Raw genomic sequence first — 57,671 nt, 5'->3', positions numbered from 1 at the left:
CAGTGGCGCGTCAAGGGCTTGCCGCAGCACGGGTTTCCGTATGCGCTCGCGACGACGGAGCTGCGCATCGACGCGGCGCGGCCCGATCGCAAGGCGCGCGTGGTGAAGATCGATCCACGCACGGTGTCGGCCGCGAAGGCATCGACGCAGAGCGCGGCGAAGACGGTGGCGACGCTCGACGCGGGGCCGGCCGACGCAGGCGCGGGCGCGGCGTCTTTGTGGGCGTCGGCCGGCGCGTTCGCGATCGACGCGGAGGCGCCCGTCGAAGGTGCGATCCGCCTCGCGACGGGCTCGCCGAACGCCGCGGTCGCGGCCGCCGCCGTCGGCGTGAACGACAAGGACGGCATGTTGCTCTACGTCGAGCTGGTGACGCCTGCCGACGCTTCGGCGGCGGACGCGAAGGCGCTCGACACGCTCCTGAAGAACGCGGGATGCAGCACGCGGCTGCTCCTGGCGAAGCCGCTCACGCTGGCGCTCGGCGGGGACACGGATCTCACGGGCGCCGCCGTGCACCCGCCCCAGGGCGCGACGGCGGTCCGGCTCACGCGCGCCGACGCCCCCGGCGGCCGTCGTTTCCTGGAGGACACGCCCATCGTGCCCATGAGCACGTGGTATCCGCTGCAGCAGAAGCGGATCCGCTACTTCAAGAAGCCGGCGAAGGACCCCGCCGAGGGGGCGCCGAACTAAGGCCCCCCGGGCGAACACCGCGGAACTACGTGAACAAACTCGCGAAGCACGCGAAGCGCGGCTAGGCTAAGTACGTCTCGGTTTTCCCGCCTGAGCGCGGTGCGGTCACGGAGCCCCATCGACCCTCTACTCGCGTGGCGCGAGATGTGCGAAAGGGGTTTCTGTCGTCCGCGGCGTAACGTCGTCGCATTTCGTCGAGGAGTGGCTGAACATGGCCGATGATAAGGGCAGCGATCTGGACGTCTTCGAGGGGCTGGCGAAGAAGGCTCCTCGCGGCACCACGCCAGGACTCATGCCGCCGCCCCCTTCCGGCGCCGCCCGCAAGAGCACGCTGCTCGGCGGGGTCGCGCCCGTTCCCCTTCCGCCCCCGCCCGGGAGCGGTGGACCCTTGCCCCCGCCCCCGAGCGCATTGCCCCCTCCGCCAGGGGCACCCTCGCAGCGGATCGCCACGCCCCTGCCGCCGCCGCCCGGCGCAGCGCCGTCGATGCCGCTTCCCATGCCCCCCGCGCCGCCGCCCGGAGCCTCCCCGTCCGCGTTGCCGCCGCCGCCCGGAGCCCACCACGCGTCCGCGTTGCCGCCGCCGCCCGGAGCCGCCACGTCGGTGCCGCTGCCGCCGCCGCCCGGAGCCGCTGCCACGTCAGTGCCGCTGCCGCCGCCGCCCGGAGCCGCCGCCACGTCAGTGCCGCTGCCGCCGCCGCCCGGAGCCGCTGCCGCGCCAGTGCCGCTGCCTCCGCCCCCCGGCGCGCCGCCCGGTGAAGCCCCCGCGAAGGTGGGCCCTGGCGGCAAGGCCGTCAATATGGACTGGGACGACGAAGAAGAGTCGACCCACGTCTTCGACGCGAGCAAAGGCGCCCCCGAGGTTCCGACCGGCCCGCGCCCCGCGGCGGGCATGGCTCCCATGAGCAGCGCGGCTGCAGCCCTGCTCTCCGGCTCCGGTGGCTCCGCGCGTCCCGCGCCGCTGCCCCCGCCGATGTCGGTTCAGCCGCTCGGCACCTTGCCGCCCGGCGCCGCGATGCCGCCGCCGCAGGCGCCCGGCGTGTCCACGACGCTCGCCTCCGCAGGCGTGGTGCCGCTGCCCTCGATGCCGCCCTCGCAGATGCCAATGACGGCGCGCTCCGAGGCGACGGCGATCCGCCCGCGCCCCGATCTGCCGCCCGGGATCGTCACCGCGCAGACCGCGTCTTCGTCCGGCGGCAGCAAGATCGGCATCCTCCTCGGCGTCGTCGCGCTCGTCGCAGTGATCGGCCTCGGGGTCTTCATGCTGCTGCCCAAGAAGGGCTCGCTGAAGATCGACATCCAGGCGAAGGGCGGTTCGGTCAGCAAGGCCGAGATCTTCGTCGACGGCCAGAAGAAGTGCGACACGACGCCCTGCGTGGTCGCCGAGCTCGGGCCCGGCGAGAAGACGGTCCGCGTGATCGTCTCGGACCTGGGCAAGGACGAGAAGGTGACCGCCACGGTCGAGGCCGGCAAAGAGACGCCGGTGATGGTCACACTCGATACCACGGGCGCGTCGCCCGCGTCGTCGTCGTCGGCGACGGCCAACACGAACGTGACCGGCCTGAAGATCCTCGCCGCGACGCCCAACACGAAGGTGTGGGTCGACGGTACGGAGAAGGGCGTGCTCCCGGTCGAGCTGAAGGACATCACGGCCGGTTCGCACAAGCTGAAGTTCGAGGCCGGCGACCGCTACGACCGGATGGAGCAGACGGTCGACATCGAGGCCGGCAAGCTGAAGGAGATCGGTCCGATCAAGCTCAAGGTGCTGCGCGGGCAGATCGTCCTGGAGCTCGCGACCGAAGGCGCAGCCGTCAAGCTCGTCAACGCGAAGAAGGAAGAGAAGAAGATCCCCGAGAAGGAGTGGAAGAACCAGCCCGTCAAGATCGAGCTGGATCCCACGGCCGGCTGGAAGCTCGTCGCGACGAAGAAGGGTCTCGACGACTTCACGAAGGATCTCGGCTTCGACGACGGTCTCGCCGAGAAGCCGATCCGCATCGAGTTGTTCGAGCCGGGCAAGGCGCCGTCGAACGACGCAGTGGCGAGCGGTTCGGTGAGCGGTTCGGCAAGCGGCTCAGCGACGGAGACGGGCTCGACGGGCTCGACGGGCTCGACGGGCTCGACGGGCTCGACGGCATCGACGGCGTCAACGTCGACAGGCGGGGACAAGGCGCCGCCGCCGGCCACGGGCAACGGGACGCTCAACATCAACTCGATCCCGGTCTCGAAGGTCGTGCTCGACGGTCGTCCGCTCGGCAGCACGCCCAAGGTCGGCGTCAGCGTGCCCGCCGGTACCCACACCGTGACGTTCATCCACCCCGACAAGGGCAAGCAAACGGTGAGCGTGACAGTGAAGGCCGGCGAGACGAAGACAGCCGCCGTCAAGTTCAAGTGAACTTGCTTCGCGACTGAGGCTCGCTCTCATCTCGAAGCGTTTCGCTGGGGCGTTGCCCCAGGCCCCACCCGGGGCTATCCGCCCCGGGACCCGGACCAGCGCAAGCGCTGGACTCGGGGTCGATGAACTGCGCTCCGCGCAGTTCATCGAACAGCCAGGTCAAGACTGGCGACGATCCTGCCAACCAAGATCGCGGCGCTGCTGGTTCAACCAGCAACGTGCCCGTCGCCGGCTTGAAACGCACCTAAACAGTCTTGCCACGGGCCCGTTGGAAGAACTGCGCGGAGCGCAGTTCTTCCACCCCCGGTCCAGGCCGTGCCTGGTTCGGGTCGAGGGGCGAACAGCCCCCGCGGGGTCCGGGGCAGCGCCCCGGCGCGACGCCCACGAGGAGACTCAGCGCTGCTCTTCCGAACCTGTCGCTGCCCACGCCTTCCATGTGAGCGCGCAACGCCGATCGTCTGCGTGTGCGCCGCCGGCGCAGTAGGCGGGATCGGGCGGCGGGCCGAGCACGAACAGCGTCGACTTGCTGACGAATGGCAAGTCTCGCAGTGCGAGGTTGAGCATCTCCGTTTGCCGACGTCGATACGCGTCGAGCTTCTCCTCGCCGATTTGCTTTGCGAGCTCTCGTTGGAGCCGCTCGCGTAGCTCCTCGTCGTCTGTCACGGCGAGCGTGCGCTGGAGCAAACGGATCGCTGCGTCGCGCGCTCCTTGCCGTGACAGGATCCCTGCGCCTGCGACGGCGGCCCATCCCATCTGTCCTGCGTCGCCGCCGAGCTCTGCTGCGCGTGCGAGCATACGCGCGCCATCTGCCTTCCAGACTGCGCGCTCCTCCGGATCCGTCAGGTACGTGCCGGGTGCGATGAACGCGATGAACTGACCTGCCGTCCTCCAGATCTCTGGATCGAGTGGCCGGTTGCGCGTCCCGCGTTCGAGGATTGCGCGTGTTCGATCGACGTCTGCGCGGTCCGACTCTCCGATCTGGATCGTGATGAGCGCGTCCGACATCAGGTACGGATCACGGAACTCCGGATCGAGCTCGTTGATCGTGTCGATGAGATCCGCGACGTTGTCGAAGCGCCGACGCTCGAACGTGTGTAGCCCCTGCGAGACGAGCACGTGTGCCCACAGCACGTCTGCGAGCGCTGCGCGATAGCCGAGTGAGAGGGTGACGACCTCCTTCGGCGGCGGCAGCAGATGCACGTCGCTCGTCTCCTTCACGCGCGCATGTTGCTTCGCGACGCGCCCTTGCACCGAGCCGATGCACAGCGCCGATACGCCCACCACGATCGCGGTCCGGATGAAGTCGCCGCGGGTCGGCATCACTCCACCTCGCGATCCACGAACATGCCGGGCAAGACACGCGGAGGTTGTCCCGGCACGCGCTCGCCGCGCACCTGGAACGTCGAGAGCTTGCCGTCTCCGTCGAGATCCCCGTGTGCCGTCGCCACGAAGCGCATCACGCGTGTGACGGGATCGAGCTCGCTCTCGAACTGGAACGAGAACGCGTGTGGCTCCTCGATGCGGAAATCGAGCGAGCGCCACGTGAGGTGCTCCCAGATCTCGGGAGGATCGGTGACGCGTACGCCGCGCGGGACCTCGGCTGGGGTGAGGGGCGCGGCCGGTGGGAAGCTGATCTCTTGTGGCTTGCTCTCGGCGTACGCGACGGCGTGCGTGACCAGGCGATCGAGGTTGTCGAGCGGCTCGCTCACCTTGGAGGCGTGCAGGTTGCGGATGAACGCGGGCACCGCCACCGCGAGGACGCTGCCTCCGATCGCAAAGGCCACGCTGAGCTCGAGCGCGCTCCATCGCGACATGCCCCCCTTCTAGCGCGCCGCCGCGGTGATTTCCACCCGAGATGCGGGAGGCGCCGCGGCCGGGAAAACCTGCCGTCTGCGCGAGGATGCTCGATAAAAAACGAAACCCGGACCGATGTGCGGCCCGGGTTTCGGAGGCGAGGTCCGGAAGGCGCGCCCGAGGCGCGCTTCAGGTTGGGATCACTCGTACTCGTTCGAGATGAAGACCTGCGTCGCGCGGACGAGCTGCTTCGTGGTGTTGTCGACCTGGCCGGTCAGCGTGAAGATGCCGAACTCGCTGCCGTCGCCGTCGAGATCACCCTTCGCCGCGGCCTCGAAGCTCTCGGTGCCCTGGACGGGAGGGCCGGCGGGCGTCGCGGTCGCGCCGACGGGCGCGCTGCCCTTGGTGTACGTGTACTGGTAGTAAATCGGGTCGCTGATCTCGAAGCGCAGGCACTTCCAGCCGTTCGTCGAGTCGCCACCGGCGAAATCGAGCGTGCCGCTGTTGTTCGGCTGGTACTTCTTGGCTGCCGGCGGGCTGGCGCCCACGGGCACGGCGGCCGCCGCCGATCCGCAGAGCGAGTGCGTCGGAACGGTCGACTCCGTGCCGACGGGCAGGATCTGCGACGTCGTGTTTTCGCGCTCGTACGACTCGGCGGCGGCGCGGGCGATGCGGCCGACCGAGTTCTTCGCTTCGCTCGTCTTGGCGCTCTTCAGGTACCGGTTCACGCCGAAGATCGCGAGCGCCGCGAGGACGCCGATGATGGCGACGACGATCATGAGCTCGACGAGAGTAAAACCACGCTTGTCGTAACGCTTGAATGCACGCATGACGGACCTCCTCCTCTAGCAGACGAAATGTTCTCGGACGGAAAACCCCGCCCCGAATCTATCGATCCCATCTCGACGAGTCAAAAAATGCTCGTCGGATTCTGGGATTTGTACACGAAATCGAATCGCCGACTTTCTATCGAGGCTTCTTCACTCGTCGTCGCCGTTTTTCGGGTCGACGCAAATCTCACCCGAGAGCGAGGACGACGCGAAGAGCGAGAAATCCAAGTCGGCGTCCTGGTTTCCCGCAGCTTGCACGATGAACCATGGACCATTGATGGTGTCGTGCGCGGCTTTCCAGTTCTGACAATACGTGATCAAGGGGACCGCATTGGGCTGAGGCGCGATCCCCGCGACCACCGCATAACCGAAGCGCACCGGGCCGTCGGTCGTCACATTGAGCTGCATGAAGCAGTCGTGGATTGCCTCGCCCGTCTTACCATTGTCCCAATTGCGCTTCTTGTCGTTCGGCGTGTCCGGATACCAAGCGGTGAGCGACGTCGAACAGCCGAGATATTGAAACGTCTCGGCCTTGTAGGCCTCCTCCGCGATACGAATCCCGGAGACGACCGCCTTGACCTCCGACGCCGCAGCGCCTCGCATGTATCGGCGATAGCCGACCATGCCGATCGCCGCGAGCACGCCGATCATCGCCACCACAATCATCAGCTCGGCGAGCGTGAACCCACGGCGCTTTGCGTAGCTCCTGGGTCGTTCACCGAACTGCATCGTGTCCATCGTTAAAGCATGGCCCGTGCCACCCGCGATCCGCGCCTCACGGCCCTCCCGGAGAAACGAACGATCCACCTCGAATCTGCGGCTTTCTCCGGCATTTTCGTTCATTGTGGTGGATCCTTGGCGCTCGGGGCGTGGACCGTTCGTGTCGCACGGTGACCAAAATTGTCACCGGCGGGCTTCGCGCGGTGACGATTCTCGTCGCCCCCCCGCCGTCGGCTGGGCGGGCACGATCGAGCCGTCCGCGTCGTCGTCGTCGTCGGCCGTGTCTGTGTCGAGCCCATGCTTCGCGAGGCGGTAACGCAGCGAGCGAAACGTGACGCCGAGCAATTTGGCCGCGGCCTTGCGCACGCCGCCGCTCCGCTCGAGGGCCTGAAGAATGAGGCGCCGCTCGACTTCGCCGAGCACGTCTTCGAGGACACATCCCTCCGGCGGGAGCTCCGAAAGAAAAGGCGCAGGGCTCGCCGAGAGGCCGCTCACCGGCGCAGGCAAATCACCGAGCCCGATCGCAGGCCCCGACGCGAGCGCCACCGCGCGCTCCATCATGTTCTCGAGCTCGCGCACGTTGCCCGGGAACTTGTACGCGTCGAGCGCGCGTAATGCGTCGGTCGTCAGTCCCCTGACGTCCTTGCCGAGCTCGTTCGCGAAACGGCGCACGAATCGCTCGGCGAGCCGCGCCACGTCACCCGGGCGATCCCGCAAAGGCGGCAGCTCGATTCGAATGACGTTGAGGCGATAATAAAGGTCCTGCCGGAATTTGTTCTCGCGGACGTCGGACTCGACGTCGCGGTTCGTCGCGGCGAGGACACGCACGTCGACCGGGATCTCGGCCGCCGCGCCGACAGGCCGTACCTTGCGCTCCTGGAGGACGCGGAGGAGTTTCACCTGGAGCGAGGCGGGCAGCTCGCCGACCTCGTCGAGCAGGACCGTGCCGCCGTCCGCCTCGCGGAAGAGGCCGAGCGCGCGCGTCCCCGCGCCCGTGAACGCGCCTTTCTCGTGGCCGAAGAGCTCGCTTTCCATGAGCGCCTCGGGCAAGGCGCCGCAATTGACCACGAGGAAAGGCTTTCCCGCACGATCGCTGCGCTCATGCAGCGCCCGCGCGACGCGCTCCTTGCCCGTGCCGCTCTCGCCCGTGATGAGCACCGTGGTGCGCGTGGGCGCGATCTTGCCGACGATCTCGGCGATGCGCCCCATCGCAGGGCTCGCGAAGATGTCGTTCTCCGCGGGCTCGAGGCGCGAGATCTGCGCGCGGAGGCGCTGGTTCTCGAGGAGGATGCTGCTCTTCTCGAGGGCCTTCAGCGCAAGCGCGATGACCTCGGCCGGCGAGAAGGGCTTGCCCACGAAGTCATACGCGCCCTTCTTCATCGCATCGAGCGCGTTCTCCACGCTCGAATGCGCGGTCATCACGATGACCTCCGTCGCCGCCGACCGCTGCTTCGCCGCCGTGAGGACCTCGATGCCCGATCCATCCGGCATGACGAGGTCCGTGATCACGAGCGGGAAGGGCTGCGGGTTCTGCTGCAAGGCCTCCATCGCGGCCCGCACGCCCGGCGCGGCCACGACCTCGATCCCCTGCCGCCGAAAGGCGATCTCGAGGACCTGCCGGAGCGCAGGTTCGTCATCGATGACGAGGATCTTCGTCGGGGTCGGCGGAACACTGAGCGGCATGGAGGCCATCCTGCTGAAATTATCACGCAGCTCGCGCGGGCGTGCAGGTTCTCGCAGGTGTTGTCCGCCGAGGACCGCGTGGCGCAGCCTTCGGCCGCAGCGCGTCGTGAGCAGACGCGCCGCGCCACGGTCAGGGTGCCGTCACTTGCAGGCGGACGGATCGGCCGGGCCGGACGGCGTGCGGTCCTGGATGACGAAGGTCGTGCGCGCGCTCTCGTCCTCGCCGAGGTCCTGCGCGACCCAGGCGAGGTCGCAGAGTTCGGCCTCGATCGCGACCTCGTACCGGCCGTCACGGTCGCGATCCTCGACGACGGCGCCCATCCCCGTGCGCTCGTTGAAGACGATGACGATCGCGCCTTCGAGGCACGGGCCGGAGATGGTCCAGAGGCCGGGCGTAGCGGCCTGGGGCGAGATCGCGTCGGGCGGCTCGGGCGGAGGGAGGGGGAGGGTCGGGCTCAGGCAACCCGGGAGCGCCGCGAGGAAGGCGGCAGCGAGGAACCGGAGCAAGGAGCGGCGACCCATCACGCGGCCGCCCCGTGCACGACACGTGCCCCGCGCATCATCGAGGGATCTCCAGGAAAAACGGTTCGAGGCGTACGGCGTCGTGGATGGCCGCGACAACTACGTTGCCATCGTGCGCCCGTCGGTTTGCAGGACGCGCAGGCTGATGCGCTTCTTCGGCAGGTCGACGGTGAGGGTGGGCGCGTGGTCCTCGGCGCCTTCGTCGAGCAGCTCGCCGACGAGGTCGTAATCGCTCGCCTGCGTGATGCGCACGCGGCGGATCTCGCCGGGACGCGCCTCGCCGCCCGAGAGGTAGACCTGGCCGTCGATGTCGGGCGCCTGGCCACGATGGCGGCCCATCTGGACGAACTCGTGCTCGTCGCTCGTGCCCTCGACGAGGACCTCGAGCTCGCGGCCGATGAGCGCGCTGTTCTTCTTGTGGGCGATGCGCCGCTGGAGCGACATGAGCTTGCGGTAGCGGTTCGAAGCGACGCGCGCCGGCACCTTGTCGGGCATCTCGGCGCTGCGCGACGAGTCTTCGTCGGAGTAGCGGAAGACGCCGACCCGATCGAACTCGGCCCACGTGACGAAGTCGACGAGGTCCTTGAACTCCTCGTCGGTCTCGCCGGGGTGGCCGACGATGAAGGCGGTGCGGAAGGTGAGGTCGGGGATGTCGTTGCGCAGGCGCGTGACGAGCTTGCGGAGGCGCTCGCCGCCGTGGCCGCGGCGCATGCGGCGGAGCATGCCGTCGGCCGCGTGCTGGAGCGGCATGTCGATGTAGGGGACGACGCGCGGGTGCTGCGCGATGAGCTCGACGAGCTCGTCGGTGATCGTCTCGGGGTAGAGGTAGAAGAGGCGCGCCCAGTGCAGGCCCGGGACGTCCGCGACGCGGCGCACGAGCTCGGCGAGCGTGGAGCGCGCGTCGGTAGGTAGGTCGCGGCCGTAGGCGATGGTGTCTTGCGAGACGAGGTTCACCTCGCGCACGCCCGCAGCGACGAGCTGCTCGACCTCGGCGACGACGTCCGCGACAGGGCGCGAGCGCTGGCCGCCGCGGAGCTGCGGGATGACGCAGAAGGAGCAGGTGCGGTTGCAGCCCTCGGCGATCTTCACGTAAGCGCTGCCGCCGGGCGTGGAGATCGTGCGCGGATCCGAGGCGCGGACGACCCAGTCGGCGGGGTTGCCGACGAGCATGCGATCGGCCTTGCCCGTGAGGACCTGCTCGAGCTTGAGCATGTCGCTCGATCCGAGGATGTGATCGACCTCGGGCATCTCGTCGGCGATCTCGGTGGGGTGGCGCTGCGAGAGGCAGCCGGCGACGACGAGCTTCTGCAGGTGCCCCTCGTCCTTGAGCTTCGCCATCTCGAAGATCGCGTCGATCGACTCCTTCTTGGCCTCGCCGATGAAGCCGCAGGTGTTCACGACGATCACCTCGGCGTCCTCGGGGGCGGGGACGTGGTCGTAGCCGGCGCGCCGCGCGACGCCGAGCATGACCTCGGAGTCGACGCGGTTTTTGGGGCAGCCGAGGGAGACGAAATGAATCTTCTTGCCGGACATGGGGAACAATCCTGAGGGGTCGGAGCTTGACACGACAGAGCCGCAGAGAGCGTCGGGGGCCCGATGTTTTTCCGACGGGCCCGGGGTGCTAGTGCCCTCCCTCCTCCCGCCCCGAAAGCCCAACGCTCTCTGCGGCTCGGAGTCGAAGGGCGCGAGGCTCAGGCGGAGCGGGTGGCTTCCTCCATGCGGCTGACGAAGCGCTGGAAGAGGTAGAGCGCGTCATGGGGGCCGGCGGCGGCCTCGGGGTGGTACTGGACCGAGAAGGCGGAGAGGCCGGGGAGGTCGAGGCCCTCGCTCGTGCCGTCGTTGAGGTGCACGTGCGTCGTGCGCGCCTTGCCTTCGAGGGAGGCAAGATCAACCGCAAAGCCGTGGTTCTGCGTGGTGATTTCGATGCGGCCGGTGTCGAGGTCCTTGACCGGCTGGTTGATGCCGCGGTGGCCGAACTTGAGCTTGTACGTGCGGCCACCCATGGCGAGCGCGAGGATCTGGTGGCCGAGGCAGATCCCGAAGAGCGGCTTTTTCCCGACGAGCCCGCGCACGGTGTCGATCGCGTAGGAGACGGCCGCCGGATCACCGGGGCCGTTCGAGACGAAGATGCCGTCGGGCGCGAGGTCGAGGATCTCGGCGGCGCTTGTCTTCGCAGGCACGACGGTGACGCGGCATCCGACATCGACGAGCGAGCGCAGGATGTTGCGCTTGATGCCGAGGTCCATGCAGACGACGTGCTTGTTCGCGCCGTGCGCGCCGGGGATCTTGGTGCCGAAGGCGCCCGAGCCCTCGGTCCAGACGTAGGGCTCCTTGGGCGTGACGCGCTGCGCGAGGTCGAGGCCTTCCATCGAGGGGGCCTCGCGGGCACGGCGGATGAGCTCTTCCGGTGAGGCCTTGCCGATCGCGCCGTTTTGCGATCCACGATCGCGGATCGTGCGCGTGAGCAGGCGCGTGTCGATGCCTGTGAGGGCCACGATGCCGTGCCGCGCGAGGTAGGCGTCGAGCGTCTCGTTCGCGCGGAAGTTCGCGGCGACGGGGGAGAGGTCACGCACGAGGAAGCCCGCGACGTGCGGCGCGCTGGTGGTGCTCTCGTCGTCCTCGCGGTTGATGCCCGTGTTGCCAATCTGCGGGGCCGTCATCGTGACGATCTGCCCGCAATACGAGGGATCCGTGAGGACCTCTTGGTAGCCGGTCATGCCCGTCGTGAAGACGACCTCGCCCGTGGCGATGCCGGGCGCGCCCCAGGCGACGCCCTCGAACGTGGTGCCATCTGCGAGGCAGAGATACGCGCGCTCGCCGCTCATCGTGCTTCTCCCTGGGCCAGCGTGTCATGCACGACGCGGCCCGCAGCCATGGTGAGCTCGACCGAGCCCGTGACGGCTTTGCCGAGGAAAGGAGTGTTCTTGCTCTTCGACCGGAGGCGCGCCGGATCCACGGTCCAGCGCTTGTCGGGGTTCACGAGGCAAAGCTCGGCGAGGGCGCCCGCGCGCAGCGTCGGCGCGGCGATGCCCACGATGCGTGCCGGCGCGGCGGTGAGCGCGTCGATCAAGCGCGCGAGCGGGAGAGCGCCCTCGCGCACGCGGGCGAGCAGCAGCGGCACCACGAGCTCGAGGCCGATCATGCCGGGCGAGGCCTCGGCGAACTCACAGTCCTTCTCCAGCGAGGAGTGCGGCGCGTGGTCGGTGGCCACGCAGTCGATCGTGCCGTCGGCGAGGGCCTCGCAGAGCGCGGCGACGTCCTCGGGCTCGCGCAGCGGGGGGTTCACCTTGCAGGCCGTGTCGTAGCCGATCACCGAGGCGTCCGTGAGCGTGAGGTGGTGCGGCGTGACCTCGGCGGTGACGCGGATGCCGCGGGCCTTGGCCTCGCGGAGGATGCGGACGGCGCCGCGGGAGGAGACGTGGGCGACGTGGTACTTGGCGCCCGTCACCTCGGCGAGAAGCACGTCTCGGGCGACGATGATGTCCTCGGCGACGCGGGGCCAGCCGCGCAGGCCGAGCCGCGTGGAGATGGCGCCCTCGTGCATGAGCGAGCCCTCGGTGAGGGCGTGATCCTCGGCGTGCTGGATGACGGGGAGGTCGAAGTTCGCGGCGTACTCGAGGGCGCGGCGCATGACGGCGCTCGACGTGACGCAGCGGCCGTCGTCGGAGACGGCGACGGCGCCCGCGTCTTTGAGGTCGGCCATCTCGACGAGCTCGGCGCCCTTCTGGCCGAGGGTGATCGCGCCGATCGGGTGCAGCGCGGGGCCCTCGATCGAGCGCGCCCTCGCGATCATGGCCTCCGTGATGCTGCGCGTGTCGTTGACGGGGCGCGTGTTCGGCATGACGCAGACGTGCGCGAAGCCGCCCGCGGCCGCAGCAGCGAGGCCGGACGCGATGTCTTCCTTGTACTCCTGGCCCGGCTCGCGCAGGTGGGCGTGCAGATCCACGAAGGCCGGGACGAGCAGGAGCCCTTCGCCGCGGAGCACGCGCGCTCGATCGGAGGCGAGGATCTCCGGCGTCGCGGCGCCTGCGCCGATGCGCGTGATGGTTCCACCCTCGATGACGACGTCCACGATCGCGTCGAGGTTCGCGCTTGGATCGACCGCGCGTACGGAGGCGATGACGAGCAGGTCGTCCTTTCTCTGGGGACCGAGCATCGCCCGCCCTCTAGCATTTTTGTGCGGAGGGGGCTCGCAAAGCGGCGAGCCTGCCCACGGGGCTTGCGCGATCGCATCGCTCGCGGGCAAAGGCGGCGCCGGCTCGTCTGGCGAGGAGATCGGAGAGCGCGGCGAGGGACGAACCTTGCCGGCGCGCCGATTCCTTGGAGGTCAAATGAGCTTGAGGGCGGAGCCGACGTCGAGGCGGCCGCGGAGGACGCCCTTGCCGCGCTCGCTCTGCGCCATCGTGAGGGGCATTGCGCTCTGGAGCAGGGCGGAGCGGACAGCGCGCGCATCGGGCTGCTTTCCGCGGGAGAGCTGGACGCTCAGGAGCAGCGCTGCGATGCCCGCGACCATGGCCGCGGCGAAGGTCGCGCCGCTCTGCGCGACGGTTCCCCCGCCGGGAGCCGCACCAATGAGGCCTTCGCCCGGCGCGACGATGCCGCTGTCGCGGTAGGTCGGTCCCCACATGCCGAAGTCGAGCAGCTTGCCCTCGGCGTCCTCGGCCGCGACGGCGAGCACCGTGGAGGCGGCCGTGGGCACGTGGAAGTGCTCATTGCCGTCGCCCTCGGCGGCCACGACGACGAGCACGTTGCGCTCGGCAGCGCGGGCGAGCGCCTTCGCGAGCGCGTCGAGCATGCCCGCGTCCGGCGAGAGGGCGCCGCCGTGCATCGTGATGACGTGGGCGCCGGCGGCGATCGCGTCGCGGATGCCGCGCGCGAGATCGGGCGGGTTGCCGGCGGGCGCGGTTGTCTCGGGGCGGAAGTTGTGCACGGGCACGACGATGCCCTTCGCCTTCGGAGCGATCCCCGGCGCGGGGCCGCCAAGCTGACCGAACACGAGGCTCGTGACGTGGGTGCCGTGCGTGCGGTCGGCCGCCTCGTCGCTGGACACCGGCATCTCGAGGGCCGTGACGTTCGCGTCGCGGAAGGCCGGGTGCGCGAGATCGACCGGGCCATCGAGGACGGCGACGCAGACGTCGGGGCTTCCGAGGGTTTCAGCCTGAAGCGCGGCGAGGCCGGCCAGGTTGGATCGCGGGTCGGTGGACATGGGCTGACGGAGTCTACCTTCTTTTCTCCGCAGGGGTCCACCCTTGCGCTTTCTTGTTCGCGGGGATCCAGGCTCGCGCAGGAAGGCCGCGTTTTCTCGCGAGGCGCGGCGGGGTCGGGCGTCCGAACAGTGCTCCGGACTATCTCCATCGGCTGCGACGCACTTCGAAGGATTTCCGTCTTCTTCGGAAGATCGCGCCGTCGTCGGAGTCCTCAGCGGGCGGCGTCGAGGAAGACGCGCGTCTTGGCTTGCGCGATGGCGTAGGTCGCGTCGACCCCGTCACGGCGAGCGTAGGTGACGTTCGTCCCACGGAACGCGTCGCCGGCGCCGAGGGAGATCCGCAGCGTGCGCTGGGGATCGACGGCGGGCGGCGCATCCGGATCGAGGCCGCGGCGCTCGATCTTGATCACGACGGCGGGCGGATCGAGGCCCTCTTCTTTGCGAGGTGGCCCGACGCGGACGGCGCCTTCGGGGACGAGGTCGGCGAGGGCGTCGCGGATCGCCGCGGCTTTTGCGGTCGCGGCCTCGTCGCCGTGGATGCGCAGCGCGTCTCCCACGCGATCGAGGACGAGGGGCGGCTTGCGCCGATCCGAAGGGGTGAGGGTGACCTTCTGGATCTCGGCCACGTCGAGGGTGAAGATCGATCGGTCGAGCAGCCATTTTCCGGCTGCGGCTTCGATCTTCGGGTCGATCACGAAGACAGCGTCATCGCCGTCGAGGCGCGCGAAGGAGCCGCCCGTCGTGGGGGCGCCGAGGAGCAGGCGCACGGTGTGCGCGCCCGCGTCGTTGGCTGCGGCGAGATCGAGCTCGATGACGATGCGCGGGTTCGCGAGGCCGAAGGAGCCGTCGTCACGCTCGGCGACGAAGCGCTCGACGCGCAAGGGGAGCAGCGACGAGGCGAGCTCCGTCCCGAAGCCGAGATCGGCCGCGAGGTTCTTGTCGCGAGGTTCTTTGAGCGCAAAGCTTCCCTCGGCCGTGCGTTCGAGCTGCTGCACGCGATCGCCCTCGGTGATGCGCATCGCGCGCAGGCTCGTCTCCGGGGCGTCGATCACGGTGGGGTTGCGCAGGGTGATCTTGCTCGGGAAGAGCACGCGCGCTCGATCGGCGGGGATCGCGAGGATGGCGCTGTCGGAGACGCGCAGGACGGGGACGATGTCGCCCTGGGGTTTGCCGACCAGCAGCTCTTCGATCCGATCGTCGTCGCCGCCGTCAGGGTTTCGCGAGGGCAGGACCGAGACGAGACGGACCTTGCCCTGCGGCGGATCGAGGCCAAGCGAGGCGCGATCATCGAGCGCACGAAAATCCTTCGCGCGGAGGGCGAGGAGGGATTCGAGGAAGAGGCGGCCGGTGTCGCCCTCGATGTCGCGATCCTCGGGGGCGCGCTCGTGAAAGCCCGTGCCCTTGCGCGCGAGCTCGATGCTGCGATCGCCGGCGGTGAGCGTGACCTCGTGGATCTCGTCGAGCGTCGCGAAGAACGCGTTGCGATCCACGAACGTGCTCTCGGGCTTGGAGAGCGCGTCGAGGAAGCTCTTCGATACGCAGGCCGCGGCGCGCGCGGGGGCCGTCTGCAGCGCGACGACGAGGTCCGGCTTGTCGGGACAGGCTCCGCCGAGGACGAGGGTCCCCTTGGGCTTCGTGGTGTCCTTGGGGGTCAGCGTGAGCGTCGCGATGGGCGTGGACGCGCGGCGCGCGGCGTCGTCCGGGAGGAAGGCCTCGGCCCGCATGCGGGAGAGCGTGCCTTCGAACTCGTCCGTGGCAGCGCGGGCGGCGCGGCGACCTGCATCCTTCGCGGGGACGTCGAGCAGGAGCGCGTCGCCGCCGTTCGTGGGGCGCGCGAGCGCGAACAGGCCGCTCGGGCCTTCGATCTGGAAGCGCGTGACGTCGGCCGTGGGGTAGGGGAGGAGATCGCGGGATCGGAGCGAGCTCGGATCGATCGCGAGGGCCGTGACGAGCTCCTTCGTGATCACCTGGAACGAGGCGCGATCGCCCTCGTGGACCTCGACGATCGCGGCGCCGGCCGGGGCCTGTGCGGGGCCTCCGATCGCGAGTGCCGTGGTACGCCCCGGCGTGGTCACGACGATGCGGGCGCGTGGCGCGTCGAGGCCGCTCGCCGCGCGATTCACGCTGTCCGGCGCGAGCACCCGCTCGTGCGTGGCGAACTCCAGCGTGCCGAGGAGCTGATCGACGAGCTGCGCCTCCGCGGGAAAACGTTCGCCCCCGATCGTGACCTCCCAGAAGCGTTGTCCGAGCGCGTCGGGCGGCGTGCGCGTGAGCTTCGCGGAGGATGCGCCCTGCTCGATCACGACCTCGGTGATCTCGTCGGGCCTCCACGCGAGGACCACGTTTTTCTTTCGTTGCGCGGCCTCCTCGGTCGTGACCGAGCCGCGATCCACGACGAACACATAGGCGCCCGCGCCGATCGCGAGGGCGCAGAGGACGAGCGTGGTCGCGTGCTTCTTCGCGATCTTCGCGAAGCTCATTCGGGCGCTCGCTCCTTCTCCTTGCGCGTCCCGCGCCGCTCCGTCGCGCGCCTTCGGAGGTGCACGGCGAGGCCGGTCAGCACGGACGCGAGCGGGATGAACACCACGACGTAGCGGAAGACCGAGGCGAGCGAGTCCTCGCTCATGCGCAGGCCCGCGGTGAAGGCGGGCTTGTTCGGGATGTCGAGGGGCGTAGGGGCCGAGGCGAGCCAGGCGATCGCGCTCTCGACGAAGATTGCCGTGCCGCGCAGTTCGTCGCTCTGCCAGTTCTCGCCCATCATCGGGCTCGCGGAGCCGATGGCCACGAGCCGCGCGCCGCGCTCGGCGCCTGGACGTTTGGGCATCTCCGCGGCGAACGAGACCGTGAGCGGGCCCTTGTGATCCGCGTCGTTCGGCGCAGGATCCGAGGGGTTTTTCGCCCACGTGAAGAAGTCGATCATGCCGAAGGCGTTGTCGCTCGTCTCCAGGAGCGGCGATACCGCCGCGGCGCCCTTGCCCGTCTTCTGGAGCGAGCTCGCCACGGTCATGACGGCGCCGAGGCCCTGCTGTTCCGCGCGAATCAGGCCCTCGGTGATCGGATGCGGCTTGGCGATCGGCAGGAACGTCTCGCCGTAGCCGCGCACGGCGCGCAGGCGTGGATCGGTCTCGAACACGAAGTCCCGCGAGAGCGCGATCCCGAAGCGATCGAGCAAGGGATCGAGGCCGAGATCGAGGTACTTCTGATCCCCCTCGTCCGGCACGGGCCCAACGGCGACGAGGACGTTCCCGCCTTGCTCGATGAACCCTTCGAGCTTCTTCGTGTCCGCCTCGGAGAAACGCTGGCCCGGCCCGGCGACCACGACGACACGACAACCGGCGTAGGGCGTGCGCGCCTTGTCTTTGTCGTCGGCCTTCTCGCGGGCGTCGACGGTCGCGACCTCGTGGCCGTTTTTTTCGAGCCGCTCGCGCAGCGGCGCGAGGCCGCTGCCGCCCGTCTCGATCGACTTCTCGTCGTGCCCCGTCGTGAAGCAGATCTTCGGCCGATCCGTGGATACGACGGCGCGGATCGCCGCGGTGAGGGCTTGCTCCAGGCGAGGCCGCGCACGCACGTCGTTCTCGTCCTCGACCTCGATGAGATCTCGGGGCGTGATGAACTGCACGCGGTCGCCCCGCGCGATGACGATCGCCGCGTCCGTCACGACCCGCCCGTCGACGACGCGCTCGTCGTACTTGCGCTGCACCGCGACGAACTCGGCGGCGTGGCGATCCGGATCGGTGAAGTGCACTTCGAGGCGCGACGTTTCGCTCCGGTACGCTTCGAGCAGGTGCCGGATCGAGAGCGCGAGCGGATCGCCCGACGGCAAGAGGACGTCGACGCGGAGCGGCTCGCCGAGCGCGTGGAGCGTCTGCACCGTCGCTGGGCTCAGCGTGTAGAGCCCGCCCTTCGTGAAATCGAAGCGCCGGTAGTGCCGCGCCGCGACCACGTTCACGAGCACCGCGAGCACCATCGCCGCCACGAGCCCGACGAGCGCGCCGAGCTTGGTCCCCGCGCTCGTCCCGGCCGGCGCTTCGGGCGCGGCTTCGCGCGGCGGATCGGGGGCCTTGGGGGCGCGAGGCTTCACGTCCTTCGGCTTCGTAGCTTCGGACCGAGGCGCCTTCTTGCCCTTCTTCGGCTTGCGCTCCTCGCTCATCCCCACCTCCACGCCTCGACGGCGCGCACCGTGACGAAGAGCGGCAGGAGCACGACGGTCGCGTCGAAGAGGAGCCGCCGCGAGTCGAGGAGCCCGCGTGACGCGTCATTCATTTGTGTCCAAACGGAGACGTGCGTCGCGAGATCGTGCGCCGGACCGTCGGGCACGATGAACTCCGCGAAGCCGAAGAAAAACAGCCCCGAGATCGCCAGCGCCGAGAGCACCGCGGCCGTGAGCTGGCTCTGCGTGAGCGCGCTCGTCATGACGCCGAGCGCGAGGTACCCCGCGCCGATCGCGAAGACCGAGAGGTAACTCGTCCCCACGACCCGCCAGTCGACATCCCCGGTCCGCGCGAGGATCACGATGTAGAGGGCCGTCGGCGCCCACATCACCACGTACGTCGCCACCGCGGCTGCGTACTTCGCCAGCACCACGCCCACGGTGCCCACGGGCGCCGTGAGCAGCGTCTCGATCGTGCCGCTGCGTCGCTCCTCGGCGAAGAGCCGCATCGTGAGCAGCGGGCAGACGAGCAGGAGCGGCACGTAGAGCAGCATCGTCTGGCCGAAGAAAGCCTGCACGGGCCCGCTGTCGCCGAGCGAATCCGCCGGCGCCGCCGCGAAGTTCACGACGATCAGGAAGAAGTGCAGGCCCTGGAGCAGCAGGAACGACGTGATCACCACCCAAGCGAGCGGCGTGACGAAGAGCGCGAAGAGCTCCCGCTTGAAGATCGGCCAGAACCCCCTCACGTCTGCACCTCGGCCGCTTCCTCGTCGCCGCGCGTGAGCTCGGAGAAGACCTGCTCGAGCGTCGCCGCGCGCGGCACCACCTCGCGCACCCCGAGCCTCGCGCCGACGAGCGCCGCGACGACCCGCTCGGCCGCTTCGGCACCACCCTCGGCGCGTCGATACTCGACGAGGAGCGCCGTCGCATCCGCCGCCGGCGCGTGCCCCGCATCCACCTCGGCCCCCGCGACCTCCGGGAGCGCGCGAACGACCCCGAGCGCGTGCGCCGCCTCCCCGCGCACGACGATCCGGAGCCCCGAGGCCCTCCGCATCTCACGCAGCTCCTCGATGGTCCCCGACGCCACGAGCTTGCCTCGCGCGACCACGAGCGCGCGCGAGCACGTCGCCTCGACCTCCGACAGGATGTGCGTCGAGATCAGGATCGCGTGGTCCTTCCCGCGTCGCTTCACGAGCTCGCGCACCTCGCGGATCTGGTTCGGATCAAGCCCTGCTGTGGGCTCGTCGAGGATCAGCACCGGCGGATCCCCGAGCAGCGCATCCGCGAGCCCCACGCGCTGCCGGTATCCCTTCGACAGGTGCCGAACGAGCACATCCGCGACATCGTCGACCCGCGCCTCCTCCGCAGCCCGCTCGACCGCCTTGGACCGCGCGCCGCGGGGCACGCGCTTCACCTCGGCGCGGAAGGCGAGATACTCGCGCACCCGCATCTCCGGATAGAGCGGCGACGTCTCGGGCATGTACCCGAGCTTTTCCCGCGCGAGCAGCGGCTCCTCGGCGATGTCGTGCCCCCCGATGCGAATCCGCCCCGCGCTCGGCCCGAGGAACCCGGCCAGCATGCGTAGCGTCGTGCTTTTTCCTGCGCCGTTCGGCCCGAGGAACCCCACGACCTCGCCGCGCTCGACGTGAAACGACACATCCGACACGGCGCGAAAGGCGCCGTACGACTTGGAGAGGCGCTCCACTTCGATCATCCCGGGGGAGGGGCTTAGCGCAGGCTGCCAGGAAGGGAAAGACGCGCGGGCGGGCTCACGGGGACAGGGCCACGTGCGCCGTCACGCGCCGAGCTTGGTAGCGGGCGGGCCGCCACTCTGGTAGGAGCGGTCAGACCTCTCGATGGACCAAGCGCTCCTCCGTTCGTACCTCGCGACGATCTACGAGTTCCCCGGCCCGCACGGCGCGCCGCTGCGCGCCTCGCTCGACGGCGAGATCGTCCAGGATCACTCGGCGTTGCCCGAGCTCCTGAACCGGCGTTTCGCCGTGCTCACGGCCTACAACCCGCGTTCGATGCTCCTGCCACGCAAGGTGAACGAGCAGCGCCACCACGTGCTCCGGGACCTGCTCATCCTCGGCTGTTACCGCGTCGAGCCCTGCGTCGGCTCCGAGGCGGAGCCGGAAGGCGTGTGGCGCGAGCCTGCGTGGCTCGTCTACGGCATGGAGCGCGACGAGGCCATCGCATTTGGCCGTGTCTACCGGCAAAATACGATCGTCTACGCGGAGAACGGTCGCCCCGAGATCATCGTGACCGACCCGACGGCCGACGACGTGGGACGTACCTTCCACGGCAACTGGCGGATACGCTCGTGACCCCGAAGACTCTGGCCTCTTCGAAGAAAGCGGCCACCGAACGCCAATCCCTCCACAGGAGACAGTCGAAGATGCGTCATCAATCCCTGTTCTCGGCCGCGATCCTGGGCGCTGCTCTGCTCGTGGGAGCCACGGCCTGCGGCCAGAAGAAGATCGGTGAGTGCAACCAGCTCATCGAGGTGATCAACAAGGGCGTCGAGAGCCTCAACAAGACCCCGAAGGGCGGCACCGATCCCACGGGGGCGAACGAGCTCAAGGGCATGGCCGACGCGATGGACAAGGTCGCAGCCGACGCCGCCAAGGTGGAGCTCACGATCCCCGACCTGAAGAAGTACTCCGCGGAGTACCAGACGATGGCGAAGGACGTCGCCAAGGCCGCCCGCGACATGGCCGCCGCCGCCGAGGCGAAGGACCTCGCCAAGATCAACTCGGCCCAGGCCGCCCTCGACAAGGCCGTCAAACAAGAAGACCCCCTCGTCGACAGCATCAACAAGTTCTGCCAAGCGCCTTGAGCCGAGGGAGCCCCCGCTCTTGAGCGGGGGTGTCTTTTGTCAGCGGAACGCGGCTTCGTCCGGTCAGACCACGAACCGATACCCCACGCCCCGCACCGTCACGAGGTGCCGCGGGTTCGCCGTGTCGTCCTCCAGCTTCGCCCGTAGCTGCAGGATGAAGTTGTCCACGGTGCGCGGCGTCCCGTGGTGGCTCGGACCCCACACCTTCGCCTGGAGCTGTTCCCGCGACAGCACGCGCCCGCCTGCGCTGACCAGGCAAAACAGGATGTCGAACTCCGTCGCCGTCAGCTCCACGAGCTTCCCTCCGCGCCGCACCTCCCGCGTCGACGGATGGATCTCGAGGTCTGCTGCCCGGATTGTGTTCGCGTCGTCCCCTCGCGCGATTGCGTCGCGCCGGAGCACCGCCTTTACCCGGGCCAAGAGCTCCGCCAGCCCGAAGGGCTTCGTGATGTAGTCCTCGGCGCCGAGTTCGAGCCCCATCACTTTGTCCATCTCGGCGCCGCGCGCGCTCAGCATGATCACCGGCATCGTGTACCGCTCGGCGCGCAGCATCCGCAGAAGCTCGAAGCCGTTTAGCTTCGGCAGCATCACGTCCAGGATCAAGAGGTCGATCCCGCCTCCGCGTGCGAGCGACAGCCCGCTCTCCCCGTCGGTCGCGAGGAGCACACGGTACCCCTCTGCCGATAGGTTCATCTCGAGCCCCATCGCGATGCTGTCGTCGTCTTCCACGACGAGGACCGTGCGCCGCGCGCCGCCCTGTCCGACCCGGTTCATCGAGCCAGGCTCTCTATCACGTTCCGCGCCGCTTGCCGCTCCCACGCTCACGCCGTCCCTCCCGTGCTCGACATCGGCTCCTTCACCCGGACCTTCGCCAGGATCGGCAGCACCAGCGTGAACGCGCTGCCTCGACCCGGCTCGCTGTCCACGATCACGCGGCCACGATGCGCGCGCATCACGTGTTGCACGATCGCAAGACCGAGCCCCGATCCCTCTTGCTGCCGTGCAAGAAGATCATCGACCCGGTAAAATTTCTCGAAGATGCGCTTGTGCTCGCGCCGCGCGATCCCCTTGCCGTTGTCGCGCACCGTGATCATCACCTCGCCGAGCTTCCGCGCCACCGACAGCTCGATCTGCCGAGGCTGTCCCCCGTACTTGTAGGCGTTCGACAGCAGGTTCACGATCGAGATCACGATCGCCCCGTGGTCGCACCACACGCGCGGCAGGTCCGGCTCGAACTGCACCGAGAGCTCCACGTGCCGCTGCTCGCGCGTCGGCTCGAAGGCTGCGATCGCCTCCTCCACCACCTTCACCACGTCCTGCTCGGCGAGTTCGTAGACCCGACGCCCGCTCTGCATCCGGCCCCAGTCGAGCAGCCGATCGATGAGCTGCTGCAGCCTCGCGCTCTCCTTGTTGAGCGCCTGGATGCATCGATCCTCGCTCTCCTTGTCCCCGCGCCGAAGCACCAGCGTCTCCGTGAACATCCGGATCGACGTCAGCGGCGTCCGGAGCTCGTGCGACACCTTCGACACGAAATCGGCTTGTAGTTCCGAGAGATCGCGCTCCCGCCGCAGGAACACCCAGACCAGGATCACCCCCGTCACGAGCGCGCTCGAGAACGTGAGCACAAGGATCCCGATCAGGATGTTGTACCGCGCCTCGCCCATCACCACGAGGGACGCGCCGATCGCCGACAGCAGGACTGACGGGACGATGACGAGCGAGACCAGCAGCTTGACGATGCGCCGGTAGCCGAGCGTCGTGAAGTCACGTGCCCTGCTCATGCGGCGGAAAGGTAGCGCGCGTCGCTCCCCCTGGGGAGCCGCCGTGCACGTGGGCGCGACGCGAGGCCGCTTTGAGGTATGCTCCGCCCCGTGGAGACCCTGGTTGAGCTCATCGCCAAGAAGCGTGACGGCGGCCGCCTCGCGGACGACCAGATCGAGCGCCTCGTCCGTGCCCTCGGGACGGGCGAGCTCGCCGATTACCAGATGAGCGCGCTCTGCATGGCCATCTTCTTCCGCGGCATGGACGACGCGGAGACCGTGGCCCTCACCCGCGCCATGCTTCACTCTGGCGACGTCCTCGACCTCTCCTCCGTCCCCGGCATCAAGGTCGACAAGCACTCCACGGGCGGCGTCGGTGACAAGGTCTCCTTGTGCCTCGCGCCCCTCGTCGCGGCCTGCGGCGTCCCCGTGCCCATGGTCAGCGGCCGCGGCCTCGGCCACACGGGCGGCACCCTCGACAAGCTCGAAGCCATCCCCGGCTTCAACGTCTCCCTCGACACCGACGCCTTCGCGCGCATCGTCCGCGACGTCGGCGCTTGCATGATCGGGCAGACCGGCCGCATCGCCCCCGCGGACAAACGCATCTATGCGCTGCGCGACGTCACGGCCACCGTCGAGTCCATCCCCCTCATCGTCGCCAGTATCCTCTCGAAAAAGCTCGCCGAGGGCATCGACGCGCTCGTGCTCGACGTGAAGGTTGGCCGCGGCGCGTTCATGAAGACCGAGCGCGACGCGCGCGCGCTCGCCGAGGCCCTCGTCCGTGTTGGCAAGGCGGCTGGCAAGCGTGTCGTCGCGCTCCTGACCGACATGAGCACCGTCCTCGGTCGCGCCGTCGGCAACGCCATCGAGACACGCGAGGCCATCGATGTCTTGAAGGGCGGCGGGCCGGACGATCTCGTCGAGTGCACGCTCGCGCTCGGCGCCGAGATGCTCGTCCTCGGCGACGCCGCATCCTCCATCGAAAACGCGCGCGAAAAACTCCGCGACGCGATCACGAGTGGCCGCGGCGCGCGTGTCTTCGAGCGCATGATCGAGGCGCAGGGCGGCGATCCCGGAGTCGTCGAGGATCCGCTCCGCTTGCCTCGTGCACCGGAGACCGTCCTCGTTCCTTCCGAGGCCGACGGCTTCGTCGCCGCGATCGATCCCCTCGAGATCGGCCTCGCCGCCGTCGCCATGGGCGCGGGCCGCACCCGCGCCGATCAGAAGGTCGATCATGCCGTCGGCATCGAGATCCTCGCGCCGCGCGGCGCCGGCGTGCGGCGCGGCGAGCCCCTCGCGCGCCTCCACGTGCTCCGCGCGGCTGCGGCCGAGGCCGTCGCGGATCGCGTCCAGAGCGCCTTCCGCGTCAGCTCCGCGCCCGAGGCCTCACCGCCTTTGCTGCTGGGCCGCATCGCTTGATGGCCGCCTGAGCAAGGACGCCGGCATCGCCGAGCGCGCGCCGGCCGAGAGGCCCTGGTTCGTCCAGGAAAACTGGTCCACCAGGACCACCGGATCCGAGGCGGACAGAGGATCCACCTTCCCGAGCACCCACGCGTCGGCGCCGCTCCCGTCGCGGCGCACGCGCACCCGCACGAAGTGCTTGTACCCGGGGTGCGCGAGCGCCGCGAACGCCTGGTGTTGCTCGATTCCGAACACCGTCAGCGCCGTCAGGTACGCGCCGAAGACCAGCGTCGCGACGTAGACCGAGACCGCGAACACGAGCCACGGCCTCGTGCCGAAGAGGTCCGCCGCGTCGAAGAGGCCGCCCGCCGCCGCGAACGTCGTGCGCGCGAGCATCGGCATGAACCCGATCATGAGCCCAGCGACCGTCGCGAGCATGTACACCGCGAGCGAGCGGTTGCGGAAGCCGCCAAGCAGTCTGCACACGAAGCCCGCGAGCGCCGCCGTCGCGAACGACATCACGAGCGGCGGTGCGCCGCCCCATCGCACGGCGGAGAACCCCGGCAGGTAGAGCAACGCGGCCGCGAGGTGCACCAGAAACCCGCTCCGCCCGTGCACGATCTGCCACGGGATCTGCAGCGCCAGCGCGAGCGACGCCTTCGGCCCCGGGAACTCCGCGGCCGGCTGCGGGAGGCCCTGCCGCATGATCCGCGCCGGATGCAAAAACGCCCCGCCGCCGCCGGCGATCACGTGGCACGTCTTCCCGATCTGCTCGCGGCAGTAGTGGTGCGTGTCGCCCGTCAGCACGAGCACGCTGTCGTCTTCGAGCCGCAGATCCAGCGCGTCGATGATGTGTTGCCCCGCGGGATTCGGCTCCAGGAACGCGTAGGCCGGATCCGCAAGGGTCAAAAGGACCCCACGATTCTCGGTCCGGAGCGACGCGAAGAACGCGCGTTGCTCGAAGTCCACCGCGCGGAGCTGCCGATCCGCGCCCCACAGGTCGAGCCCCGGCGCGATGCGCAACGCGAAGTAACTCGCGTCCTGCACCGGCACGTATCCGTCGAGCGGCAACGTCGATCGTTTGCTCACATAACGACCGATGCGAAACGCCTCCACCCACTGGATGAAGTGGCCGATCTGCGCGAACCGCACGACCTCGTTCGGCGCCGACTTCTCCACCAGATCCACGGTCCCGCGGCGCTCGCGGAACATACGCCCGAACCCGTCGAGCCCCGCGTACCAGTCGTGGTTTCCCGGGACTCCCAGGATCACCCGGGGTTTGCCGTCCCGAACCTCTTCCAGCACGCGCGAGAACGGCACGATCACCCGGTTGTGGATCTCGAGCTCCGTCGCCACCGGATACGCCGTGTCCCCGCCGAACAGCATGACGTCGCCGCGCGGGAGCACCAGCGTCTCGCCGGGCTTCTGCGGATCTTGGACCTCATACGTCATGAACACGAGCCGCGCGACCTCCTGGCTCACGGAGACGCAATCGCCCGTGTCGGCGAGGAAATCGATCCACACGTCGCGGTCGAGCGCCTCGGCGAGGGTCTCGGCCCCTTCGCGGCCGCCCAGCACGGCCGCGGCTTTGCGCGTCAGTGTGTCGGGCGTGCTCGGTCGCATCCATGCGCGGCTGTCGATGTCTTCCGTCGCGATGACGCTCGCCGCGAGGTGCCAGAGGTGCCCCCAGAACGAGCGGGCCCCGAACCACGCGATCGCCTGTGGATATCGGCCTCCGCGCGTAAAAAGCAGCTTTGGAACGTCGGGAGGAGCAGCTTCGGGGCGGAGTGGAGAGGGACGGACCGGCGAGGGAGCAGACATCGGCACTTTTTTTGTCTTGCCATCAGGCCGTGGATACGGATCAAAGTCGAATGACGGGGCAGCTTGCCCCACGCGGCCGGACCTTGGGCCGGGCGAGTAGGAATGCGAGGATCGCCGAGAAAGGTCGATCTTCGCCACCATCTAAGGAGAGCAGGATGAGACAGGGAGTGCGGTTCGCGGCGATTGTGGCGCTCGCGGGCGCCGTCGGCTGCGGCGGCGGTGAGGCGAAGAACGAAGGTGCCTCGCCCGAGGCGAAGCCCAGCGCGGCCGCAGCCTCCGCGGCCCCGGTCGCGTCAGCAGCCCCCGCGCCGAGCGCCGAGGCCCCGCCGCCCGAGAACAGCGCCGCTGCCGCCCCCGTGGAGCCCGCCGCGGCATCCGCGGCGCTCGCCGGCTCTGCGGCGCCCGCGGCCGGCTCTGCGGCGCCTGCCGCTGGCTCTGCGGCGCCTGCGTCGAGCGCGGCGGCTGGCCCGAAGACGTTTGATTGCGGCGCCAAGGGGCAAAAGCCCTGCCCGATGCAAGGCTGGATGAAGTCGGTCATGGCCTCGGCGACGTCGAGCGGCGACTTGACGAAGATCGCCAATGCCCTGGCCTACATCGCGGGCAAGCCGCCGCCCGGCATGGGGAGCTGGGTGTCCATCTCGAACGAAGGCGTGGCGAAGGCGAAGGCCGGCGACCTCGACGGCGCGAAGGCCTCCTGCAAGAAGTGCCACGACCTTTACAAGGAAAAGTACAAGCAGACGATGCGCGATCTCCCCTGGTGATCGCTGCGCGGGGGCCGCGTTGTCGTGGCCCCGATGAAAAAAGCCCACGCGTCCCGGTTTGCGGGAGCGTGGGCTTTTTCGTGGGTGGGGTGGTTCAGCCGGGGTTCGAGGCGAAGCAGCAGCGGAAGCCGGTGTCGAAGAACTGGAAGTTCTGATCGACGGTGTAGAAGGTGAAGTCCGACTGGGCGCCGGACTCGGCCTGGGTGCTGAAGGCGCCGCCGAGCAGCGGGTACGTGTTCGTCGCGGACTTCGTGATCTCGCGGAGGTTACCCGTCATGTCGTAGAGCTTGGCATTGGTCTGTCCGGTCCAATCGACCCAGCAGTTCTTGATATTCACCTCGTCGCCGGTCGCGAGCAGGCCGTTCTGCATGCCGATCTCTCCCGGATTGAAATCGTAGGAGAAGCCGAGGTTGCAGAACTTGACGTTCTGCACGAACGCGGTCTTGCACGCGGAGAGCGGCGCGTACCCCCAGAGGCAAGCATCCGGCGTCCAACGCGCGGCAGCTTGCCAATCGGCCGTGGTGCAGACGGTGCCGCCGGCGGCGGCGCAGACCTGCTCGACCTCACGCGGGGTGACGTTGAACCAGGGGATCTTGTTTTGCACCGAGCAAGCCGGGGTCTTGTCGATCGTCGACCCCGTGGGCGCGCTGCTCCAGAAGCCATTGCCGGTGCCGGGGACGACGGCGGTGGCATTGGGGCGGCTGGCCTCGAACTGCATGATCCACTTGTTTTGCGAGCCGATCTTGGTGACGGCAGGCTTGACGTAATAGGTGGCGTTGCTGCCCTTGTTGCTATAGGGCTCGTCGGCGATTCCGTCGCAATCGTTGTCCAGGCCGTCGCATTTCTCCTCGCAACCGCCGGGCAAGCTGGCGCAGTTCGCCGGGGTGGCGCTGCACTTGACGGCCATGGTGCCGTCACAGACGAAGGTGCCTGGTGTGCGGCAGGCGCCGTGTCCGGGCGGGGGCAGCGCGTCGTCGGAGTTGCAGGGCTTGTTCCAGTTGGCGACGTTCTCGTTCTGGACACCGTCGCAATCGTTGTCGAGGGTGTCGCAGAGCTCGGGGGTGCCGTTGCAGTAGTTCGGCGCTTGCCCGGTGCAGACGCCGGCGGGGAAGGTGCATTTCCAGGCGCCCATCACGCAAGCGACGGTGACGCCGGTGGTGCACTCGGCCTTGACGGCGGAGGGGCTGACGCCGCAGACCTGGGTGGGCGAGGGGGCGATGACGCTCTCGTCGATCTGGCCGTCGCAATCGTCGTCGAGGCCGTTGCAAGTCTCCTGCGCCGAGATGAAGTCGCAGTCGTACTCGCACTTCTGATCGTTGTTGAGGTCGTAATAACCCGGCTCGCAGCCCTTGAATTGGCAAGCGCCCGAGACGCAGGCCCAGGTGGAGTGGACCGCGCCCGTGTAGCAGCTATTGCCGCAAGCGCCGCAGTTGTTGACGTCGGTCTGCTTGTCGGGCTGGTTCGTCAGGGCGCCGTCGCAGTTCGTGTCGATGTTGCAGCCGTCCTGCGCGCCCGGCGTCGGCGTGACGGAGTTCTGGCAGACGATGGCGCCGCCGACGCAGGCCTTCATGCCGGCCTTGCAGGGCGAGGTCGCTCCCGCGGGCGGGTTCAGCGGCACGTTGCAAGCGCCGACGGCGTCCGCGGGCGGGCTGCCGTTGGTCTTGTCGATCTGGCCGTCGCAATCGTTGTCCTCGCCGTCACACATCTCCGGCTTGGGATCGATGTTGCCGATGCAGACGAGCGTGCCGTTCTGGCATTGCTGGGTGCCGAAGGCGCAGGGGAAGATGTTGCTGATGCCGCAGGACTTGCCGGCGTCGGTGGGGCTCTCGTCGATGATGCCGTCGCAATCGTCGTCGAGGCTGTTGCAGAGCTCGGGGTTCTGGTTCTCGACGAGGACGTTCGGCCCGGCGCAGACGATCTTGTTGCCCTGGCAAATGGTCTTGCCGAGGTGCGCGGGCGTGGCGCACACCCCGTTGGGATCACCGTAACAATCGACGCCGAGCTGGGCGTCGCCCGAGAGGTCGTCCGCGTCGTCGATCTTGCCGTCGCAATCGTTGTCGAGGCTGTCGCCACAGATCTCGACGCCGCCGTTCGTGATGTTGCACTGGTACTCGCAGCCCGTGGCGTAGGAGCCGTCGAGATCCCAGAATCCAGGCTCACACGACTGGATCTTGCATTGCGTGTTGCTGTCGTTGCACGCCTGCCCGGGCTCGGCGCTGCTTTCGCAGGCCGGGGTGCCGTGGAGGACGACGCAGGTGCGCCCGCATTTGCCGCAATCGGTCGTGCTGGTGCAGAGGTTGACGTCCTCGTCTTTGAGGCCGTCGCAGTCGTCGTCCTTGTTGTTGCAGAGCGAGTCGTCGGCGCCGCCGGCGACGCAGTAATACTCGCAGCCCGGCGACGACGGATCGAGATCGTAATAATCGGGCGCGCACTGGCCGGTGCAGGTGCCGGCGGTATTTCCGGGATCCGCGCTCGGGGTGCAGCCGATGGTGTCGGGGTCGGTGTTGAGCAGGACCTGGTAGCAATTGTTGGCGCAGGTGCCGCAGGCCTCCGGCGTGCTCCAATCGGACACGTCGTCGACCTTGCCATTGCAGTCGTCGTCCTTGCCGTTGCACTCCTCGACGCCGCTGTCGGACGGCACGCAGCCACCGCCGCCGCCCTCGCCGGCCGTGCCGCCCGTGCCGCCGCAGCCGAAGAGGCATCCACCTTCACCGCCGGCGCCGCCGGTACCGGTGGAAGTCGAGGTGCCCGTGGCGGAGCCGCTGTCGCAATCGCTGAAGCAAAACGCTTGGGTGGTGCAGCCCGCGGAACCCGCGGCGAGGGCGAGCCCCGCCGCGGCTGCGAGCCATCCGAGTTTGGAAGAGAAGGTCATCACGCAACCTCCACGTTGCGCGCCGAACGACGGCGGCGAAGGAAGGCCAAGGGCAAACCGAGGAGCGCGAGCCAGCCAGCCGGCGACCGAGAATCGCCCGCCGCGGAGCAAGAGCAACCGCCGCCGCCCGTCGCGAGGCCCCACGCGCCGTTGTCGGGCGCGCCGGCCGATCCGCCCGCGCCGGGACCCGCGGCGCCCATGCCGCCGTCGCCAGCCGAGCCGCCCGTGCCACCGCCACCCGCGCCGCCTGCGCCGCCCGTACCCATGGGCTCGACGCATTCACCGCGGCTGCAAGCGACGCCCGGCGGGCAATCGTTTTGACAAACCTGCCCCTCGGGGCAAACCACACCTTCGCAGGGGCAATTGCCGCAGGCGCCCGTCACCGGATTGCAGCAGCCGCCGCTCGCGCAGGCGCCGGCGCACTGGTTCTGGACGCACGTCGGCGGGGTCTGGGCGAGGTCGCAATATTGATCGGGGCCGCAATTCGGGCTGCAGGCCTCGACGCACGTGCCGCCCTGGCAGACCTGGCCCGCCGGGCAATCCACGTTCGCGCACGTCGAGACGCACGAGAACGTCATGTAATCGGCGCTCGGCTTGCAGATCTGACCCTCCGGGCAGCTATCCGGCTGGCACGGGTTGTTCACGCACGAGCCGAGGTTGCAGACCTTGTTGCAGCCGGTGCAAGGCACGTTGTAGCAGTTGTCCACCACGCACTTGCCGGCGTTCGGCCCGTAGTTGGCGCAGACCTGGCCGGTGCCGCAGCTCACGCCGTCGCACGGATCCTTGCAGCCCGCCTGGCCCTTGCAGACGCACACGGGCGGCTTGCTGCAATTGGCGTCGGCCGGCGTATTGGCGGGCGCACAGAGCACGTTCCCGTTCGCGTCCTTGACCGTCTTCAGCTCGCAATCCGCGCAGGGCTCCGACACGCAGTAGAAGCCGAGGCTCTCACCCGTCGAGCTCTCCGTCACCTGCTGGCATTGCTGGCCGGGCGGGCACGGATATTCCTTGCCGGGATTGCACGCGCTCGCGCACTGACACACGCCCGCGCTCCCCTTCACGCACTCCTTGCCGGTGCTGCACAGCGGGATGCCGTTGTTGGGGTTGTCGCTCTGGCCGTCGCAGTCGTTGTCGAAGCAATCGCAGACCTCGAGGACCGGCGTGACCTCGCCCGTGCAGACGAACCCGCCGTTCACGCAGCCGTACGTGCCCTGCTTGCACTCGCCTGTCTCCACGCCGCAGGCCTGACCGATGCTGCCGACAGGCATGGGCTGCGGGTTCATCGAGCCGTCGACGCCGTCCGGCCCAGGGCCGCTCTCGTCGACCTTGCCGTCGCAGTCGTTGTCGATGCCGTCGCAAATCTCGGGCTGCGGCGCGTAGCCGCCGAGGCACTCCACGCCGGCCGCGCCATTGCAGAGGAACTCACCCGGCGTGCACGGCAAGGCGCTGCGATCGCCCGGATAGAGCGTCGTGTCGTACGTCGGAACGCACGGTCCGCCGGAGGGGATGCCGTTGTCGTTCACGCCGTCGCAATCGTTGTCCTTGCCGTCGCAGAGCTCGGACACCGGACCGACGTCGTTCGCGCAATCGAGCACGCCCCCCGTGCAGACGAGTGTGCCCGTCTTGCACTCACCCTGATTGGAGCCGCACGTCGTACCGACCTGCGGGAGACTGCCGTCATCGAGCATGCCATTGCAGTTGTTGTCGAGCCCGTCGCAGACCTCCGGGCTCGGGGCCTTCGGGTTCGAGCAGACCCACTTCTGCAGGCCCTGGCAGACGAGCTTGCCGGTGTTGCACGGCGCCGTGAGCGTGCCCGTGCCCGTGCAGGTCCCGCCAGGAGGCGGGCACCACGTGAGATTGCCGAACGTGCAGCAGTTGCCCGGCTCGGTCCAGCAGCCGTTGTTGGCGCCGGTCGGCGCGTCCGAGAGCGGCGTCTCGTCGATCGAGCCGTCGCAATCATTGTCCTTGCCGTCGCAGACCTCGGGCGTGGGCTGCACGCCGCCCTGGCAGACGAGCGCGCCGTTGACGCAGGCCGTGAGGCCCGTCGTGCACGGCGCCTGGTTGTTGCCGCAAGGCGTCCCGACGCCGAAGGGGCTCTCGTCGACCGTGCCGTCGCAATCGTTGTCGATGCCGTCGCAGATCTCCGGGCTCGGCCCGATGAATCCCTGGCACGTGCCATTGCAGGGCTGCGTGCCCCGCTTGCACTGGCTGTTCGCGCCGTAGTTCAGGTTCGCCGGCGTGCCGACGGGCACGCACTGCTGGGGCGGCACGCCCTCGTCGACGGTGCCGTCACAGTCGTTGTCCTGGTTGTCGCAGGTCTCGACCTGCGGGTTGTTCGTGCAGGCGTTGAACCCGCCGTTCGCCACGCAAGCGCCGGGGAGCGGCACGTTCTGCGCCGCCTTGCACGTCAGTACGCCGGCGCAGTTCGCCGGGGTCGGCTGGCCACAGGCCGCGCTCGGCGCGCCATTGTCCGCGACGCCGTCGCAGTCGTTGTCACACCCGTCGCAGACTTCGGGCGACGGGACGCACGGCATGACGCACACGCCGCCCTCGTCGGTTTGCCCGTCGCAGTCGTCATCCTGGCTGTTGCAGATCTCCGCCTTGGGGCAATGCGCGGGGTTGCCGCATTTATTCACGCCTTCGTCGACCGTGTTCGCCGCGTCGCCGTCGAACGCGGGCCCCGGATCGCAGTTGTTGTCGAGGTTGTCGCAGCTCTCCTTGGGGTTGTAGCAGAGCCAGTTGGCCGGCTGGGTCGCCTGCGTGGGCGTCGTGCAGGGCAGCTTCGTCAGGTCGCCGCCCGGGTTCGCCGTGGTGATCGTGCTCTGGTAGTTCGAGAGGCACGTCGTGCGCTGGGCCGGCGTCGCCCACGTGCAGCAGGTCTGGTCCCGGTTGCAGTAATGGGCGAAGCCCTCGTCCGTGCAGCCGTTGCAGTTGTTATCGGCGTTGTCGCAGGTCTCGGGCTTGATGGCGGAGGCGATGATGGTCGAGAGCGCTTGCGAGAGCTGCGTTTCATTCGTCGCCGGGGTCGATGTGCCGGTGCCGCCCGCCGCAGCGAGCGCTGCGTTGGCGGCAGCCGAGGTGCCGAAGTCGATGACGTGCGTCTTGACGGACCAGTGAATCCCACCGCGGTCGAAGCCAGCGAGGAGATCCGCGGCCGCGTCCAGCGCGTCGTCAGACTCGTCGCAGGTCTCGATACCGTCCGTGATGAGGATCGCGTTGATGACGCGACAGCCACGCTCGCCGAACAGTGAGATCGGCGACTGGAACTCCGGGACGCCCGTGATGGGTCTCGCCCAGGAATCCGAGAGGTAGCGGTAGGCGTCGCGCAGGATGCCGTTCAACGGCGTTTCACCCGCCGGCCAGAGCTCGTAGCTGAGCTGCCGCGTCGGGTGCATCGAGCAATCGTTGTCGACCCACTTGAGGAGCTCGGGGATGTTCGAGTCCTCGAGCGGCGGCGCGTAGAAGTTGTCGCGCTGCATGGGGACCAGGATCTCGGCGCCGCGTCGATTGTTGGAGTTACCGTCCTCCGACGGCTCGAGGCCGCAGCCGCCGGAGGGGTTGCCTCCGCCGGGGTAGCTCTGCCATATGCAGTTGCCGACGCCGGTCGAGCCACAGGCCGCGACGCAACCCGTGGCCGTGCCGCGCTGGAACCCGGCCAGCCCGAAGTTCACCTGCCCGCCGAACGCGAAGAACATCTTCCGCAGGGCGCACTTGGCGTGGCTGATGCGGGTCGACCCGAAGCCACACGAGTCCGGTGTCGCGACGGTGCCCGTCATCGACCCCGAGGTGTCGATCAGCATCATGAAGTACGGTTTTGCCGACGAAGGCCAGTCCTTCGGATCCGCGCTCAGACACGCAGCCGGCTCCTGGGCGGAGGCGGGCGGTGCCACGAGCGACGCGGCGGCCACGAGGGCCGCACCAGAAAGGACCGACGCGATACCAAGCTTGCGACGGCCGATGCCACGGAAGGGGAAGAGGGTCCTGTTCATGTTCTCGTGATCCAGTCCTCGGAGGACCTCGTCATGCCGCGACGAGCGCCGGGCCGAAGGAAAGTAGGAACGGGACGAACGCGGATTTTGCAAAGCAGAGGTTTGTTTCGACGCACGGGTTTCCACACCACGCCTGCCGGCGGTGGCCGGACGAGAGACCGCTCGATCCAAGACCGCCGAGGAAGATGATGCTCGTTCACCCTACAAGAGTTCGTGCAAGGCGTAAACTCTCTTGATCGGGACGGACGATGGGGCGTTTTCCGTCGTGATTTCAGCGAAGTAGCCCGTTCGGGGCCCTGGGGTGGGCTCCGCTCCGCGCGGATTGGAGGCGGAGTTCACCGGGGCCGTAAGCTGCGGCCCATCGGCTCGTCTCCGCCCGCGGGTCGATGGCACTTGTGGAGCAGGTGCCAGGCGCTCGCCATTGCCTCCTGATTCTCAGGAGCGGAAGCCGGCGCGCCTTGACGAGCACGAGCAATGGTTGCGCAAGGGATGAAAATGCGCGAGATCCGCGGCGAGGGCGAGCCCCGCCGCGGCCGCGAGCCATGGGATCGTGGAATCAGGCAGCCTTCGTGTTGCGCGTCGAATGACGCCGGCGAACGAACGCCAAAGGCAAACCGAGGAGCGCGAGCCAGCCAGCCGGCGACCGAGAATCGCCAGCCGCGGAGCAAGAGCAGCCGCCACCGCCCGTCGCGAGGCCCCAAGCGCCCTTGTCGGGGCCGCCGGCCGCGCCGCCGACGCCGGTCGCATTACCGCCGCCACCCGCGCCCGGACCGCCGCCGCCCGCGCCGCCCGCGCCCGAGCTCGTGGTCGAGCCCGTGCCACCCATGGGATCGACGCACTGGCCGCCATTGCAAACCTGACCGCTCGGGCAAAGGACGCCCTCGCACGGGCAGTTGCCACAAGCGCCCGTGAGCGGGTCGCAGCAGCCGCCGTTCGCGCAAGCCCCGGCGCATTTGTTTTGCACGCACACGGGCGGGGTCTGGCTCGTATCGCACGCCTCACCCCCGTCGCACGCAGGATCGCAGGTCGGGACGCACGCGCCGTCCTTGCAGATCGTGCCGGCCGCGCAATCGACGCCCGCGCAGGTCGGGACGCACGAGAACGTGGTGAAATCGGCGCTCGGCTTGCAAACCTCATCGGGCGGGCAAGCGCCGGGCACGCAGGGGTTGTCGACGCAGGAGCCGAGGTTGCACGCCTTGTTGCAGCCGGGGCAAGGCACGTTGTAGCAGGTGTCCACCACGCACTTGCCGAGGCTCGGCCCGGTGTTCGCGCAGACCTGGCCGCTCGGGCAGCTCACGCCGTCGCAAGGATCCTTGCAGCCCTCCTGGCCCTTGCAGACGCACGCGGGCGGCTTGTTGCAATTCGCGTCGGCCGGCGTATCGGCAGGCGCGCAGATCACGTTGCCGGCCGCGTCCTTGACCGTCTTCACCGAGCAATCGCCGCAGTTGTCGGGGACGCAATAGAACCCGAGCGTTTCGCCGGTCTCGCTCTTCGTGACATCCTCGCACTTCTGGCCGGGCGGGCAGGGGAACTCGCCACCCTTGCAAGGCGAGGCGCACGCGCAGGAGCTGCCGCTCTTCACGCACTCCTTGCCGGTGCTGCAGAGCTTCGTCTTGCCCGGATCCTGCTCGTCCGTCGTGCCGTCGCAGTCGTTGTCGACGCAATCGCAGGATTCGTCCGTGGCCTCCATGCCGCCGATGCACGTGAGCTGGCCATTGACGCAGCCAACCTTGCCCTCGGCGCAGACGCCGACGTTCAAGCCACAAGGATCGCCGATGTTCACGGCCGGCGGCGGGGCGGGGTTCGCCGAGCCGTCGATGCCGTCCGGCCCGGGGCCGCTCTCGTCGACCTTGCCGTCGCAATCGTTGTCGAGGCCGTCGCAGATCTCGGGCGAGGGGCCGATGCCGCCCGCGCACGCCGCGCCGCCCAGCCCGTCGCATTGATAGACGCCCGGCTGGCACGGCGCCGCGCTGCGATCGCCGGGGTAGAGCGTGGCGTCGTACGCGACGGTGCACGCGCCGCCGGCCTGGATGCCGTTGTCGATCGTGCCGTCGCAGTCGTTGTCCTTGCCGTCGCAGAGCTCCTGCGTGGGGCCGATGTCGCCCACGCAATCGAGCACGCCGGCCGCGCATGCGAGCGCGCCGATCTGGCACTCGCCCGTGTTGCTGCCGCAGGGCTGTCCGACTTGGGCGATGCTCCCGTCGTCGACCATGCCGTTGCAATCGTTGTCGAGGCCGTCGCACGCCTCGGGCTCGGGGGCCTTCGGCGTCGCGCACACCCACTTCTGCAGGCCCTGGCAGACGAGCTTGCCGGTGTTGCAGGGCGCCGTGAGCGTGCCCGTGCCACTACAGGTCCCGCCGGGCGGCGGGCACCATTGCAGGTTCCCGAACGTGCAGCAATTGCCGGGGTTCGTCCAGCAGCCGTTCATGCCGGCGGCCGGCGCGTCGGCGAGCGGCGTCTCGTCGATCGAGCCGTCGCAATCGTTGTCCTTGCCGTCGCAGATCTCGGCCTGGGGCTGCGTGCCGCCCTGGCAGACGAGCGCGCCGTTGACGCAGGCCGTGAGGCCCGTCGTGCAAGGCGCCTGGTTCACGCCGCACGGCGTGTTCACGCCGAACGGGCTCTCGTCGACGGTGCCGTCGCAGTCGTTGTCGATGCCGTCGCAGATCTCGGCGCTCGGCCCGACGAAGCCCGAGCAGACGCTCGATCCGCAGGGCTGCGAGCCTTTCTTGCACTGGCTGTTCGGGCCGTAGTTCAGGTTCGCCGGCGTGCCCACGGGCACGCACTCGAGCGGCGCGACGCCGTCGTCGATCGTGCCGTCGCAGTCGTTGTCGATGCCGTCGCACGTCTCGGTCAACGGGTTATTCTGGCAGGTATTGTACCCGCCGCTCGGCACGCAGGTGCCGATGGGCACGGCCTGCGGCGGCTTGCACGAAAGCGTGCCGACGCAGTTCATCGGGGTCGTGAGGCCGCAGGCGATCGCGGGGATGCCGTTGTCCGCGATGCCGTCGCAGTCGTTGTCGCAGCCGTCGCAGACCTCGGGCGAGGGCTTGCACGTGCAGGAGGCGCCGAGGCCCTCGTCGATGAGGCCGTCGCAGTCGTCGTCCTGGCCGTTGCAGGTCTCGGCGACGGGGCAGTGCAGGGGGTTGCCGCACTTGAAGACGCCCTCGTCGACCGTGTTCTGCGGGTCGCCGTCGATCGTGGCCTCGGGATCGCAGTTGTTGTCGACGTTGTCGCAGGTCTCCTTCGGGTTGAAGCAGAGCCAGTTCGCCGGATCCTGCTGCTGGGCCGCCGTCGTGCACGGCAGCTTCGTGAGATCACCGTCGGGATCGGCCGCGGAGATCGTGGCCTGGTACGACGAGAGGCAGGTCGCGCGTTGGGCCGGCGTCGCCCAGGCGCAGCAGCCTTGACCCTTGTTGCAGTAGTGGACGAAGCCCTCGTCGGTGCAGCCGTTGCAGTTGTCGTCGGCGTTGTTGCAGCTCTCGGGCTTGATCGAGCCGGCGATGATGTTCGCGAAGGCCTGGCTGAGCGATGCCTCGTTCGTCGCGGTCTGCGCCGCGCCCGTGCCGCCCGAGGCCGCGATCTGATCGGCTTGCGAGCCGACCTGGCCGAAGTCGATGACGTACGTCTTGATGCTCCAGGTGATGCCGCCCTTCGTGAAGCCTGTGAGCAGGTCCGCTGCGGCGTCCTTCGCGTCGTCGACGGTGTCGCAATTCTCGCCGCCGTCGGTCACGAGGATGACGTTGACCGCTCGACAGGCTCGCTCCCCCTGCGCGAGGCTCCCGAGCGGCGAGGGGTGCACGAGGCCCGGCGTCACAGGGCTCGCCCAGCCTTCGGAGAAGTACCGGTAGGCGCTGCGCAGCATGCCGTTCAGCGGCGTGTTGCCCTGCGCGAAGATCTCCTTCTGATCCGAGCAGTCGTTGTCGACCCACTTGAGGAGCTCACCGATGTTCGAAGGATTCGGCGGCGGGCTGTAATAGTTGTCGACGAGCAGCGGGACGACGATGTTCGCGCCGTCGCGGCAGCCGGAGTTCGGCTGGGCCACGGGCGGGTTGCCGCACTCCGGGGGCTCCGGTCCGCACCCCGCCTTGTCCATGTTGCCGGGGAAGTCGCTGTGAAGGCAGGCCTCGGGCGTGCACGCAGCGTCACAGGCCTTCTGGTTCTTGGCGAAGGTCGCGAGTCCGAAATTCGCCTGCCCCGCGAACGCCTGGAAGGTGTTTTTCATGGCGCAACGGCCATGCCCGAGGCGGTCGTTCGCGTAGCCGCACGAGTTCGCGGCGCCCGCGACCGCGCTCGTCATCGATCCGGACGTGTCGAACATCACCATGAAGTACGGCTTCGATGGCGCCGGCCATGCCGCAGGATCAAACGACAAACATGCCGCAGGCTCCGCGAGCGCCGGGCTCGCGGCTGCGACCGCCGCGGCCGCGAGGCCTAGCGCCGCCCCGACCTTCACCTGCACCACGCGTTGCCCAAGAAGTGTACGAACCCTGGTGAACATCGTGTCCTGTCCCCGCTGACCTGCGTCGGGCGCGCCCCGCGCCTCCCCCGGGACCGGGTGAACCGCAGAGCACGTACGCACGCCAGCGGTCCATGGTCGCACGCAAGCTCGCGATCCAGCAAGGCGCGAGTTTCCCAAGTTCAGAAGACGCCGCTCGGCACGGCGCCGCACGGCCGTCAAGCCCTCGACACGGACGCGCGCGCTTCGGCCCAACCCCGGTGCCATGCACCCGGACGAACCCGGAAAACACGCCCGGAGAGGCCCGCGCACGCGAAGCCCGTCGCGTGAACCACGAACGCGCTTTCCCGCAGGCGCGCGTTGCGATACACGAAGGTGCGTACCGTGGGATCCGGCACTTCGAGCACTGGACGCGATGCACTCTCCTCCGCGCGCCGCGCCGCGCCCGCCGCGCTCGCCGTCTCGGGCCGCGCCGCGGCCTCCGAAGCGAGGGCGCCCCAAGCGAGCCCGCAAGGCGCGTCGTCGTCCTCTGCGTCCACGCGCCCACGCGGCCGGCCGAAAGGCCCGTTCACGCAGCACCGGCGCCTCGACACGTTGCGCGCGCTCTTGCAGCGGCATCCAAAGGGCCTGACGATCTACGAGCTCGCCCGCGAGCTCGACGTGACGCCGCGATCGATGCGCCGCTACCTCGCGGAGGTGCGGCGGGATCTCGACCTCGTCTCGACCACGAGCAAGCCGGGCGGGACGCGGCTCTGGCGCCTCGCCCCCGGGGAAGCGCCCCGGCGCGTCGAGGTCCGCCGCACGCAGGCGTACGCGCTGCTCGCCGCGCGGCGCCTGTTCGAGCCGATGCGCGGCTCGACGCTCTACGAAGAGATCGATCTCGCGGCGCAGCAGCTCCTCGGCGTCGCGCGCCGCCCCGGCCGCGGACCGAACGCAGGTGTGGCCGACGCGCGGCTCGAAGAGCGCTTCCTCTACCTGCCGTTCGCGCCGAAGGACTACGCGGCGCACACGGAGGCGCTCGACGATCTCTTCCAGGCGGTCGCGGATCTACGGCCGCTCTCGTGCCGGTATCGGCGCGCGAAGGATGGGCGCGAGGACAAGGTCGTCATCCACCCCTACGCGATGGTGCTCTACAAGGACGCGATCTACTGCGTCGGCTTGCACGCCGGCCGCGGCGAGATCCGAACGTTCTTGCTCGACCGCATGCGTGACACGGAGTGCGCGACGACAGAGCGCTTCGACTTGCCCGCGGATTTCCGCGTCGAGGACTATTTCCAAGGCACGTTCGGCATCTGGTCGGGCGGCGCGTCGACGCACGTGGTGATCGACTTCAGCGCGAAGGTCGCCGACTTCGTACGGACCCGGAAGGTGCACCCGTCGCAGGTGATCGAGGAGCTGCAAGGCGGGGGCGTGCGCCTGTCGCTCGACATCGGCGACATGACGGAGCTGACCTCGTGGGTCCTCGGCTTCGGCGAGACGGCGCGCGTGCTCGAGCCGCCGGATCTCGTGGCGCGCGTGAAGAAGGAGCTCGAGCAGGCGGTGGCGAACTACGAGGCCGATCCTCCGGATCGGCCGAAGGTCAAGAAGAGCCGCTCGTCGTAGCCAAAAGGGCTCTGCCCGGTTCGTCCGAGCAGAGCCCTTCGTGCTCACGCTGCTGCGGCGATCACGAGATCGCGCGCATCGCCTCGTCGATCATCACCTGATGCTCGCGCGGGTCGGCCCAGCGGGCGCGCCCCTCGTCCGGCAGCCGATCGACCGGATCGAAGTACAGGTACTTCTGGCCGGGCTTGACGCTCGGGCTCTCGAAGATGCTGATGCCCGTGGTGCGATCGTAGAACTCGTACGAGTGCACGTCGCGCTTGCCGCCGCCGCCGGGGGCGTCGACGACCACGGTCGGCGTGTTGAACCCCGCGGTCGATCCACGCACGTGCGTCTCGATGAGCTCACCCGTGGCCACGGTCGTGCGCAGGTCCTCCGCGCCCTTCACGAGGTCGTGCACGTACACGTAATAGGGCTGCACGTTGAGGTGGCCGAGGCGCTTGACGAGGAGCTTCATCGTCTCCGGCTCGTCGTTCACGCCGCGGATGAGCACGCTCTGGTTGCGCACGCGGATTCCACGCTCGAAGAGCTTCTGCATGGCGTCGCGCGTGATGCCCGTGATCTCGTTCGGGTTGTTGAAGTGCGTGTGGACCGCGACCTCCTTGTGCAGCTTGCGGCCGAGGTCGGCGATGTACGTGACGGCGTCGATCCACTCGTTATCCGTCAGGATCTTCTGCGGCATCACGGCCGGGCCCTTCGTGGCCAGGCGGATGCGGCGGATGTTCGTCATGCCGAGCAGCGTCTCGCCAATCGAGCGAATCTGCTCCGGCCGCAGGTTGTACGCGTCGCCGCCCGAGACCACGATGTCCTCGAGCTCGGGCCGCGAGGAGATGTACGTGTACGCGGCCCGCCAGCGATCCTCGTCGACCTTGAAGTGGGTCTTCTCGACCTCCTCGGTGTCGATGCCGACGGCATAACTGCGCGTGCAGAAGCGGCAGTAGACCGGGCAGGTATCGAGCGGGAGGAAGAGGGCCTTGTCGATGTAGCGGTGCGTGAGCCCCGGGACGGGCGCGTCCGCGCGCTCGTGCAGCGAGTCGAGCCCGAGCTTCGGGTGATCCGGCAAGAAGCGCGATTTCAGCGGGATGAACTGGGTGCGCAGCGGATCCCGATAGGGGTCGTTCCAGTCGATGAGCGAAAGGAGGTACGGCGAGACGCGCACGCTCATCGGCGCGCGGGCGAAGCCCTCGGTCGCGTCCTTGATGAACTCCTCGGAGACGAGATCACGCAGGGCTTCGAGGAGTTTGTCGGGCCGGGTGATCGATTTCTTCGACTGCCAGCGATGATCGAGGAATTGCTCTTCGGTGACGTCGGCATAGGCGGGAATCCTCCGCCAGTCCGGCGCTTCCTTGAAGTTCTTGTACTCGAGCCGCGCCGGCTCGACCGGGGGCTTGAGCGGTACGATTTCGTAGGTGCGTTTGCTGAGCTCGACGAGGCTTTGGGCAGTCATGGTTCGCCCCCAAGCGGGTTTTTATGGCGGCGGCCCTCGGGCTCGCCCGGCTGACGAGCGCCATATAGAACAATCGGGCGTCCGTGCAACCCGCAGGAAGGGGCGATCTTAGCACAGGGGCGGCCGCAGGGTCTCCAGGGAGTGGCGCGGCCTCCCGATTGCTGCGCTGCGTTGCGCGAGCGGTCGAGGGGCGAGCGGGTCAGGGGTCTTCGGGCGTCTGCGGCGCGCGCGCGGCTTTGAAGCTGCGATAATGCCCCACCACGCAGCCCACGTACCCCTGCGTTTCCTCGTAGGGTGGGATGCCCTGGTACTTCATCACCGCATTTTCGCCCGCGTTGTAGCCAGCGACCGTGAGCTCGAGATCGCCGTTGAACATGTTCGCGAGCACCCGCAGATAACGCGTGCCGCCGAGGATGTTTTCGCGCGGATCAAAGGCGTCACGCACCTGCATTCGCAGCGCCGTCGCCGGCATGAGCTGCATCAGGCCCTGCGCGCCCGTGGGCGAGACCGCGCGCGGATCAAAGTCGCTCTCGCACTTGATGATCGCGCGAATCAGCTCCTCCGGGAGACGATAAAGACGCGCGCCTTCACGGATCCACGTGTCGTACCGTCCAAAACGCTCCGGCGATCGATCACTCGGCATCGACACCGTGAAAAGCTGGGCGGCCTTTTTGCGCGATTTGGTTCCGTCTCCGCTCGTGATCCGCTCCATCTTCCCGCCCGATTTTCCGCCTTGGGCGGGTTGGCTCGTGACGTGCACGTTTCCCTGCGCGTCCGTGTAGGTATAGATGTCGGCTCGCGCGTGGCCAGGGACGAGAAGCAACGCCGCTCCGAGGCCGAGGAGGCCGAGGACAGCGCGCGCGGAGGGGAGCGAAGAGGCGGCCAAGCGAGGCCAGGGTAGCACACGGTCGGGCAGTGGCATCCGGAGCCGAACCGACGAGGTGGGCCAAAGCTTCCCGCGAAGCGCGGAGGGCCGGGGCTCAGGGCCCCCAAAGCGACGTGGGCAGCGCGTTTCGATGCGAGAGCGCGAGCAGATCCATGAGCAGGGCCACCGTCACGTGCACGAGGAAGCCCGAGTAGATGCTCTTCGTGCGCATCGCGAGCGAGCCGAGCGCGATGCCCGCGACCACGGCGCCGGCCGCTTCGAGGTAAGGCTTGCCATAATGAATCATGCAATAAGGCACGCACATCGCGAAGATCGCGCCGGAGCCGAGCGTCGTCCGCAAGCCCGAGAGCCAGAAGCCCCGAAAAAAGACCTCGAGCGCGAAGAACTGCGCGAAATACATCATCTCCCACATCGCGAGGTCGAACCACGATCGGGAGCATTGCTTGTAAAATGGGTAATACGTGCCGAAATCGGGGGCCCGCGAGACGATCACGACCGCCGGGACCACGACCGCGAGGCAAAGCCCGTAGATCCACGCGTGCTTCAAGAAGCCGCGGACCCGTAGGCCCATGTCGAGCAGGCTGTCCTTCCGGAAGCAGAGCTTCCAGACGATCATCGGGAACGCCACGTACCCGAACACGCGCGTAAAAGCCCACCAGCCGTAGCCGTAGAGCTCGTTCCACTTGCGGAGATCGACCCCGAAGCCGCCCTGCTTTTCGAGCTCGCGCAAGAATGGCTTCAGGTGATTTTCATAGAAATCACGGCCGCCATAGTATTCCTGAAGCGTGAGCACGAGCGCGGTGGTCACGAAGAGCACCGCGGGGCGGTAATCGTACGTGCCCGCGGCGAGCGTCTTGCGCTGGTGCTCGTGCGCCGCGACGTCGAGCTCGCGCCACGTGCCGCGGAAGAAGAACCAGAGGACGGGCGCGAGCGCGATGTACGCGGCGACGGGGAAGAGGGCCTTGGTCGCCGTCTCGAAGAGCGTCGGCGCGGCGCGCGCGCCCGTCGGGCCCGCCGCCGCGGCGAGGAGCGTCGAGGCGAGGTCGAACATGACGGCTCAGCCGGCCCCGGACGAAGCGGCGATCAAGCCGAGTGCATGATCGAGGCGCGCAAGGGCGCGCGGCTTGCCGACGAGCGCGAGGACGTCGAAGAGCCCAGGCGTCGCTGTCCGGCCGCTGACCGCGACGCGGACAGGCTGCGCCACGTCCTTGATCTCGAGCTTCTTCTCGGCGAGGAGCTCGCCGAACCGAGCCTCCAGGTTCTTCGCGGAGAAATCGTCGATCGACGCGAAGAGATCCCGCACGGCCCGAAGGTGCGGGGCCTTGTCCGCGACGAGGAATTTCTTCACGGCCTTCTCGTCGTAGACGGGCAGATCGCGGAAGAAGTAGTCGAGCGCGTCGGCCGCGTCGGCGTACGTCTGCGCGCGCTCGCGGATGAGCGGCAGGATCGCGCGGACCGCCTCACGATCGACGCCCGAGAGGCCACGTTTCTCGAGGAACGGGAGCGTGCCGTCGAGGTAGACGTCGTCGGGCGTGAGCGCGGAGGACTTGAGCTGCTCGAACGCGATCGCCGCGAGCTTCTTGCCGTCGAACTTGCCGTCGGCCTTGCTGCAGTTCTCCCAGCTGAACTTCTGGACGAGGTCCTGCATCGAGAAAATCTCCTCGTCGCCGAAGGACCAGCCGAAGCGGACGAGGTAGTTCAGGAGGCCCACCGCGGAGATGCCGCGCTCGCGGTACTCGCCGACGGAGACCGCGCCGTACCGCTTCGAGAGCTTCTCCCCGCTGGGCGCGAGCATCATCGGCAGGTGCGCGAACTGCGGCGTGGGCGCGCCGAGCGCCTGGTAGAGCAGGATCTGCGGCGGCGTGTTGATCATGTGATCACGGCCGCGCGCCACGAGCGTGATGCCCATGGTGATGTCGTCGATGACGGCGCCGAGGTTGTAGAGCGGGACGCCGTCCGCACGCATGAGCACGGCGTCCTGCTGCGTGTTGTTCGGCGTGACGACCTCGCCGAACACGAGATCACGGTAAGTGACGGCGCCCGAGCTCGGCGCGCGGAAGCGAATGACGAACGGGCGATCGGGAGCCGGGCCCGTGCGGTCGCGGCAGGTGCCGGGGTAACGGAACTGGGCCTTCGGATCGCGGGCCTTCAAGGCCTCCCGCTGGGCGTCGAGCTCTTCCTTCGTGCAATAACAACGATAGGCCGCGCCCGCCGCGATGAGCTTCTCCACGTACTCCTGGTAGAGCGGGAGCCGCTCCATCTGGCGGTACGGGCCGTGCTCGCCGCCGACCTCGGGACCTTCGTCCCAGCCGAGGCCGAGCCAGCGCAGCTCTCGCAGGATGATCGCCTCGTTCTCCGGCGTGCTCCGCTCCTGGTCGGTGTCCTCGATACGAAGGACGAACGTGCCGCCGGTCTTGCGCGCCCAGAGCCAGTTGAAGAGCGCGGTCCGGACGCCGCCGATGTGGAGGTAGCCCGTCGGAGAGGGGGCGAATCGAACGCGAGGCTTGCCTTGTGCCATGGCGCCCGCGCTGTAGCATTTTTCGTAGCGATTGTCGGCCTCGGCGTGCTCGTCCGCCGCGCGCTCGGCCAACGCGTGTATACCCTCGGGCTCCGAGCTCGCACGTGAAACGATTCCTGAAGCAAGCTGCGCTCATCGCCGGGAAGGACCTCGCCATCGAGCTGTCCACGGGCGAGATCGTGACCACGAGCGGGTTCTTCGCCGTGCTCGTCGCCGTCATCGCGTCCCTCGCGTTCTTCGCAGGACAAGAAGCAACGGAAGGCGTGGCGCCCGGGGTGATATGGGTCTCCGTCGCGTTCGCTTCGGTGCTCGCCGTCGGGCGGACGTGGCAACGCGAGCGCGAGGAGAACGCGCTCGCGGGGCTGCTCGTCCTGCCCGTGTCGCGCGGCGCGATCTTCGCGGGTAAGGCCGTGAGCGTGGCGATTTTCGTGGGGCTCGTGGAGGCGATCGTGATCCCCGTGAGCGCGCTGCTCTTCTCCGTCGATCTGATCCGCATGGGTCCCGGGCTCCTCTTGATCGCGCTGTTCGCGACGCCGGGGATCGCCGCGGTAGGGACGCTGTTCGGCGCGATGACGGTGCGCACGCGGGCGAGGGATCTCGTGCTCGCGAGCGTGTTCTTCCCGCTGCTCGCGCCGACGCTGCTCGCCGCCGTGGCCGGCACACGCGAGCTCTTCGGCGGCGCCGAGACGAGCGAGCTCTTCGATTACCTCGCGCTGATGGGCGTCTTCGGGACGGTGTTCACCGCCGGCGGCGTGGGGCTGTTCGATACGCTCATCGACGGGTGATAGGGGTTTGGGGGCGTAGCTCCGCTTCTCGGAGCAGAGCCCTCAAGCGTTGATCGCGGCCGCGCAGCGCTCGGCGGCGGCCGTGATCACGTCGGGATCGAAGTCCATGCCGGTGCACTCGCCGACAGCCCATATGCCTTCGCCAGCCGCGCCGTCCGCGTCACAAGCGACCGCGTAGCCACGCGCAGGATCGAACCGAAGCTCGGCCCCAGCCTGCGCCGCGAGTTCGAACGCTGGGGCGCCGGGGAGCGCGAGGGCGAGGATTTCCGTATCGATGCGGCGCTCGTCTTTGGCGCCTTCGTGCAGGAGAACACGCTTCACCTGTCCCGTGCCTTCGACGCCCGCGAGGGCGGACGCCTTGCAGCGCACCACGCGATCGCCGAGCCGTCGTGCGAGCTCGTCGGCCCAAACACCTTCGCCCGCGATGACGACGGGGCCGTCGGGTTCGACGCCGTAGGTATGAAGGAGGCAGAGCGCGCGCGCCGAGAAGACGCCGGGAAGATCGTTGCCCGGGAAGGCCGCGATGCCGTCGTGCGCGCCCGTCGCGAAGACCTTTGCAGGCGCGCGTACCACGACAGCTCCTTCTTCCGCAGCGACGAGCAGGTCCCCGAGGTAGATGCCGGCCGCCGTGGCGCGCGAGAAGACGAGGTCGCCGCTCGGCCGGATCGATGCGAGGCGCCGCGCTTGGTCGGGGAGCGCGAGGAGCGAGCCGCCGAGCGAGAGGCCGTCGTCGACGACGACGACACGCGCGCCCGCAGCGCCGAGCTTGTGCGCGACGACGAGGCCTGCGAGGCCCGCGCCCACGACCACGACGTCTGCCTCGAGCAAGCGCGCGGGCCGAGGCGCCTCGATCTCCGAGGGCATGCGCCCGAGCCCCGCGATCTTGCGCGCGAAGCTCTGCATGATGGAGCCGAGCGCAGGGACGCCTGCCATGAAGTGGTGGTGATCGATGCCCTTCGGGAAGAACCAATCCGTTACCCGCAAGAGGTCGGCCTGGCGCGAGCCGACGACGTTCTGGGCTTCGACCTCTTCGTCGCCCCGGGTCGCGTGGAGGCAGGTCATCACGTTCGGCGTGCCGTCGACGCGCATGAGGCAGCCGTCGCACCCGCCGCGGAAGCAGCTCGCGCTGCGCGGGCGGTGGAGCTTGGGGCTCCGCGCCAGGATGAACTTGTCCTCGGCAAGGAGAGAGGCGGCGAGCGGCTCGCCCCGTTCGGCCCGCACCGGCGAGCCGTCGAGGTGGATCGTGACCGGATCTCGGAAGGCCCGCGTACGCCGGAACATGGGCCACGGCCCTATAGCACGGCGAACTCGGGGGTGACCCCCGCAAACAAAGGTCCACGAGGACGCGCGCCTGATCTACCCTCTCGAATCGATGCGCCTAGGCATCCTCGGACCGGCCAACAGAGATCTGCCTGCGCTTGCACGGGCGGCGCAGCTCCTGCTGGACGAGGTCCAGGTCGACCAAATCATCTACCTGTCGGACGACGGCGCGCTCGATCTCGTGGCGAAGGCCTGGGCGTACCGGCTCGTCGACGCGAACCCGAGCGAGGACCTCCTCTATGCGCGCGCGGCGGTGCGATGCGCGCGCGCGACGCCGGAGGCGATCGACGCCTACGTGGCCGCCGAGCGCGCGCGGTCGAGGCTTCGCGCGCTGACGAGCATCCCGAGCCGCCAGCTCCGATCGATCGAGCTCGTCGACGGGCGCGTGGCGGTCTTCGTCTACGACAAAGGCATCCTCGATCAGGACGACATCGCGGCCGCGAGCTTGCTCGTGTTCGGGCGGAGCCAGGAGCCGACGATGAAGCGCATCGGCTCGCGGATGTTCGTCTCCCCGGGGCCAATCGGGGCGCCGGGCGGTGGCATGGCCGTGCTCGAAGAGGTGCCGTCGGGCGGGGTGCGCGTGGAGATCCGGAACGCGAGCGGGGCCGTCACCGCAGAGGACATGCTGGGCGGAGGGCCGAGCCTGCCGGGCGTCAAGATGCGGGTGCAGGATGGCAAGAGCAGCGGATGAGCACGCAGCGCCCGCGGCCGCGCCGGGGCATCGGGTCGCCGTGTTCGGAGGGAGCTTCAACCCGCCGCACGTCGCGCACGTGCTCGCGGCGGTGTACGTGTTGTCGACGGAGCCCGTGGACGAGGTGCTGGTGGTGCCCGTCTACAGGCACCCGTTCGCCAAGGAGCTCGCGCCGTTCGAGGATCGGCTTGCGATGTGCGAGCTCGCGTTCGCCTGGATCCCGCGCGTACGCGTCTCCACCGTGGAGCGCGAGCTCGGCGGCGAGAGCCTCACGTTGCGGACGCTCGAGCACCTCGCCACGCAGCACCCGGACTGGTCGATGCGCCTCTTGCTCGGCGCCGACGTGATCGCGGACCTGTCGAAGTGGCACCGCTTCGATCAGATCACGGCGATCGCGCCGCCGCTCTTCGTGGGCCGCGCGGGCGTGATGGCCGAGGGCGCGCCGGAGCCGATGCTGCCGAAGATCTCGAGCACCGAGGTGCGCGACGCGATCGGCAGCGGCGAGATCGAGCGCGTCGAGAAGCTCGTGCCGCGCGAGGTGCTCGCGTACGCGGCTGAGCGGGGTCTCTACCGGAGGAGCTGATGGCCGCGCAGAAGAGCGTGTTCATCCTGGGCGCAGGCAAGGTCGGCGCAGGTCTCGCGCGGGCGCTGCGCCGGGTGGGGTACGTGGTGACGTTGCGCCCGCAACGAAGCGGGCTGCCGGCGCGGCGCATCGACGCGCCGTTCGTGATCCTCGCGGTGCGGGATCGTGATCTCCAGCCGCTCGCGGAGCGGATCCGGGACGCAGGATTGTTGGGGCACAAAAGGGCGGTGGTCGTGCACTGCGCGGGCGCGATCGGCCCGGAGCCGCTCGCGCCGCTTCGGAGCAAGAACGTCGCGGTCGCGCAGATGCACCCGATGATCTCGTTCGCGTCGCCGGAGGTCACGCCGTCGCTCGTGCGCGGGCAGCTCCACGTGGACGGAGATCCGCGCGCCGTGCGGGCGGCCGCGGCGATCGGGCGAAAGCTCGGGATGACGCCGCGGACGATCTCCGGGCTCGATCGCGTGCTGTACCATGCGGCGGCCGGGCTCGTGGCGAACGGGGCCGCGGCGCTCGCCGCAGGCGGGGTGGATCTGCTCGGACGCGCAGGCGTGCCGGCGGACACCGCGGCGGCGATGCTGGGGCCGCTCCTTCGCAGCGTCGCGGACAACGTGGAAGCGATGGGTTTGCCGGCGGCGCTCACGGGGCCGGTGCGTCGCGGGGACGCGGCGGGCGTGGGCCGGCACCTGGAGATGCTGTCGCGCGCGGCGCCGCACCTCGTGCCTCTTTATGTGGCAGCGTCGAGGTTGCAGGTGCCGCTCGCGCGCGCCCTGGGCGATGCGCCAGCGGAAAGCTTCGACGCCATCGTCACGGTGCTCGAAAAGGCGCCGGGCGGCGCCTGAAAAACGTTGCGGTGCGCGAGCCACGGACCGTACGCTGGAAAAGCCGTGGCGGACGCCGAACCTCGAACTTCTCCGCTTGATCGGTTTTCACCCCAGGAACCTTCGGGGGGTCGCACCGAAGGTGTCTTCGGCGCGGAGGCGGGCGCGCTGCCGTCCGGCGCGGTGATCGCCGCGCCTTCCGTGCGCGCTTCGCTTCGCGGGCTCGCGGCGGTCGACGATCTGCTCTGCGCGAAAGGCGCGAGCGGGCTCGTGGTGCTGCACGGGCCGCGCGCGACGCTGGAGGCCGTGGGCGCGCACGCAGCGCGGCGGGCGCAGGTGATCGGACGCGCGTGCCTGCGGATCGCCGAGGTCGCGTGGGACGAACCCTGGCGCGAGATCGCCGCGCAGATGGGGATCGGCGACGTGGTGGAGCCGCGCCTCGTGGCTGCAAGGATCCTCGGCGCGGCGAACGGCACGATGATCGTCGTGTCCGAAGGCACGCCGACGCACTGGGGACAGGCGGTCCTGGAGGAGATCGCGCGCCTCGTGGTCGCGCCGCGCGGAGGTGCCGCGCCACTCGTGCTCGTGTTGCGTGAGGTGGCCTCGGCGCCGGCGGGCGCGCGCCTCGTGCAGATCGATCCGATCGCGTCGTCGGAGGATCTACGGCGCTACTGGGAGGCGATCGCGCAGGCGGCCGAGCTTCGTCTCGGTGCAGAAGAGGGCCGTCTCGAAGCGCTGGAGCGCTGGTGGTCGGCGGCGCGCCGCGCGCCACTCGACGGGCGCGCCGAGCCGATCGTGCTCGAGCCGGCGCAGAGGCGGCTCTGCGCGCGTCTCGCGCTTGCGCAGCGGAGTTTGCCCGCGGCGGAGGCGAGTCGGCTCGGCGCGAGCGCGGACGTGGAGGCGCTCGTCGCGCGGGGCGTGGCGACCGTCGACACGGCGGGATCGATGAAGCTCACGGGCGCCGCTCCGATCGAGCTCGAAGCCGATCGTGAGGATGCGGTCGCCGTGGCGAGCGCGCTCGAAGCGGTGTTCCCCGTTGATCCGTGGGCGATGCTCCGCGCGGCCGAGTTGTGGGCGCGCGCGGGTGACGCGGAGCGGGCGGAGCTGCTCGCGACGCGCGCGCTCGCGGGTGTGGCAGAGCCTTCCGCGCGGGTGGATTTCTGGCGACGCTGGGAAGCGGCGCTCGCGTTCTTCTCGGACGCGTCGACGACGCAGGCGCTCCTGCGTTCGGCCGAGCTCGCGCTTCGTGTCGGGGATGCGGAGCGCGCGACGGGGTTCGCGCGGGCCGCAGCGGCGCGGGATGGAAACGCGCCCGAGGTGCTGATCACGCTGGGCAAGGCGCTCAGCGCCGAAGGGGATCTCACGACGGCGACAATCGTGCTCGAACGCGCCATGAGCCGTGCGGATGCGTCCGGCGCGCGCGCGCGGGCGGCCGTGGAACTCGCCGAAGTCCGGTACACGACCGGTGATCTCGAAGCGGCGCGAAGGTTTGCCCAGGAAGCACAGGGCAGCGCGTCGGATCTCGCGACGCGGCTCGGGGCGCGGAACGTGCTCGGCAAGCTCCTGCTCGCGGCGGCGTCATGGAGCGAAGCGGAGGCGCATTTCGCGGCCGACGCGTGGGAAGCAGCGTGTGGCGGCGAGGGGATCACGGAGCTTCGGGCGCGGCTCAACCGCGCGATCGCCGTGCTCTCGGCCGGTAGGCTCGACGAGGCGCGTCCGATGCTCGCCTCCGTGCTTGATGACGGTACGGCGCGCGGCGAGCACCGCGCCGTCGGGTTCGCGCTGACGAACCTCGCGACGATCGCCATCCTGAAGCGCGACTACCCGGAGGCGTTCCACCTCTCGGAGCGCGCGATCGAGGTCTTCCGCCGCATCCGCGAGCGGCTCTTCCTCGCCACCGTGATCCCGAACCTCGCGGAGCTCCGGCTCGATCTCGGGCTCGTGGCCGAGGCCGAGCAGACGCTTGCGTTCGGTCGGCAGGCGTGCGGCCCGGCGATCCCGGGGACACGCGCGCCGCACTTCGCGCTCGTCGCGGCGCGGATCCACCTCGCGCGCAACAGGACGCTCGAAGCGCGGGCGGAGCTCGCGTCGGCCATCGCAGGCGCGAGCGGATCGAGCAACGGCGCGAAGCTCTGCGAGTGCCACTGTCTCGCGGCGCGTATCGCGCTCGACGACGGCAATGTGGCGCGCGCCGCGCAGGCGATCGAGCGCGCGCGGGCGCATGCGAGCTCGACGCGCGCGCGCGCGGAGGTCGCGCTCCTCGAAGCGACGCGGGCGCGCGCCGCCGGGGATGCGTGGGACGGCGCTGCCGAGGAGGCGCTCGATCTTGCGCGGGAAGCGGATGCACCCGAGCTCGAGCGCGAGGCGCGTGTGCTGCTTTGCCACGCGGAGTTCTCGCGCGGCGATGCGCGCGAGGCGGAGACGCATTTGCACGCGGCGCTCGCGTCTCGTGATCGCATGGCGTCGTCCTTGCCCGAGGGGATCCGCGAGCGTTTCCTCGCGCGGCCGGAGCTTCGTGGCCTCGCGGCTCTCGAAGCGCGCACACCGCGTTCGAGCGAGCCGGGGCACCGGCCTTGTGAGCGGTGCGGCGATGCGTCGTGCGCGGGCTGCTCCTCGCCGTCGTTGATTTCGTCGCCACCGTCTTTGCGCGCATCGTCTTCGCCGTCGCGCTCGTCGGTGACGGCGATCGAGCGAATCGTGGGGCGCGACGCGAGCATGCTCGCGCTGCTCTCGGCCATCAAGAAGGTCGCGAAGGCCGATACGACTGTGCTGATCCACGGCGAGAGCGGCTCCGGCAAGGAGCTCGTCGCCGATGCGATCCACGAGATGAGCCCACGCCGCGCGGGCCCGCTCGTCAAGGTGAACTGCTCGGCGCTCGTCGAGACGCTCCTGCTCTCCGAGCTCTTCGGCCACGAGAAGGGCGCGTTCACCGGCGCGCAGGCGCGGCGCCGCGGCCGCTTCGAGCTCGCCGAGGGCGGCACGATCTTCCTCGACGAGATCGGCGACATCTCGCAGCGAACACAGGTCGCGCTCCTCCGCGTGCTCGAGGACAAGACCTTCGAGCGCGTCGGCGGCGCCCAGCCGATCCGCGCGAACGTGCGCATCCTCTGCGCCACGCACCGCGATCTCCGCGGAATGGTCGCGCGCGGCGAGTTCCGCGAGGATCTCTACTACCGGCTGCGGCAGGTCGTGCTCGAGGTCCCCGCGCTTCGCCAGCGCATCGCGGACATGCCCCTCATCACGTCGGCCTTGCTCGCCCGCATCGCGCAGGAGCGCGGCGAGCCGCAGAAGCGGCTCTCGGATCGGGCGATCGAGGCGCTGATGCGGCACGCGTGGCACGGCAACGTGCGCGAGCTCGAGAACGCGGTTCGCGCTGCGTCGCTCTTCGCCGAGGGCGATGTCATCGAGCTCGAGGATTTCACGACGAACGTCGAGTACATGCGCGGCGTGGCTGCCGAGATCACGAAGGGCTCGTCGCCGCCCTCGTCATCGGAGCAGCAGGACGCGCGTGGGGGGAGCGGGGGCGCCACTCAGCTCGCCGAGCGAAGATCGCAAGGGGAGGGCGATTCGACGCCGGTCGAGGTGACGTACGCGCATGTCCGCTCGGGCGTCAGCCTGAGCGACATGAAGCGGAAGATCGAGCGTGAGTGCATCGCGCGCGCGCTCGAAGAGAGCGGCGGGAACATCACCCGCGCCGCGGTGCTTCTGGGGATGAAGCGGCCGCGGCTCTCGCAGCTCGTGAAGCAGTACGGTCTTGGCAGTGCGTCGGAGGACGGATCATGAACGTTGGGAGACAATCGCTCGGGCTCGGAGGACTCTTCGCACTCCTCGCGACGGTGCTCACGGGGTGTCTGGCTGCGCCTGACGAGAGCGTCGCGGTCGACGAGGCCATCGAGGAGCTCGCGGCGAGCTCTTCCGATGCGGAGGAGCAGGCCGATCGCGGTACCCCCAGCGTGCCCGACGAGCCGCCTCCGCAGACCGACGACATGCCGGATCCGCTGCCGTGGCAGGAACTCGTCCCGGTGAAGCCCGGCGGCTGTGATCCCGAAGCGCGCAGCGGCCCGGATCCGCTGCCGTGGGTCCCCGGCGCCGGCACGCAGAGCTCGCCGGGCAGCGGGACGAAGCAAGACTAGGCACGCCCGTCCGCGGGCGGACGATCGATCGGGGACGTCCCCGAGGCAGCGCGTTACGCTCTCGTCGTGCCGATAGGGATCGATCTCCGGACCCGGACCACGCTCGTCTGCGGCGCGCTCGCGCTCGTCATCGCCGTCTCGATCCTGCTCCGCGGCCGTGTCCGCACCGTGCACCTGCTCTTCGCGGCGTTCGCGGGCGACATCGGCCTCTGGTACCTGTCGCAGTCGCTCTTCGGCTTCTTCCAGCAGACGATATGGGAGCGCTTCACCGCGATCCTCGCGGTGCTCCTGCCGCAGTTCGCGCTCCATCTCTTCGAGGCGATGATCCCGCACGAAGGGGATCGACCGAGCCGCTTGCCGCGCCTCGCGGGCGTGCTCGCGGTGCCCATGGTGCTGCTCGTTTTGAGCCCCAAGCAGGGCTTTTGGCTCGTGCGCGGCGCGGTGTTCTTTTACGTCTTCGCGTTCCTCACGGCGGGGCTATGGGAGCTCGGGCAACGCGGCGCGCGCAGCGGCTCACGTGCGACGCAGCGGCGCGTGCGTTTCCTCGTGGTGATTGGCGCGCTCGCCGGTCTCGCGAGCGTCGCCGATTTCGCGTGGTTCCTCGGGGTGAACCCCGCGCCTGTCGGCGCGGCCCTGAGCGTGGTGTTCCTGTTCATCCTGGCGCAAGCGCTCCGACACGAGCGGCTGCTCGACGTCTACGAGATGCTCGCGCGCCTGCTCGTCGCCACGGCCGTCGCCTTCCTGATCGCGGGGATCTTCTACGTCCTCATCACGTTCATCGGCGGCTTCAACACGATGTACTTGAACGCCGTGCTCGCGGCGATCGTGATCCTGGTCCTCTTCGATCCGCTACGCGAGCGAGTCGCGGAGCAGATCCAGAAGCTGTTCTTCCGTGATCGATTTGACCTCGAACGATCCGTGGCCGACGCGCGCCGGCGGCTCGTGCACGTGCTCGAGCTCGACGAGCTCGGCTCGATCGTGATGACGGCGCTCGAACAGTCGCGCCGTGTAACGAAGGCCGCGCTCTACCTGCGCGACGCGGATGGCACCGGGTTCGACAAGCTCGCGGCGCTTGGGCCGGGCGCGCCGCCGCGGATCGAGGTGGCAACGGCACGCGCGCTGCTCGATCGGCTCGAAGGGGGGCCGCTCTCCCTCGAAGAGCTCAAGCGCGAGGTGCGGGAGCGCAAGGCGCGCGGCGCGAGGACGGACGCGTCCGAGGCGGTGCTCAGCGCGGCCGCGGTGCTCGGGAGTTTGCGGGACGGCGCGGTCCTCCTGCAAATCCGGGCCGAAGGCGACGAGATCGTGGGGCTGCTCGTCGTGGTCGACGAGCGCGTGCGGGACGCCTTCTCGCCCGAGGAGATCACGCTGCTCGATGCGATCGCCACGCAGGTCGGCGTGGTCATCGAGAACTCGCGCGTCTACCAGCAGATGAAGGAGCGCGACCGGCTCGCCGTGCTCGGGCAGATGGCGGCGGGGCTCGCGCACGAGATCCGGAACCCGCTCGGCGCGATCAAGGGCTCGGCGCAGCTCCTCGCTGAGCCAGGGCCCGATGGGCGCGATCCGGATCCGCAGTCGCGTGAGTTCATCGGCATCATCCTCGAAGAGGTCGAGCGGCTCGATCGGGTCGTCGGCTCGGTGCTTGATCTCGCGCGCGCGAACCAGGGCGCCGTGGTGCCGACGGACGTGAACGCCGTCGTGCGCCGCACGTTGCAGGTGCTCTCGACGGAGCGCGCGACCCAGGATCTCACGGTGGAGGTGAACCTCGATGCGAGCCTGCCGCGGGTCGCGATCGATCCGGAGAAGCTCCGGCAGGTGCTCATGAACCTTTTCCGGAACGCGTCGCAGGCCATGAAGGGGCGGGGGAAGATCACGGTGTCGACGCGCGTGCGGCTCGGCCGTGGGACCACGCGATCAGGGACGGGGATGGCCGACGAGCCTTTCGTCGAGCTCACGGTCGCGGACAACGGGCCGGGCATCTCGCAGAAGGTGCTGGAGAACATCTTCCTCCCGTTCTTCTCCACGAAGGAGAAGGGCACGGGGCTCGGGCTCGCGATCAGCCAGCGCATCGCGCAGGGCGCGGGCGGGCGCATCGAGGTGCGATCGTACGAGGGCAAAGGATCGACGTTCGCGGTGATCCTGCCGGCGGCGATGGACGCGCTTGGGGCGCCGTCGTCGACGCCCACGCCGCTCAGTCGTTCTGCATGAGGCCGCGAATCTTGCCCGTGGGCAGGAGTTTGACCCGCAAGGCGGATGGCTCACGGGGCAGGCCCGGCATGGTCATCATGTCACCCGTGAGCGCGACGGCGAAGCCCGCGCCGGCGCTCAGGCGGAGCTCGCGCACGGTGACCTGGAAGTTTGTTGGACGTCCAACGAGCGCGGGATCGTCGGAGAGCGAGAGCTGGGTCTTGGCCATGCACACGGGCACGCCGCCGTGGCCGAGCTCCTCGATGCGGCGGGCGTCGCGCTCGGCGGCGGCGGTGAACGTGACGCCTTCCGCGCCGTAGACCGTGCGGGCGATCTTCGTGATCTTGTCGCGAAGCGGCTCGCCGAGGTTATAGACGAAGCGGGGCGCGGGCGGCGCGCCGTCAGTCGCGTCGGCTGCGGTCGCGACGGCCTCGGCGAGATCGAGGGCGCCCTCGCCGCCTCGCAAGAAGCCTTCGCAGCGGACGGCGCGCACGCCGCGGCGCTGCATGGCCGCCTCGACCAGGGCGAGCTCCTCTTGCGTGTCGTTTGGGAAGACGTTGATCGACACGACGACGGGCAGGCCAAAGAACGCGGCCGAGTCGAGGTGTTTGTCGAGGTGCGTGAGGCCGAGCTCGAGCGCCCGCGGATCGGGCTCCGCTGCTCGCTTGACCGGGGCGCCGCCGTGCATCTTGAGCGCGCGCAGCGTGGCCACGAGGACGAGCACCCGCGGGAAGACGCCCATCGTCCGGCACTTGATGTCGAGGAACTTCTCGCCGCCGAGATCAAAGCCGAAGCCCGCTTCCGTGATCACGTAGTCGCCGGAGAGCAGGCCGAGGCGCGTCGCGAGGACGGAGGAGCAGCCGTGCGCGATGTTCGCGAAGGGGCCGGCGTGCACGAGAGCAGGGCCGCCCTCGTCGGTCTGCACGAGGTTCGGCTTGATCGCGTCGCGCAGGAGCGCGGTCATCGCGGCGGCGGCGCCGACGTCGGCGGCCGTGATCGGCGCGCTGCTCGTGCTCTGGCCGATCACGATGCGGCCGAGGCGCTTCTCGAGATCCTCGGGCCCCTCCGCGAGCGCCACGATCGCCATAACCTCACTCGCGGCCGTGATGTCGAAGCGATCCTGCCGCGGCACGCCGTCGGCCTTGCGGCCGAGGCCGACCATCACGTTGCGCAGCGCGCGGTCGTTCATGTCGAGCGCGCGGCCCCACGTCACCTGGCGCGGGTCGATCGCGCCCTTGTCGCCGAACGTGGTGTTGAAGTGGCACGCGTTGTCGACCATCGCGGACAGGAGGTTGTGCGCGGTGGAGATCGCGTGGATGTCGCCGGTGAAGTGCAGGTTGATGTCGTCGGCGGGCATGAGCGTCGCGCGTCCGCCGCCGGTCCCGCCGCCCTTCACGCCGAAGACCGGGCCGAGCGAGGGCTCGCGCAGGCAAAGCACGGCGCGCTTCGCGAGGCGCCGCATGCCCATCGCGAGCGCGATCGACGTCGTTGTCTTGCCTTCGCCCGCGGGCGTAGGGTTGATCGCGGAGACGAGCACGAGGCGGCCCGCGCCTGCGGCAGGGCGCGTGAGGGCGGCGAGATCGATCTTCGCCTTGTTGCGGCCGTACGGCTCGACGTGATCCTCGGAGACGCCGAGCTCACGCGCGACGTCGAGGATCCCTTGGGGTCCGATGGGCAAAGCGCTCTGCGTAAGGGTCACGGGCCTCCTCGGTGCCTGCAAAGCAGGCGTTATGTGTAACGTCGTTGCATGAGCTCGTGGAGCGGGCGGCTCGCGCGCACGAGCGAGAGCGTGTGCTCGGCGTGGTCGTGGGCGTAGCCGTTGCCAATGAAGAGATCCACGTCGCGGCCGATCCCCTCGGCGCCGAGGGCGGCGGCCGTGAAGCTCGTGCTCATCGCGAAGTAGTAAACCTTGCCGCGATCACGGGCCGCGAGGATCGCGGCGATCTCGACGCCGGGGACATTTACGCACGAGAGCACGAGGTCCGCGCCACGGCCCTCGGTCAACGGCGCGACAGCGTCACGCACGGCGAGCGGATCGCGCGCGTCGAGCGTCGCGACGTGGTCGCAGATCCCGAGTGCGCGCAGGTCGTCGGCGTACGCGGGGAAGGACTCGATGCCGATCACCTTGCCCTTCTCGCCCACGCGGCGGCGCGCCTCGGCCGCGCAGAGCAGGCCCGATTTGCCGCCCGCGCCGAGCACGACGACAGTGTCGCCGGGGCCGCAAAGGCGCGCGACCTGCGGGGACGCGCCGGCCACGTCGAGCAAGGCGAGGACGAGCCGCTCGGGCATGTCCGTCGGGATGCGCGCGATCGGCGCCGTGAGGAAGACGGCGGCCTTGCCGACGACGTCGAGCTGCGCAGAGGCGGGGCGCACGGCGAGCACGCGATCGAGCCAGAGGGGCGTGAGCGAGAGGGAGACGAGCGTGGCGACGCGGTCGCCCGGGACGAAGCCGCGCGTCGCTGCGAGGTCACCGACGCGCTCGACGACGCCGAGCAGCATGCCGCCGGAGCCGGTGACCGGATTGTGTTGCTTGCCTCGACGCTTCACGGTTTCGAGGACGAGCGCTGCGACGCCGTCGGGATCTCCGCCGGAGGCCTCTTCCATCTGGCGGAAGCTCGCGGCGTCGACGTTGAGCGTCTGAACGTCGACGACGATTTCGGTCGCGTAGACCTTGGAAAAATCGTTGTCGAGCCGCTCGGCGGGCTGGGGAAGCGCACCTTTCGGCGCGATCACGCGGTGGGTCCCGAGGGGGTCTCCGGCAAGCATCGTCACGAGCGCTCCCTTATCACGCCTTTCGCCGGACGGAAGGCGGCGGGGGGATCCCGCGAGG

Annotated in this window: 41 protein-coding genes (1 of these 41 cut by a window edge); 14 read left to right on the top strand and 27 right to left on the bottom strand. The window is 69.2% G+C overall.

Going from position 1 to position 57,671, the window contains the following annotated elements:
• A protein-coding gene (locus POL67_RS37415) for a hypothetical protein (RefSeq protein WP_271925434.1) crosses the window boundary here: on the top strand, positions 1 to 687 show its end. The gene continues 1,986 nt to the left of window position 1, outside the view; only the last 687 of its 2,673 coding nucleotides appear in the window; its start codon lies off the left edge, out of view; it ends in the stop codon at positions 685 to 687.
• Between the two features lie 211 nt (positions 688 to 898).
• Positions 899 to 3,076: a PEGA domain-containing protein gene (locus POL67_RS37410; protein WP_271925433.1), complete on the top strand. Its 2,178-nt coding sequence runs from the start codon at positions 899 to 901 to the stop codon at positions 3,074 to 3,076.
• Between the two features lie 393 nt (positions 3,077 to 3,469).
• Here the strand turns inward: POL67_RS37410 and POL67_RS37405 are convergent, their stop codons facing one another.
• The 14 genes from POL67_RS37405 to POL67_RS37340 form a co-directional block, all read right to left on the bottom strand.
• Entirely contained in the window at positions 3,470 to 4,396 is a 927-nt protein-coding gene (locus POL67_RS37405) for a hypothetical protein (RefSeq protein ID WP_271925432.1), read from the bottom strand.
• Positions 4,396 to 4,890: a hypothetical protein gene (locus POL67_RS37400; RefSeq protein WP_271925431.1), complete on the bottom strand. Its 495-nt coding sequence runs from the start codon at positions 4,888 to 4,890 to the stop codon at positions 4,396 to 4,398. The genes POL67_RS37405 and POL67_RS37400 overlap by 1 nt, the downstream gene beginning before the upstream one ends.
• 180 nt (positions 4,891 to 5,070) lie before the next feature.
• The gene (locus POL67_RS37395; RefSeq protein ID WP_271925430.1) at positions 5,071 to 5,700 is read right to left on the bottom strand and encodes a type IV pilin protein; all 630 of its coding nucleotides are present in this window, start codon (positions 5,698 to 5,700) and stop codon (positions 5,071 to 5,073) included.
• 150 nt (positions 5,701 to 5,850) lie between these two features.
• Positions 5,851 to 6,543 carry a type IV pilin protein gene (locus tag POL67_RS37390; protein ID WP_271925429.1) on the bottom strand — a complete coding sequence of 231 codons (693 nt, stop codon included), beginning with the start codon at positions 6,541 to 6,543 and terminating at the stop codon, positions 5,851 to 5,853.
• A gap of 60 nt (positions 6,544 to 6,603) precedes the next feature.
• Positions 6,604 to 8,103, bottom strand: coding sequence for a sigma-54-dependent transcriptional regulator (locus POL67_RS37385; RefSeq protein ID WP_276076101.1), 1,500 nt, complete (start codon positions 8,101 to 8,103; stop codon positions 6,604 to 6,606).
• A gap of 141 nt (positions 8,104 to 8,244) precedes the next feature.
• A complete protein-coding gene (locus POL67_RS37380; RefSeq protein WP_271930968.1) occupies positions 8,245 to 8,625 on the bottom strand; it encodes a hypothetical protein in 381 nt (126 codons plus the stop codon).
• 99 nt (positions 8,626 to 8,724) lie between these two features.
• Positions 8,725 to 10,158 carry a 30S ribosomal protein S12 methylthiotransferase RimO gene (gene rimO, locus POL67_RS37375; RefSeq protein ID WP_271925427.1) on the bottom strand — a complete coding sequence of 478 codons (1,434 nt, stop codon included), beginning with the start codon at positions 10,156 to 10,158 and terminating at the stop codon, positions 8,725 to 8,727.
• A 158-nt stretch (positions 10,159 to 10,316) separates the two neighbouring features.
• Positions 10,317 to 11,450, bottom strand: a complete 1,134-nt coding sequence (gene carA / locus POL67_RS37370; RefSeq protein WP_271925426.1) for a glutamine-hydrolyzing carbamoyl-phosphate synthase small subunit — start codon at positions 11,448 to 11,450, stop codon at positions 10,317 to 10,319.
• Positions 11,447 to 12,781, bottom strand: a complete 1,335-nt coding sequence (locus POL67_RS37365) for a dihydroorotase (RefSeq protein ID WP_271925425.1) — start codon at positions 12,779 to 12,781, stop codon at positions 11,447 to 11,449. Before POL67_RS37365 ends, carA begins: the two co-directional genes overlap by 4 nt.
• 171 nt (positions 12,782 to 12,952) lie before the next feature.
• Positions 12,953 to 13,831, bottom strand: coding sequence for a S8 family serine peptidase (locus POL67_RS37360; RefSeq protein ID WP_271925424.1), 879 nt, complete (start codon positions 13,829 to 13,831; stop codon positions 12,953 to 12,955).
• A gap of 212 nt (positions 13,832 to 14,043) precedes the next feature.
• A complete protein-coding gene (locus tag POL67_RS37355; RefSeq protein WP_271925422.1) occupies positions 14,044 to 16,311 on the bottom strand; it encodes a DUF4340 domain-containing protein in 2,268 nt (755 codons plus the stop codon).
• Positions 16,308 to 17,981: a GldG family protein gene (locus POL67_RS37350; protein WP_271925421.1), complete on the bottom strand. Its 1,674-nt coding sequence runs from the start codon at positions 17,979 to 17,981 to the stop codon at positions 16,308 to 16,310. The genes POL67_RS37355 and POL67_RS37350 overlap by 4 nt, the downstream gene beginning before the upstream one ends.
• Positions 17,978 to 18,727: an ABC transporter permease gene (locus POL67_RS37345; RefSeq protein ID WP_271925420.1), complete on the bottom strand. Its 750-nt coding sequence runs from the start codon at positions 18,725 to 18,727 to the stop codon at positions 17,978 to 17,980. Before POL67_RS37345 ends, POL67_RS37350 begins: the two co-directional genes overlap by 4 nt.
• Positions 18,724 to 19,695: an ABC transporter ATP-binding protein gene (locus POL67_RS37340; protein ID WP_271925419.1), complete on the bottom strand. Its 972-nt coding sequence runs from the start codon at positions 19,693 to 19,695 to the stop codon at positions 18,724 to 18,726. Before POL67_RS37340 ends, POL67_RS37345 begins: the two co-directional genes overlap by 4 nt.
• A 142-nt stretch (positions 19,696 to 19,837) precedes the next feature.
• Here POL67_RS37340 and POL67_RS37335 point away from each other — a divergent pair, with 142 nt between their 5' ends.
• Positions 19,838 to 20,308, top strand: coding sequence for a DUF3293 domain-containing protein (locus POL67_RS37335; protein WP_136933161.1), 471 nt, complete (start codon positions 19,838 to 19,840; stop codon positions 20,306 to 20,308).
• Positions 20,309 to 20,379: 71 nt separating this feature from the next.
• Entirely contained in the window at positions 20,380 to 20,820 is a 441-nt protein-coding gene (locus POL67_RS37330; RefSeq protein WP_271925418.1) for a hypothetical protein, read from the top strand.
• A 63-nt stretch (positions 20,821 to 20,883) separates the two neighbouring features.
• Here the strand turns inward: POL67_RS37330 and POL67_RS37325 are convergent, their stop codons facing one another.
• Together POL67_RS37325 and POL67_RS37320 are read right to left on the bottom strand one after the other, a co-directional pair.
• The gene (locus POL67_RS37325) at positions 20,884 to 21,594 is read right to left on the bottom strand and encodes a response regulator transcription factor (RefSeq protein WP_271925417.1); all 711 of its coding nucleotides are present in this window, start codon (positions 21,592 to 21,594) and stop codon (positions 20,884 to 20,886) included.
• A gap of 47 nt (positions 21,595 to 21,641) precedes the next feature.
• Positions 21,642 to 22,601 (bottom strand): sensor histidine kinase, encoded by a 960-nt coding sequence (locus POL67_RS37320; RefSeq protein WP_271925416.1) that lies wholly within the window; start codon positions 22,599 to 22,601, stop codon positions 21,642 to 21,644.
• A 90-nt stretch (positions 22,602 to 22,691) separates the two neighbouring features.
• Here POL67_RS37320 and POL67_RS37315 point away from each other — a divergent pair, with 90 nt between their 5' ends.
• Complete coding sequence (locus POL67_RS37315) at positions 22,692 to 23,999, top strand: thymidine phosphorylase (protein ID WP_271925415.1); 1,308 nt, start codon at positions 22,692 to 22,694, stop codon at positions 23,997 to 23,999.
• Here POL67_RS37315 and POL67_RS37310 read toward each other — a convergent pair.
• Positions 23,967 to 25,802: a hypothetical protein gene (locus POL67_RS37310; RefSeq protein ID WP_271925414.1), complete on the bottom strand. Its 1,836-nt coding sequence runs from the start codon at positions 25,800 to 25,802 to the stop codon at positions 23,967 to 23,969. The genes POL67_RS37315 and POL67_RS37310 overlap by 33 nt on opposite strands.
• A gap of 155 nt (positions 25,803 to 25,957) precedes the next feature.
• Here POL67_RS37310 and POL67_RS37305 point away from each other — a divergent pair, with 155 nt between their 5' ends.
• Complete coding sequence (locus POL67_RS37305) at positions 25,958 to 26,563, top strand: hypothetical protein (RefSeq protein ID WP_271925413.1); 606 nt, start codon at positions 25,958 to 25,960, stop codon at positions 26,561 to 26,563.
• A 94-nt stretch (positions 26,564 to 26,657) separates the two neighbouring features.
• Here POL67_RS37305 and POL67_RS37300 read toward each other — a convergent pair whose 3' ends face one another.
• From POL67_RS37300 to POL67_RS37290, 3 genes are all read right to left on the bottom strand, one after another.
• Positions 26,658 to 29,435, bottom strand: coding sequence for a MopE-related protein (locus tag POL67_RS37300; RefSeq protein WP_271925412.1), 2,778 nt, complete (start codon positions 29,433 to 29,435; stop codon positions 26,658 to 26,660).
• Positions 29,435 to 33,421, bottom strand: a complete 3,987-nt coding sequence (locus POL67_RS37295; protein WP_271925411.1) for a MopE-related protein — start codon at positions 33,419 to 33,421, stop codon at positions 29,435 to 29,437. Before POL67_RS37295 ends, POL67_RS37300 begins: the two co-directional genes overlap by 1 nt.
• 556 nt (positions 33,422 to 33,977) lie before the next feature.
• Positions 33,978 to 38,000 carry a MopE-related protein gene (locus POL67_RS37290; RefSeq protein WP_271925410.1) on the bottom strand — a complete coding sequence of 1,341 codons (4,023 nt, stop codon included), beginning with the start codon at positions 37,998 to 38,000 and terminating at the stop codon, positions 33,978 to 33,980.
• A gap of 261 nt (positions 38,001 to 38,261) precedes the next feature.
• On the opposite strand from POL67_RS37290, the gene POL67_RS37285 reads away from it, so the two are divergent.
• A complete protein-coding gene (locus POL67_RS37285) occupies positions 38,262 to 39,479 on the top strand; it encodes a helix-turn-helix transcriptional regulator (protein ID WP_271925409.1) in 1,218 nt (405 codons plus the stop codon).
• A 61-nt stretch (positions 39,480 to 39,540) separates the two neighbouring features.
• Here POL67_RS37285 and POL67_RS37280 read toward each other — a convergent pair whose 3' ends face one another.
• The 4 genes from POL67_RS37280 to gltX all read right to left on the bottom strand — a co-directional run bounded on the left by POL67_RS37280 (position 39,541) and on the right by gltX (position 44,399).
• Entirely contained in the window at positions 39,541 to 40,923 is a 1,383-nt protein-coding gene (locus tag POL67_RS37280) for a KamA family radical SAM protein (protein WP_271925407.1), read from the bottom strand.
• Positions 40,924 to 41,122: 199 nt separating this feature from the next.
• Positions 41,123 to 41,809 (bottom strand): lytic transglycosylase domain-containing protein, encoded by a 687-nt coding sequence (locus POL67_RS37275; protein WP_271925406.1) that lies wholly within the window; start codon positions 41,807 to 41,809, stop codon positions 41,123 to 41,125.
• A 94-nt stretch (positions 41,810 to 41,903) separates the two neighbouring features.
• A complete protein-coding gene (locus POL67_RS37270) occupies positions 41,904 to 42,860 on the bottom strand; it encodes a CPBP family glutamic-type intramembrane protease (protein ID WP_271925405.1) in 957 nt (318 codons plus the stop codon).
• 6 nt (positions 42,861 to 42,866) lie between these two features.
• Complete coding sequence (gene gltX / locus POL67_RS37265) at positions 42,867 to 44,399, bottom strand: glutamate--tRNA ligase (RefSeq protein WP_271925404.1); 1,533 nt, start codon at positions 44,397 to 44,399, stop codon at positions 42,867 to 42,869.
• A 32-nt stretch (positions 44,400 to 44,431) separates the two neighbouring features.
• On the opposite strand from gltX, the gene POL67_RS37260 reads away from it, so the two are divergent.
• Positions 44,432 to 45,112, top strand: coding sequence for a heme exporter protein CcmB (locus tag POL67_RS37260; RefSeq protein WP_271925403.1), 681 nt, complete (start codon positions 44,432 to 44,434; stop codon positions 45,110 to 45,112).
• Positions 45,113 to 45,154: 42 nt separating this feature from the next.
• Here the strand turns inward: POL67_RS37260 and POL67_RS37255 are convergent, their stop codons facing one another.
• Positions 45,155 to 46,393, bottom strand: a complete 1,239-nt coding sequence (locus tag POL67_RS37255; protein ID WP_271925402.1) for a 2Fe-2S iron-sulfur cluster-binding protein — start codon at positions 46,391 to 46,393, stop codon at positions 45,155 to 45,157.
• A gap of 91 nt (positions 46,394 to 46,484) precedes the next feature.
• On the opposite strand from POL67_RS37255, the gene POL67_RS37250 reads away from it, so the two are divergent.
• From POL67_RS37250 to POL67_RS53890, 6 genes are all read left to right on the top strand, one after another.
• Positions 46,485 to 47,123 carry a hypothetical protein gene (locus POL67_RS37250; protein ID WP_271925401.1) on the top strand — a complete coding sequence of 213 codons (639 nt, stop codon included), beginning with the start codon at positions 46,485 to 46,487 and terminating at the stop codon, positions 47,121 to 47,123.
• On the top strand, positions 47,104 to 47,706 hold the full coding sequence (nadD, locus tag POL67_RS37245) for a nicotinate (nicotinamide) nucleotide adenylyltransferase (protein ID WP_271925400.1): 603 nt from the start codon (positions 47,104 to 47,106) through the stop codon (positions 47,704 to 47,706). The genes POL67_RS37250 and nadD overlap by 20 nt, the downstream gene beginning before the upstream one ends.
• Complete coding sequence (locus POL67_RS37240; RefSeq protein ID WP_271925399.1) at positions 47,706 to 48,545, top strand: DUF2520 domain-containing protein; 840 nt, start codon at positions 47,706 to 47,708, stop codon at positions 48,543 to 48,545. The genes nadD and POL67_RS37240 overlap by 1 nt, the downstream gene beginning before the upstream one ends.
• Before the next feature lie 45 nt (positions 48,546 to 48,590).
• Positions 48,591 to 52,307, top strand: a complete 3,717-nt coding sequence (locus POL67_RS53895) for a sigma 54-interacting transcriptional regulator (RefSeq protein ID WP_271925398.1) — start codon at positions 48,591 to 48,593, stop codon at positions 52,305 to 52,307.
• Entirely contained in the window at positions 52,304 to 52,657 is a 354-nt protein-coding gene (locus tag POL67_RS37230; RefSeq protein ID WP_271925397.1) for a hypothetical protein, read from the top strand. Before POL67_RS53895 ends, POL67_RS37230 begins: the two co-directional genes overlap by 4 nt.
• Positions 52,658 to 52,723: 66 nt before the next feature.
• Entirely contained in the window at positions 52,724 to 54,862 is a 2,139-nt protein-coding gene (locus POL67_RS53890; protein WP_271925396.1) for an ATP-binding protein, read from the top strand.
• Here POL67_RS53890 and POL67_RS37220 read toward each other — a convergent pair.
• Together POL67_RS37220 and kdd are read right to left on the bottom strand one after the other, a co-directional pair.
• The gene (locus POL67_RS37220; protein ID WP_271925395.1) at positions 54,846 to 56,540 is read right to left on the bottom strand and encodes a formate--tetrahydrofolate ligase; all 1,695 of its coding nucleotides are present in this window, start codon (positions 56,538 to 56,540) and stop codon (positions 54,846 to 54,848) included. The genes POL67_RS53890 and POL67_RS37220 overlap by 17 nt on opposite strands.
• Positions 56,541 to 56,569: 29 nt before the next feature.
• Positions 56,570 to 57,607, bottom strand: a complete 1,038-nt coding sequence (gene kdd / locus POL67_RS37215; protein WP_271930966.1) for an L-erythro-3,5-diaminohexanoate dehydrogenase — start codon at positions 57,605 to 57,607, stop codon at positions 56,570 to 56,572.
• Positions 57,608 to 57,671 lie beyond the last annotated feature (64 nt).

The sequence above is a fragment of the Polyangium mundeleinium genome (assembly GCF_028369105.1).
In the GTDB taxonomy this organism is placed as follows: Bacteria; Myxococcota_A; Polyangia; order Polyangiales; family Polyangiaceae; genus Polyangium; species Polyangium mundeleinium.
This window is presented reverse-complemented; position numbering and strand designations above follow the sequence as displayed.

Bases quoted from the DNA above. Each gene is read 5' to 3' on its own strand.
- POL67_RS37255 (WP_271925402.1), bottom strand. From the start codon at position 46,393: ATGTTCCGGCGTACGCGGGCCTTCCGAGATCCGGTCACGATCCACCTC.
- POL67_RS37295 (WP_271925411.1), bottom strand. From the start codon at position 33,421: ATGAACAGGACCCTCTTCCCCTTCCGTGGCATCGGCCGTCGCAAGCTT.
- POL67_RS37325 (WP_271925417.1), bottom strand. From the start codon at position 21,594: ATGAACCGGGTCGGACAGGGCGGCGCGCGGCGCACGGTCCTCGTCGTG.
- POL67_RS37335 (WP_136933161.1), top strand. From the start codon at position 19,838: ATGGACCAAGCGCTCCTCCGTTCGTACCTCGCGACGATCTACGAGTTC.
- POL67_RS37320 (WP_271925416.1), bottom strand. From the start codon at position 22,601: ATGAGCAGGGCACGTGACTTCACGACGCTCGGCTACCGGCGCATCGTC.
- carA (WP_271925426.1), bottom strand. From the start codon at position 11,450: ATGAGCGGCGAGCGCGCGTATCTCTGCCTCGCAGATGGCACCACGTTC.
- POL67_RS37330 (WP_271925418.1), top strand. From the start codon at position 20,380: ATGCGTCATCAATCCCTGTTCTCGGCCGCGATCCTGGGCGCTGCTCTG.
- POL67_RS37385 (WP_276076101.1), bottom strand. From the start codon at position 8,103: ATGCCGCTCAGTGTTCCGCCGACCCCGACGAAGATCCTCGTCATCGAT.
- POL67_RS37310 (WP_271925414.1), bottom strand. From the start codon at position 25,802: ATGTCTGCTCCCTCGCCGGTCCGTCCCTCTCCACTCCGCCCCGAAGCT.
- rimO (WP_271925427.1), bottom strand. From the start codon at position 10,158: ATGTCCGGCAAGAAGATTCATTTCGTCTCCCTCGGCTGCCCCAAAAAC.
- POL67_RS37360 (WP_271925424.1), bottom strand. From the start codon at position 13,831: ATGTCCACCGACCCGCGATCCAACCTGGCCGGCCTCGCCGCGCTTCAG.
- POL67_RS37405 (WP_271925432.1), bottom strand. From the start codon at position 4,396: ATGCCGACCCGCGGCGACTTCATCCGGACCGCGATCGTGGTGGGCGTA.
- nadD (WP_271925400.1), top strand. From the start codon at position 47,104: ATGGCAAGAGCAGCGGATGAGCACGCAGCGCCCGCGGCCGCGCCGGGG.
- POL67_RS37250 (WP_271925401.1), top strand. From the start codon at position 46,485: ATGCGCCTAGGCATCCTCGGACCGGCCAACAGAGATCTGCCTGCGCTT.
- POL67_RS37240 (WP_271925399.1), top strand. From the start codon at position 47,706: ATGGCCGCGCAGAAGAGCGTGTTCATCCTGGGCGCAGGCAAGGTCGGC.
- POL67_RS37410 (WP_271925433.1), top strand. From the start codon at position 899: ATGGCCGATGATAAGGGCAGCGATCTGGACGTCTTCGAGGGGCTGGCG.
- POL67_RS37305 (WP_271925413.1), top strand. From the start codon at position 25,958: ATGAGACAGGGAGTGCGGTTCGCGGCGATTGTGGCGCTCGCGGGCGCC.
- POL67_RS37280 (WP_271925407.1), bottom strand. From the start codon at position 40,923: ATGACTGCCCAAAGCCTCGTCGAGCTCAGCAAACGCACCTACGAAATC.
- POL67_RS37340 (WP_271925419.1), bottom strand. From the start codon at position 19,695: ATGATCGAAGTGGAGCGCCTCTCCAAGTCGTACGGCGCCTTTCGCGCC.
- POL67_RS37400 (WP_271925431.1), bottom strand. From the start codon at position 4,890: ATGTCGCGATGGAGCGCGCTCGAGCTCAGCGTGGCCTTTGCGATCGGA.
- POL67_RS37380 (WP_271930968.1), bottom strand. From the start codon at position 8,625: ATGGGTCGCCGCTCCTTGCTCCGGTTCCTCGCTGCCGCCTTCCTCGCG.
- POL67_RS37350 (WP_271925421.1), bottom strand. From the start codon at position 17,981: ATGAGCGAGGAGCGCAAGCCGAAGAAGGGCAAGAAGGCGCCTCGGTCC.
- POL67_RS37390 (WP_271925429.1), bottom strand. From the start codon at position 6,543: ATGAACGAAAATGCCGGAGAAAGCCGCAGATTCGAGGTGGATCGTTCG.
- POL67_RS37270 (WP_271925405.1), bottom strand. From the start codon at position 42,860: ATGTTCGACCTCGCCTCGACGCTCCTCGCCGCGGCGGCGGGCCCGACG.
- POL67_RS37355 (WP_271925422.1), bottom strand. From the start codon at position 16,311: ATGAGCTTCGCGAAGATCGCGAAGAAGCACGCGACCACGCTCGTCCTC.
- POL67_RS37395 (WP_271925430.1), bottom strand. From the start codon at position 5,700: ATGCGTGCATTCAAGCGTTACGACAAGCGTGGTTTTACTCTCGTCGAG.
- POL67_RS37365 (WP_271925425.1), bottom strand. From the start codon at position 12,781: ATGCTCGGTCCCCAGAGAAAGGACGACCTGCTCGTCATCGCCTCCGTA.
- kdd (WP_271930966.1), bottom strand. From the start codon at position 57,607: ATGCTTGCCGGAGACCCCCTCGGGACCCACCGCGTGATCGCGCCGAAA.
- POL67_RS37300 (WP_271925412.1), bottom strand. From the start codon at position 29,435: ATGACCTTCTCTTCCAAACTCGGATGGCTCGCAGCCGCGGCGGGGCTC.
- POL67_RS37230 (WP_271925397.1), top strand. From the start codon at position 52,304: ATGAACGTTGGGAGACAATCGCTCGGGCTCGGAGGACTCTTCGCACTC.